The sequence below is a fragment of the Runella zeae DSM 19591 genome (assembly GCF_000423565.1).
Classification (GTDB): Bacteria; Bacteroidota; Bacteroidia; order Cytophagales; family Spirosomataceae; genus Runella; species Runella zeae.
Window position 1 is genome coordinate 230,687 of record NZ_KE384036.1, and the last position, 57,671, is coordinate 288,357.

At 42.1% G+C, this 57,671-nt stretch carries 56 protein-coding genes (2 of these 56 running past the window's edge); 24 read left to right on the top strand and 32 right to left on the bottom strand.

The window, feature by feature from the left end:
• The 4 genes from G563_RS0119460 to G563_RS37140 all read left to right on the top strand — a co-directional run.
• Nucleotides 1-2,150, top strand: the 3' portion of a protein-coding gene (locus G563_RS0119460; protein ID WP_028666774.1) for a phosphocholine-specific phospholipase C. It extends 394 nt beyond the left edge of the window; only the last 2,150 of its 2,544 coding nucleotides appear in the window; the start codon falls outside the window, past its left edge; it ends in the stop codon at nt 2,148-2,150.
• Nucleotides 2,151-2,378: 228 nt separating this feature from the next.
• Entirely contained in the window at nt 2,379-3,800 is a 1,422-nt protein-coding gene (fumC, locus tag G563_RS0119465; RefSeq protein WP_028666775.1) for a class II fumarate hydratase, read from the top strand.
• Between the two features lie 196 nt (nt 3,801-3,996).
• Nucleotides 3,997-5,058, top strand: coding sequence for a hypothetical protein (locus G563_RS0119470; RefSeq protein WP_169579791.1), 1,062 nt, complete (start codon nt 3,997-3,999; stop codon nt 5,056-5,058).
• The gene (locus tag G563_RS37140; RefSeq protein ID WP_028666777.1) at nt 5,042-5,653 is read left to right on the top strand and encodes a hypothetical protein; all 612 of its coding nucleotides are present in this window, start codon (nt 5,042-5,044) and stop codon (nt 5,651-5,653) included. Before G563_RS0119470 ends, G563_RS37140 begins: the two co-directional genes overlap by 17 nt.
• Before the next feature lie 15 nt (nt 5,654-5,668).
• On the opposite strand, the gene G563_RS0119480 is transcribed toward G563_RS37140, so the two are convergent.
• Entirely contained in the window at nt 5,669-6,103 is a 435-nt protein-coding gene (locus G563_RS0119480) for a hypothetical protein (RefSeq protein ID WP_028666778.1), read from the bottom strand.
• Nucleotides 6,104-6,155: 52 nt separating this feature from the next.
• On the opposite strand from G563_RS0119480, the gene G563_RS38180 reads away from it, so the two are divergent.
• Nucleotides 6,156-6,317 (top strand): hypothetical protein, encoded by a 162-nt coding sequence (locus G563_RS38180; protein WP_157585485.1) that lies wholly within the window; start codon nt 6,156-6,158, stop codon nt 6,315-6,317.
• Between the two features lie 249 nt (nt 6,318-6,566).
• Here G563_RS38180 and G563_RS0119485 read toward each other — a convergent pair whose 3' ends face one another.
• The gene (locus G563_RS0119485) at nt 6,567-7,460 is read right to left on the bottom strand and encodes a hydroxypyruvate isomerase family protein (RefSeq protein ID WP_028666779.1); all 894 of its coding nucleotides are present in this window, start codon (nt 7,458-7,460) and stop codon (nt 6,567-6,569) included.
• 104 nt (nt 7,461-7,564) lie between these two features.
• Complete coding sequence (locus tag G563_RS0119490; RefSeq protein ID WP_028666780.1) at nt 7,565-8,542, bottom strand: polyprenyl synthetase family protein; 978 nt, start codon at nt 8,540-8,542, stop codon at nt 7,565-7,567.
• Between the two features lie 173 nt (nt 8,543-8,715).
• Between G563_RS0119490 and G563_RS0119500 the strand changes: the two genes are divergently transcribed.
• The 4 genes from G563_RS0119500 to G563_RS0119515 all read left to right on the top strand — a co-directional run bounded on the left by G563_RS0119500 (nt 8,716) and on the right by G563_RS0119515 (nt 14,895).
• Entirely contained in the window at nt 8,716-10,047 is a 1,332-nt protein-coding gene (locus G563_RS0119500; protein WP_037327549.1) for a D-alanyl-D-alanine carboxypeptidase/D-alanyl-D-alanine-endopeptidase, read from the top strand.
• 44 nt (nt 10,048-10,091) lie between these two features.
• The gene (locus G563_RS0119505; protein ID WP_028666783.1) at nt 10,092-11,285 is read left to right on the top strand and encodes a DUF2252 domain-containing protein; all 1,194 of its coding nucleotides are present in this window, start codon (nt 10,092-10,094) and stop codon (nt 11,283-11,285) included.
• Between the two features lie 283 nt (nt 11,286-11,568).
• The gene (locus G563_RS35330) at nt 11,569-12,159 is read left to right on the top strand and encodes a succinate dehydrogenase/fumarate reductase transmembrane subunit (RefSeq protein ID WP_051211083.1); all 591 of its coding nucleotides are present in this window, start codon (nt 11,569-11,571) and stop codon (nt 12,157-12,159) included.
• 99 nt (nt 12,160-12,258) lie between these two features.
• On the top strand, nt 12,259-14,895 hold the full coding sequence (locus tag G563_RS0119515; RefSeq protein ID WP_028666784.1) for a DUF5686 and carboxypeptidase regulatory-like domain-containing protein: 2,637 nt from the start codon (nt 12,259-12,261) through the stop codon (nt 14,893-14,895).
• Between the two features lie 12 nt (nt 14,896-14,907).
• On the opposite strand, the gene G563_RS0119520 is transcribed toward G563_RS0119515, so the two are convergent.
• The 20 genes from G563_RS0119520 to G563_RS0119620 form a co-directional block, all read right to left on the bottom strand.
• Nucleotides 14,908-16,281 (bottom strand): monooxygenase, encoded by a 1,374-nt coding sequence (locus G563_RS0119520; protein ID WP_037327552.1) that lies wholly within the window; start codon nt 16,279-16,281, stop codon nt 14,908-14,910.
• A 94-nt stretch (nt 16,282-16,375) separates the two neighbouring features.
• Complete coding sequence (locus G563_RS37730) at nt 16,376-16,594, bottom strand: cysteine-rich CWC family protein (protein WP_084650915.1); 219 nt, start codon at nt 16,592-16,594, stop codon at nt 16,376-16,378.
• Nucleotides 16,591-17,706, bottom strand: coding sequence for a PepSY-associated TM helix domain-containing protein (locus G563_RS0119525; protein ID WP_028666786.1), 1,116 nt, complete (start codon nt 17,704-17,706; stop codon nt 16,591-16,593). The genes G563_RS37730 and G563_RS0119525 overlap by 4 nt, the downstream gene beginning before the upstream one ends.
• 154 nt (nt 17,707-17,860) lie before the next feature.
• Nucleotides 17,861-19,249: an alkaline phosphatase gene (locus tag G563_RS0119530; RefSeq protein ID WP_028666787.1), complete on the bottom strand. Its 1,389-nt coding sequence runs from the start codon at nt 19,247-19,249 to the stop codon at nt 17,861-17,863.
• A gap of 415 nt (nt 19,250-19,664) precedes the next feature.
• Nucleotides 19,665-22,769 carry an HsdR family type I site-specific deoxyribonuclease gene (locus G563_RS0119540; RefSeq protein ID WP_028666788.1) on the bottom strand — a complete coding sequence of 1,035 codons (3,105 nt, stop codon included), beginning with the start codon at nt 22,767-22,769 and terminating at the stop codon, nt 19,665-19,667.
• A gap of 9 nt (nt 22,770-22,778) precedes the next feature.
• Nucleotides 22,779-23,141: a GxxExxY protein gene (locus tag G563_RS0119545; RefSeq protein WP_229598536.1), complete on the bottom strand. Its 363-nt coding sequence runs from the start codon at nt 23,139-23,141 to the stop codon at nt 22,779-22,781.
• A gap of 212 nt (nt 23,142-23,353) precedes the next feature.
• A complete protein-coding gene (locus tag G563_RS38705; RefSeq protein ID WP_063828423.1) occupies nt 23,354-23,902 on the bottom strand; it encodes a restriction endonuclease subunit S in 549 nt (182 codons plus the stop codon).
• Complete coding sequence (locus G563_RS38710; protein WP_084650916.1) at nt 23,886-24,512, bottom strand: restriction endonuclease subunit S; 627 nt, start codon at nt 24,510-24,512, stop codon at nt 23,886-23,888. The genes G563_RS38705 and G563_RS38710 overlap by 17 nt, the downstream gene beginning before the upstream one ends.
• Nucleotides 24,513-24,531: 19 nt before the next feature.
• Nucleotides 24,532-25,548, bottom strand: coding sequence for a PDDEXK nuclease domain-containing protein (locus G563_RS0119565; RefSeq protein WP_028666791.1), 1,017 nt, complete (start codon nt 25,546-25,548; stop codon nt 24,532-24,534).
• A 3-nt stretch (nt 25,549-25,551) separates the two neighbouring features.
• Complete coding sequence (locus G563_RS35340; RefSeq protein WP_084650917.1) at nt 25,552-27,027, bottom strand: type I restriction-modification system subunit M; 1,476 nt, start codon at nt 27,025-27,027, stop codon at nt 25,552-25,554.
• Nucleotides 26,994-28,340 (bottom strand): c-type cytochrome, encoded by a 1,347-nt coding sequence (locus G563_RS0119575; protein WP_028666792.1) that lies wholly within the window; start codon nt 28,338-28,340, stop codon nt 26,994-26,996. Before G563_RS0119575 ends, G563_RS35340 begins: the two co-directional genes overlap by 34 nt.
• 29 nt (nt 28,341-28,369) lie before the next feature.
• A complete protein-coding gene (locus G563_RS35345) occupies nt 28,370-29,803 on the bottom strand; it encodes a c-type cytochrome (protein WP_051211084.1) in 1,434 nt (477 codons plus the stop codon).
• Between the two features lie 115 nt (nt 29,804-29,918).
• Entirely contained in the window at nt 29,919-30,407 is a 489-nt protein-coding gene (locus G563_RS0119585) for a hypothetical protein (protein WP_028666793.1), read from the bottom strand.
• A 27-nt stretch (nt 30,408-30,434) separates the two neighbouring features.
• Complete coding sequence (locus G563_RS0119590) at nt 30,435-31,343, bottom strand: hypothetical protein (RefSeq protein WP_028666794.1); 909 nt, start codon at nt 31,341-31,343, stop codon at nt 30,435-30,437.
• A complete protein-coding gene (locus G563_RS35350; protein WP_037327556.1) occupies nt 31,340-32,383 on the bottom strand; it encodes a cytochrome-c peroxidase in 1,044 nt (347 codons plus the stop codon). Before G563_RS35350 ends, G563_RS0119590 begins: the two co-directional genes overlap by 4 nt.
• Nucleotides 32,384-32,387: 4 nt before the next feature.
• A complete protein-coding gene (locus G563_RS0119600; protein WP_028666795.1) occupies nt 32,388-33,188 on the bottom strand; it encodes an MbnP family protein in 801 nt (266 codons plus the stop codon).
• Between the two features lie 173 nt (nt 33,189-33,361).
• The gene (locus G563_RS35355; RefSeq protein WP_051211085.1) at nt 33,362-33,757 is read right to left on the bottom strand and encodes a hypothetical protein; all 396 of its coding nucleotides are present in this window, start codon (nt 33,755-33,757) and stop codon (nt 33,362-33,364) included.
• Between the two features lie 83 nt (nt 33,758-33,840).
• Nucleotides 33,841-34,914, bottom strand: a complete 1,074-nt coding sequence (locus G563_RS0119610; RefSeq protein WP_028666796.1) for a cytochrome-c peroxidase — start codon at nt 34,912-34,914, stop codon at nt 33,841-33,843.
• 6 nt (nt 34,915-34,920) lie between these two features.
• Nucleotides 34,921-35,733, bottom strand: coding sequence for an MbnP family protein (locus tag G563_RS0119615; protein WP_028666797.1), 813 nt, complete (start codon nt 35,731-35,733; stop codon nt 34,921-34,923).
• Between the two features lie 121 nt (nt 35,734-35,854).
• Entirely contained in the window at nt 35,855-36,253 is a 399-nt protein-coding gene (locus G563_RS0119620) for a hypothetical protein (protein ID WP_169579792.1), read from the bottom strand.
• A 157-nt stretch (nt 36,254-36,410) separates the two neighbouring features.
• Here G563_RS0119620 and G563_RS0119625 point away from each other — a divergent pair, with 157 nt between their 5' ends.
• The 4 genes from G563_RS0119625 to G563_RS0119640 all read left to right on the top strand — a co-directional run bounded on the left by G563_RS0119625 (nt 36,411) and on the right by G563_RS0119640 (nt 38,970).
• Nucleotides 36,411-36,761 carry a PadR family transcriptional regulator gene (locus G563_RS0119625; protein ID WP_028666799.1) on the top strand — a complete coding sequence of 117 codons (351 nt, stop codon included), beginning with the start codon at nt 36,411-36,413 and terminating at the stop codon, nt 36,759-36,761.
• 57 nt (nt 36,762-36,818) lie between these two features.
• Nucleotides 36,819-37,343, top strand: coding sequence for a hypothetical protein (locus G563_RS0119630; protein WP_028666800.1), 525 nt, complete (start codon nt 36,819-36,821; stop codon nt 37,341-37,343).
• Between the two features lie 351 nt (nt 37,344-37,694).
• A complete protein-coding gene (locus G563_RS0119635; RefSeq protein ID WP_051211086.1) occupies nt 37,695-38,549 on the top strand; it encodes an energy transducer TonB in 855 nt (284 codons plus the stop codon).
• 19 nt (nt 38,550-38,568) lie between these two features.
• Entirely contained in the window at nt 38,569-38,970 is a 402-nt protein-coding gene (locus G563_RS0119640) for an energy transducer TonB (RefSeq protein WP_028666802.1), read from the top strand.
• Between the two features lie 50 nt (nt 38,971-39,020).
• On the opposite strand, the gene G563_RS0119645 is transcribed toward G563_RS0119640, so the two are convergent.
• Nucleotides 39,021-39,707, bottom strand: coding sequence for a hypothetical protein (locus G563_RS0119645; RefSeq protein WP_028666803.1), 687 nt, complete (start codon nt 39,705-39,707; stop codon nt 39,021-39,023).
• A 139-nt stretch (nt 39,708-39,846) separates the two neighbouring features.
• On the opposite strand from G563_RS0119645, the gene G563_RS0119650 reads away from it, so the two are divergent.
• From G563_RS0119650 to G563_RS0119665, 4 genes are all read left to right on the top strand, one after another.
• A complete protein-coding gene (locus G563_RS0119650) occupies nt 39,847-40,290 on the top strand; it encodes a YHS domain-containing (seleno)protein (protein WP_028666804.1) in 444 nt (147 codons plus the stop codon).
• 94 nt (nt 40,291-40,384) lie between these two features.
• On the top strand, nt 40,385-41,506 hold the full coding sequence (locus G563_RS0119655; RefSeq protein WP_229598537.1) for a sensor histidine kinase: 1,122 nt from the start codon (nt 40,385-40,387) through the stop codon (nt 41,504-41,506).
• Nucleotides 41,503-42,273, top strand: a complete 771-nt coding sequence (locus G563_RS0119660; RefSeq protein WP_028666806.1) for a LytR/AlgR family response regulator transcription factor — start codon at nt 41,503-41,505, stop codon at nt 42,271-42,273. The genes G563_RS0119655 and G563_RS0119660 overlap by 4 nt, the downstream gene beginning before the upstream one ends.
• A gap of 405 nt (nt 42,274-42,678) precedes the next feature.
• A complete protein-coding gene (locus G563_RS0119665; protein ID WP_157585491.1) occupies nt 42,679-43,452 on the top strand; it encodes a hypothetical protein in 774 nt (257 codons plus the stop codon).
• A 71-nt stretch (nt 43,453-43,523) separates the two neighbouring features.
• Here the strand turns inward: G563_RS0119665 and G563_RS0119670 are convergent, their stop codons facing one another.
• The 5 genes from G563_RS0119670 to radC all read right to left on the bottom strand — a co-directional run bounded on the left by G563_RS0119670 (nt 43,524) and on the right by radC (nt 48,813).
• On the bottom strand, nt 43,524-45,239 hold the full coding sequence (locus tag G563_RS0119670) for a GMC oxidoreductase (protein ID WP_028666808.1): 1,716 nt from the start codon (nt 45,237-45,239) through the stop codon (nt 43,524-43,526).
• A gap of 42 nt (nt 45,240-45,281) precedes the next feature.
• Nucleotides 45,282-45,911, bottom strand: coding sequence for a gluconate 2-dehydrogenase subunit 3 family protein (locus G563_RS0119675; protein WP_028666809.1), 630 nt, complete (start codon nt 45,909-45,911; stop codon nt 45,282-45,284).
• 346 nt (nt 45,912-46,257) lie between these two features.
• Nucleotides 46,258-46,707, bottom strand: a complete 450-nt coding sequence (locus G563_RS0119680; RefSeq protein ID WP_028666810.1) for a DinB family protein — start codon at nt 46,705-46,707, stop codon at nt 46,258-46,260.
• A complete protein-coding gene (locus G563_RS0119685) occupies nt 46,704-48,026 on the bottom strand; it encodes an APC family permease (protein WP_028666811.1) in 1,323 nt (440 codons plus the stop codon). Before G563_RS0119685 ends, G563_RS0119680 begins: the two co-directional genes overlap by 4 nt.
• 82 nt (nt 48,027-48,108) lie before the next feature.
• Entirely contained in the window at nt 48,109-48,813 is a 705-nt protein-coding gene (gene radC / locus G563_RS0119690; protein WP_028666812.1) for a RadC family protein, read from the bottom strand.
• A 62-nt stretch (nt 48,814-48,875) separates the two neighbouring features.
• On the opposite strand from radC, the gene G563_RS0119695 reads away from it, so the two are divergent.
• Nucleotides 48,876-49,886: a glycosyltransferase family 2 protein gene (locus G563_RS0119695; protein WP_037327561.1), complete on the top strand. Its 1,011-nt coding sequence runs from the start codon at nt 48,876-48,878 to the stop codon at nt 49,884-49,886.
• Nucleotides 49,887-49,910: 24 nt separating this feature from the next.
• Here the strand turns inward: G563_RS0119695 and G563_RS0119700 are convergent, their stop codons facing one another.
• Entirely contained in the window at nt 49,911-50,357 is a 447-nt protein-coding gene (locus tag G563_RS0119700; protein ID WP_028666814.1) for a GNAT family N-acetyltransferase, read from the bottom strand.
• A 63-nt stretch (nt 50,358-50,420) separates the two neighbouring features.
• Nucleotides 50,421-51,488, bottom strand: coding sequence for a ferredoxin--NADP reductase (locus G563_RS0119705; protein ID WP_028666815.1), 1,068 nt, complete (start codon nt 51,486-51,488; stop codon nt 50,421-50,423).
• Nucleotides 51,489-51,860: 372 nt separating this feature from the next.
• Here G563_RS0119705 and G563_RS0119715 point away from each other — a divergent pair, with 372 nt between their 5' ends.
• The gene (locus tag G563_RS0119715; RefSeq protein WP_028666816.1) at nt 51,861-52,187 is read left to right on the top strand and encodes a HesB/IscA family protein; all 327 of its coding nucleotides are present in this window, start codon (nt 51,861-51,863) and stop codon (nt 52,185-52,187) included.
• A gap of 64 nt (nt 52,188-52,251) precedes the next feature.
• On the opposite strand, the gene G563_RS0119720 is transcribed toward G563_RS0119715, so the two are convergent.
• Nucleotides 52,252-53,604 carry an FAD-binding protein gene (locus G563_RS0119720; protein ID WP_037327687.1) on the bottom strand — a complete coding sequence of 451 codons (1,353 nt, stop codon included), beginning with the start codon at nt 53,602-53,604 and terminating at the stop codon, nt 52,252-52,254.
• A gap of 362 nt (nt 53,605-53,966) precedes the next feature.
• On the opposite strand from G563_RS0119720, the gene G563_RS0119725 reads away from it, so the two are divergent.
• From G563_RS0119725 to lepB, 5 genes are all read left to right on the top strand, one after another.
• Nucleotides 53,967-54,770 (top strand): ParA family protein, encoded by an 804-nt coding sequence (locus G563_RS0119725; RefSeq protein WP_028666818.1) that lies wholly within the window; start codon nt 53,967-53,969, stop codon nt 54,768-54,770.
• Between the two features lie 116 nt (nt 54,771-54,886).
• A complete protein-coding gene (locus G563_RS0119730) occupies nt 54,887-55,807 on the top strand; it encodes a ParB/RepB/Spo0J family partition protein (protein WP_028666819.1) in 921 nt (306 codons plus the stop codon).
• Entirely contained in the window at nt 55,804-56,493 is a 690-nt protein-coding gene (locus tag G563_RS37145; protein WP_051211087.1) for a DUF5683 domain-containing protein, read from the top strand. The genes G563_RS0119730 and G563_RS37145 overlap by 4 nt, the downstream gene beginning before the upstream one ends.
• A 71-nt stretch (nt 56,494-56,564) precedes the next feature.
• Entirely contained in the window at nt 56,565-57,284 is a 720-nt protein-coding gene (dapB, locus tag G563_RS0119740; RefSeq protein WP_028666820.1) for a 4-hydroxy-tetrahydrodipicolinate reductase, read from the top strand.
• A gap of 40 nt (nt 57,285-57,324) precedes the next feature.
• On the top strand, nt 57,325-57,671 hold the 5' portion of the coding sequence (gene lepB / locus G563_RS0119745; RefSeq protein ID WP_028666821.1) for a signal peptidase I. It continues 793 nt past the right edge of the window; the window shows 347 of its 1,140 coding nt (coding positions 1-347); it begins with the start codon at nt 57,325-57,327; its stop codon lies off the right edge, out of view.

Genomic DNA, 57,671 nt, shown 5'->3' on the forward strand with positions numbered 1-57,671 from the left:
GCTGGCTATATAGCAAGCGCTCTGGCCGTAAAGAATATGCTCATATGCCGCTTACGCTCGGATATTTCAACCGAGAAGACCTTCCTTTTTATTATGCCTTAGCAGATGCTTTTACGGTATGTGACCAGCATTTTTGTTCTTCTTTGACTGGTACTACCCCCAACCGGCTCTATCTCTGGACGGGTACGGTGCGCGAAAAACCCACTATTGAATCAAAAGCCAACGTCCGAAACTCCGACGTAGATTATGATGATCTCGCTAGTTGGACCACTTTTCCCGAACGCTTAGAAGACAACAACATTTCGTGGCGAATCTACCAAAACGAACTCAGTCTGCCTGTTGGATTTACGGGTGAACAAGAAGAATGGCTAGCCAATTTTACGGATAATCCTATCGAGTGGTTTTCGCAGTATCATGTCCGCTTCTCGCAGGCATATCAAAAGTTTTTGGCTAAACAAGTTCAAATTTTGCCAAATGAAATTGCTGAATTAGAAGAAAAAATCAAAACTTTACCTGCCACAGGTACCGAAACCGACACGGCAAAAAAAACGCTTGCCAACAAACAGAGAATGCTCGAAATCGCAAAAAAAGACCGAGAGCTCTGGACCCAAGAGAATTTTCAAAAACTCTCTCAGCGCGAAAAAAATCTGCACCAAAAAGCATTTACGACCAATATCAACGACCCCGATTATCATAAAATTACAACTCTAAAATACAAAGACGGAGACACCGAACGCGAAATGTCGGTACCCAAAGGCGATGTCTTGCATCAGTTTAGAGCCGATGTCAATAGTGGCAACTTACCAACCATCTCTTGGGTAGTAGCCCCCGAAAACTTCTCCGACCACCCCGGAGCTCCTTGGTACGGCGCTTGGTATATTTCGGAAGTGATGGATATTCTTACCAAAAATCCTGAAGTATGGAAAAAAACTATTTTTATCGTCACCTATGATGAAAATGACGGATACTTCGACCACGTTCCTCCTTTTGTTGCCCCTGACCCTTACCGACCTGAGACGGGCAATGTCTCTAAAGGAATAGACAGCAGTGTGGAGCATGTGCGCATGGAGCAAGAAGTAGCCGACAAACGCAGCCCCAAAGATTCGCGAGCAGGCTCAATTGGCCTTGGATATAGAGTACCTATGCTGGTAGTGTCTCCTTGGAGTAGAGGAGGCTATGTCAACTCCCAAGTACTCGACCATACGTCGGTGTTGCAGTTTATGGAACATTTCCTGACCAACAAAACCAAGAAGCCTATTAAAGAAACCAACATCAGCGCATGGCGACGAGCCGTGTGCGGCGACTTGACTTCGGCCTTCAGACCTTACAATGGAGAAGATATAAAACTGCCTACTTCCGTCGATAAAAATGCTTTCATCCAAAGCGTACACCAAGCCAAGTTCAAAAATCCTCCAGCCAATTTTAAGCAACTTTCGGCTCAGGAGATTGAGCAAATCAAAAGTGAGCCTCTGAACTCGCCTCTCTTGGCTAAACAAGAAGCAGGTATTAAGCCTGCCTCTCCCCTTCCTTATCAGCTTTATACGGAAGGAAAATTGAGCACCGACAAAAAATCTTTTCAATTGAAGATGACCGCTCACAACGAAGTATTTGGTGAAAAAGCGGCGGGTTCTCCTTTTAATGTATATGCTCCGGGTAAATATCACAACGAAGACCTTAAAGCCTGGTCTTATGCTGTATTGCCAGGCGACTCTCTGACAGATAGCTACCCACTCCAAAACTTTGAAAATGATCAGTATCACCTACGGGTCTATGGCCCCAATGGCTATTTCAGAGAATTCAGTGGCAATGCCAACGACCCACAAGTGGAGATTGTTTGCGAGTATGAACGTACCGCTCCCAAAAGCAAACAATTGACCGGCAACCTGACTATCAAACTCCGTAACCTCGATTCTCAACGTAAACTAAAAGTAGAGGTGGCCGAACACGCCTACAAAGGCAGCAAGCAAACCAAAACCGTGGACAAAAACGGCACGCTATCCATAGCTCTTGACCTCAAATCTAGCTTTGGTTGGTACGACTTTAGCGTAAAAATAGACGGATATTCTAATTTTGAACAGCGTTTTGCGGGTCGCGTCGAAACTGGCAAACCTAGCATGAGTGACCCACTCATGGGAAAAGTTGACGCATAAATAATTGTGAATGCTATCACTCCCCCTTAGAAACTCTCCGACGCTTTTCTAAGGGGGTTTGGTGTTTTTTATGCCCCTTCTTCGTCTACTAAAAAATCTATTTTTTATTAAAAAAAAACAGATAATGATTTCTATCAAAAGCCATTTAAGGTTTTGTGTTTACTTTTGCAGCGTCAATACATTCGTTTAAACACGACGCCTCACTCGCGTCATCAATCAACCAATATAATGGAATACCGCATAGAAAAAGATACCATGGGCAAAGTAGAAGTCCCCGCTCATGTGTACTGGGGAGCGCAAACCCAACGCTCTATTATGAATTTTCCTATCGCTCAGGACATCAACAAAATGCCCAAAGAAATCATTCGGGCGTTTGCGTATCTCAAAAAAGCCGCCGCGATTACCAATTTTGAAGCGGGAGTTCTTCCAGAGGACAAAAAAAACCTCATCGGCCAAGTATGCGACGAAATTTTAGAAGGCAAACTCAGCGACCAATTCCCACTCGTAGTGTGGCAAACAGGCTCGGGTACACAGTCCAATATGAACTGTAATGAGGTGATTGCTTACCGTGCCCACGTACTCAATGGAGGGTCGCTTTTGGACGAAAAGAAATACTTAAACCCCAACGACGACGTCAACAAGTCGCAGTCATCTAATGATACCTTTCCTACTGCAATGCACATTGCGGCGTATCAGATTTTGACCGAAATCACCATTCCGGGCATCGAAAAGCTCCGCAATACCCTCAAAGCCAAATCAGAAGCCTTTAAAGATGTGGTGAAGATTGGACGTACTCACTTCATGGACGCTACGCCCCTTACGCTAGGGCAGGAGTTTTCAGGCTATGTATCTCAGCTTGACCACGGTCTAAAAGCCATCAAAAATACGCTCGCTCACTTGTCAGAACTCGCCTTGGGCGGAACCGCCGTAGGTACAGGTATCAACACACCTAAAGGATACTCTGAAAACGTAGCTGCGCATATCGCTGCTTTGACGGGTTTACCTTTTGTGACGGCTGAAAATAAGTTTGAAGCCCTAGCTGCCCACGATGCCATCGTAGAAGCCCACGGGGCGCTCAAAACCGTAGCTGTAAGTCTCATGAAAATCGGTAACGATATTCGGATGTTGTCGTCAGGGCCACGGGCAGGTATCGGCGAAATCTTTATCCCCGACAACGAACCTGGTAGCTCTATCATGCCCGGCAAAGTAAATCCTACCCAGTGCGAAGCTATGACGATGGTAGCCGCTCAAGTAATGGGCAACGACGTAGCTATCAACATCGGCGGGTCAAATGGTCATTTTGAATTGAATGTATTCAAACCGGTCATGATTTACAACTTCTTGCATTCGGCACGTTTGATAGGGGATGTATGCGTGGCTTTCAATGACAAATGCGCCGTAGGTATTGAGCCACTGACCGAAAATATCCGCAAACACGTCAACAATTCTTTGATGCTAGTAACGGCTCTTAACCCTAAAATTGGGTATTACAATGCAGCGGCGATTGCCCAAGATGCTCATAAGCGCGGTATTACCCTCAAACAAGCTGCCCTTGAAATGGAACTCAAAGGCTTAGATTTCACCCACATGACTTCTGAGCAATTTGACGAATGGGTACGCCCCGAAGACATGGTAGGAGGCTTGAAATAGTACACCCAACCCCGGCAACGTTCAAAACGTTGCCGGGGTTTCTCCGAGGTTTTTCAATTACGCTCCAATTGCCAAACCCAACGCCTCAGCTCTTCTAATATACGCTTGGCTTTATTTGTTTGGAATAAAAATCTGCCTTTATTCAATTTTGTATTCCAAATCAGTTTCGAAAAACTCTTACAGCCAATCCTATAAAATGTCTCTCTTTGGCAATCTCGCCTTACTCATTTCATTCTTGTGTTATTTAAGTCTAGCCTCTATGGCTGGGAAGCCCGTTCCAGGAGGCGACTATGGGGTAGGTCATGCCTTTGCCCTTTTGTTTTCTTATGCAGGCGTGGCCATTGGTCTTTGCATAGCATGGGCGATGGTGTTTTGGAAAGGAGGATTTGATTGGGTATCCGAAGAAAACACCGTGCGTAACATACTGGTTTTCACAGGCATTTTATCCATTCTTATACTCAGTTTTTTTGGAGCAATGGGCAATGGGGGTGGTGCGCCTTGGGTGGTGCGTATGTTGGGAAAACATACCGTAGTGTGGTTGTTGCCTCCCGTATTTTGGACTACTCTTGTCTTACTCAATCCCTCCTTACGGACTTCTCTTTCCAGTACTTTATGGCAATGGCCCATCAAAGCAGTCGTTCTCCTGAGTGTATTGAGCTGCCTTGCCATGATTGGAGAATGGTTGGTCAATATTCCCATTCAAGTAGCCCAGCAAAGCAAAGCACGAGTAGAAGCAGACAACAAGCAAAAGCAGCAATTTTTGAGCGAAATTGCCCAAAACAACGCCCAAACTTCACTTATTACGATTTTGGTTTTTACCACCAAATACCACGACACCGACGTAAAAAATGCAGCGCTCGCAAAAATCAAATCCAATCCTCAATGGCAAGAATACCTTGTGGAGCGATTGGCTACTCCGTGGGCGCCCCAAGTATTTTCGTTTATGGCCGACAATGAAGTGGACAACAAAAATCTTTTTGTAAAACCTATCGAACTAGGAATCTTAGAAATGGCAAAGGTATTTGAAGATGGTATGAGACGTACGCACACTTTTTACGATGGTCAGTTTTACAGCGAAACCGAAGACGTCTTAGAAACCATTGCTAAATTTGAAGGTATGGGGGTGGATTATGCTCCTGCCGTTCGTAAAATGCGAGCGGCCTTAGATACTCCGCTTGATAGCTATCAAGTCAAAGCCAATTTGAGGTGTATTCCGGTATTAGATCAATGGTTGAAAAAACATGAAAAAGCTCGATAATCTTCGATTTGCTGACACGGGTGCCAGCTTATATGACTTAGCCACGTCGTATGTAGTAGCGTGCCCCCAATGCAAAGGTCGTGCCGTTATTACTTCTGATTCCTCCCCTAACACCTTCCGCCTTAGATGTACCTCTTGTTTTCATGTAGAAACCCCTGCCCATTGGTACGGAGGTGCTACGGCTTTCGTGTCGGTCAAGTGTCGGGAGTGCTATCATCCTTTAAGGCGCTCAGCTCCTTGGAAAGGAACTTGGAAAAAATTAGCCATAAAATGCGACAAATGTGGCGACCAATGCGAATATGACGCCCATATCACTTACCATTCTTTCCACCAAGGCCGCATGACCGACCCTGTATTTGGGTTAGATTTATGGCTTCAACGGGAGTTTCGGGGCGAATTGTTTTGGGCTTATAATTACGAACATTTGGCCTTGCTTCGTCAATTTGTGGAAGCCAAACTTCGCGAACGAGGCATCAGCCCACGCAATACTATCCGAAAAAACAGCTCCATGGTAAGCCGTTTGCCGGTCTTTATCAAAAAAGCCGCCCATCGCGCCGATTTGTTAAAGATGATTTCAAAAATGCAGCAAGCGTAGCCGTAAATTGGGGACTTATTTTTTTACACCTGCATAAAAGAAAAACTCACTTTTACTTTGGTTGGAATAGCTTACCATCAGCACTTTAGAAGATACTTCTTTGTCTTTTTTATCATCATACCATTTTCCTACTACATAGGTACCCACTTTGGTATTTTCATAATACAATTCTAGCCCGTCTTTTACTTCTTTGGTAGTAATGCCTGAAAGTTTTTGGGTAGCAGGTTGGGGAATAAAATTGGTACGTGTCAATTCAAAAGTGCCATTGTTTTTCTTGACAATATCAAGACGGGGAAGTTGATTTTCGTCAGTGATGGCAATACATAAGGGGTCCAAAAAAGCATTAGTGCGGTACACTCCTTCTAGCACATTAGGGTCTTGGCTTAGGTCATCACCTTTACAACTTCCCAATACCACCAGCAATAATAAAAAAGCAAAAATGTTTTTCATAAAATAATCAGTTAAGGTTCTGAACGATAGGACGCCTCTGAAGTGCTAATCGTTGGAACCACTGTACGTTATTTTATCATACCTCCGTCTGCTTGCTTTTGCGTCTGAAACGCAGTTCCTTTCTAGCACCAAATTACAGTTTGGGGGGCTAGCTTGCGCTCGCACCGACATCCTGTCGGTGCGAAAACGGCATAAAGTCTCCGACGCTAATTAAGAATATTTCATAACAACTAAGGTTCGGTAAGTTATTTTCTCTTCCGTTTATAGCTTTTGCGTCGGAGACGCAGTCCCTTTTTTGCCCCCAATTACAGTTTGGGGCTAGCTTGCGCTCGCACCGACAGGATGTCGGTGCGAAAATGGTATAAAGTCTCCGACTTTATACTTAGAAAGAACATTTTATAACAACAGAGCCGTTGAAGACTTGACACTTCAACGGCTCTATCTATTTGGTATAGAAACTTTCCTAAACGTCACATATCAAAACACATTTTCTCAATGAGTCTATCATCCCTGCTTTGTCTTTGGCCTTGGGTACATATTCTTGACCTACGTATCCTTTGTAGCCTGATGCCACAATCGCCCGCATAATGGCAGGATAATAAATCTCTTGCGTTTCGTCGATTTCGTTACGACCAGGATGCCCACCCGTATGATAGTGGCTGATGTATTTTCCATACCGTTGGATATTGCGAATGTGGTCGCCACTCATGCTTTGCATGTGATAAATATCATAAAGCATTTTGAATTTCTCGGACCCTACCATTTCGCAAAGCACCGCCCCCCACTCAATATTGTCGCACTGATAATCAGGGTGGCTAGCACGCGAACTCAACAACTCCATTGTAAGCGTAACATCGTATTTTTCGGCCAAAGGGATGAGGCGTTTGACGCCTTTTTGGCAATTGAGAAGTCCCTGATAATCACCTAATCCGTTGCGATTTCCTGAAAAACAAATCACATTTTTGATGCCGTATTCTTTGGCTTGTGGAAGAAGTTCTTCGTAGCATTTGTAGATGGCATCATGGTTTTTGGGATTGTTGAGAAAACTCGTCAAGCCTGTTTTTTCGGGCCAAGGATCAGCCCAGCCCATCGCCGAAGTAAGGCCGTAATTTTTCATGATAGCCCACTCTTTCGGCCCTGTAAGTTCGATAGATTCAATCCCGATTTCTTTGGCAGCTTGGCAAAGCTCCTCAAAAGGAATGGAGCTATAGCACCAGCGACTTACGGAGTGTTTGATATTACCTTTTAGTTTCGTGGGTTCGGCGGCCATAGTGTCGTTTGTTATCACAGTAGAAACAGTTGCCGCTGAAGCTCCTAGTGCTTTGATCGCATCGCGACGTGATAGATTAGATTTCATTGGAAGGTTTTATTTTTATAAAGAAAGACGGTCGGTATTTCTAACGAAAACCTACCGTCTTATTAAGATAACATGGTGACAATAATAGGATACAACTACCCGGTCTAACTCTCGCGCCCTACCAAAAATTCTGCAAAATCAAGCAGCGGTTTTTTGCGGTCAGCGGGGGCATTGAGACGGGCTAAAGCTTCAAAACCTTTGGCAAAATACTCCTCGGCTTTGGCTTCGGCAATTTTATCAATTCCTAGTTTTGAATAAATCTCGGTTACGGCAGCTACTTTGGTAGCGGTATCGTACGTACCTTGGGGAAGGCTCAGCCAGTAGTCCAACTGCTGTTTGGTATCTCCTTCGGCCAAAAGCAGCGCCTCTATCAACATAAAAGTTTTTTTGTTGGCAATGATGTCCCCGCCTACTTGTTTCCCAAATTTTTCGGGATCACCATATACATCAAGCAAATCATCTTTTAATTGAAAACCCAACCCCATATTGACTCCCACATCATATAGAAGGTGGGTTGTGGTCTCATCGGCACCAGCGATGATTCCCCCTAGCTCCATCGCAAATCCCAATAAAACGGAAGTTTTGAGGCGAATCATCTCGATATATTCTTCTTGCGACACATCGCGACGGGTTTCAAAATTCATGTCCCATTGCTGCCCTTCACATACCTCCGCTGCGGTACGATTGAATCGCCGAATCACCAGAGGCAGATGTTGGGCATCTACATGAAGCAACAGTTCATAAGCATTAACAAGCATCACATCGCCCGACAAAATCGCGGTGTTGGCATTCCATTTTTCATGGACAGTAGGCTTGCCCCTGCGGAGCGGGGCTTGGTCCATGATGTCGTCGTGCATAAGGGTAAAATTATGAAATACCTCTACTGCCACGGCAGGTTTGAGGGATTTTTGCCAATCATCTACAAATAAATTTGTGGACAAAACCGTCAAAAGAGGACGTAAACGCTTGCCTCCCAATGACATAATATAACGAATAGGCTCGTACAATTCGGCTGGCTGTTGGCCGTAAGTGGTATTTTCTACTTGTTTGGAAATTGCTTCTAAAAAGGGTTGAAATGTCATGCTTTAAATGGTAAATGTTGAGCCGCTATAGCTTTCGAGTCAAAAATAATGGAACTTACCACTATAAACGGCCACCAATCAAAAAAGTTTTGAGTAATTTGTATGAAAAACTTTCGCAAAGTTTGAAACTTTGCTAAAAACAACCGCCTAACCTTCCCACAATTTTCATTATTATGTTGCGTCATCTACAAACTTATCTTTTTACGTTTTACTGTTGTCTTTTGTTTTCAAGCTGTGCTACTTCCCAACCCAAAAAAGCGCAAGCTTCGCCCCCGCCCGAAACCAATAAATGGCGCGATTTGGTGGCCAATTCGGCCATTTTTCGGCAAAGTCATACTGGATTTGCCCTCTATGACCTTGAGCAGCAATCTATGGTAGCCGAATACCAAGCCGACCGCTACTTTACCCCTGCTTCCAACACCAAACTCTTTACTCTCTATGCTGGGTTGTCGCTCCTTGGCGACTCTATCCCGGCTCTACGCTACATCACCAAAGGAGATTCTTTGATATTTTGGGGTACTGGCGACCCTTCGCTGCTACATCCTGATATGCCTTCCAGCAATGTCCTTGACTTCTTAAAAAATTGGCGTGGCAAATTGTTTTATTACCCTCACCACTACACGGGCAAACGCTTTGGCCCAGGCTGGTCTTGGGGAGATTATGACGAATATTATCAATGCGAAATTTCTCCTTTACCTGTTTATGGCAATATCGTTCGGTTTACCAACAACACCGTAAGCCCTCGCATCTTCAAAGACAGTTTGCGAACAGCAGGATGGACCGAAAAATTCAACCTTTCTCGCGACGAATTCAACAACGGATTTTTTTCAACTGGCTGGCCTACTGGCTCTTTCACCGAAGACGTCCCCTACCGCACTTCTCCGCTTATGGTAGCGCAGTTGTTGGCTGATACCCTCAAAAAAGAAGTCCGATTGTTTCCCAAAATACCATTGAACAGCCCCTCTTCTACCCTTTATAGCCTTCCTATCGACACCCTATATCGCCGAATGCTGCAAGTCAGCGATAATATGTTTGCCGAACAAATCATGCTAATGTGCGCCGCCAAACTTGACTCTACCAACGTGGGCTTTGAAATTCCGCAGGGCATTGAATATGTGAAAAAGCAATTTTTGGTTGACCTCCCCGACGAACCTATCTGGGAAGATGGCTCAGGGCTATCCCGTTACAATCTCTTTACACCGCGTTCGATTATTAAGCTTTTACAAAAAATACAAACCAGAGTCCCCGACCAAGAGCGGTTGTTTGGCTTGATGTCTATTGGCGGCAAAGCGGGCACTATCAAAAATCAGTACAAATCGCGTGAGCCTTTTATCTTTGCCAAAACAGGGTCTTTGTCCAACATTTATTGTCTGAGCGGTTTTTTGAAAACAAAAAAAGGCAAAATATTGATTTTCAGCACAATGAATAACAACTACATCAAAAAAACTGTCGAAATCCGTAAAGAAGTAGAGCGGATTTTAACCGAAATTCATGAGAAGTATTAACACCCTGATATTTTCTCAAAACGAACCGTTAGCCCGAAAACCATATGCCAGTCGTCGCACAAATCAAGCAAAGCAACCAAAGCCGTCATCCACTGCTTTTGGAACAAAAATACTACCGCATGACCGAAGGCGTCTATCGGTTTTTTAGAGGTACGTCTTTTGTTTTTTACCAAGATTTTATCCAACATTTTAGCACTACCGACCTCACCCGTGTATGGGGCTGCGGTGACTTACATCTCCAAAATTTTGGCACTTATAAAGCCGACAACCGTCTGGTTTACTTTGACTTAAACGATTTCGACGATGCGTTTCTTCTTCCTGCTACTTGGGAGCTTAGCCGAATGCTTGTGAGTATTTTGCTTGCTGCCGAAGAACTTGCCCTCGAACCTACCGAAGCTAAGGCACTTCTTCTTGCGTTTTTGAAAAGCTACACAGCCACTCTTTCGGCGGGCAAGCCTACCGACATAGACCGCCGCAGTGCAGAGGGATTGCTGAAGGAATTTTTAGAAAACCTTGAAAAACGCCGCCGCCGCGACCTCATCAAGGAGCGAACTCTCAAATCTGACGAGGGAAGGCGCTTGAATGTGGATCACGAAAAAGTGATGCCTATCTTACCCCAACAGTACGCCAAAGTAAAAACAATGTTAGAAAATTGGCATAGCCAACATCCTACTCCCTTTTATGAACGAATCTGCGACATTGGCATACGCGTGACGGGTACGGCTAGTTTAGGACTTGAGCGCTACGTGGTACTTGTAGAAAGTGCTAAAGAAAAACTATACTTGCTCGATTTGAAAGAAGCTCGCCAATCTACTTTAGCTGCGTTTATTCAGTTGCCACAGCCCTATTGGGTCAGTGAAGCTCACCGAATTGTGGGTATTCAGAGTAGAGTCAACAACGTACTACCGACTTTGCTCAATCCGCTAGTATGTGAATCTCAATCTTTTGTATTAAAAGAATTGCAACCCGAACAAGATAAATTTGATTTTCATTATTGGGATGGCGAACTTGAATCACTCACTTCTTTGGTGGCTACCTTGGGCACTATCACCGCTTCGGGGCACCTTCGGAGTGCGGGTCGGCAAGGCTCTTCTATCGCCGACGAGTTGATTGATTTTGCGCATGATACCCAATGGCAACGTGATTTATTGGCGTATTGTCAAGATTATCCTACCAAAGTCCACCAAGATTATTTTCAGTTTTGTGAGGCTTTTGAAGAAGGCCTTTTTGACGAGTAACCTAACGCAGGCAACCTTTGGAACGTTGCCTGCATTTAACCACAGTGCAAAGAGTTAATCACATTACCAGATTTTTGACGTAACCTAACGCAGGCAACCTTTGGAACGTTGCCTGCATTTAACCACAGTGCAAAGGGTTAATCACATTACCAGATTTTTGACGTAACCTAACGCAGGCAACCTTTGGAACGTTGCCTGCGTTAACCACTATTTCTTAACTTTGGTTAATGAAAAATAAGATGATAGACTACAATTTTGCGTCCAAATCATTCTCTTTCAGTCTATGAAACTTATTTCTTTTCATCGTTTTAGTGGCATCGTGATTGCCATATTTGCAGCTTTTCATTTGTTCAATCATCTTACGGCATGGTTTGGTATCGCATCTCACCGCCACTTCATGGAGCTTTTTAGGCAGGTGTATCGCTTTCCACCCGTTGAAATATTGTTGCTTATATGCGTAGGATTCCAGGTGATTAGTGGTATTTCACAAATAAAATATTTACGAACTAAAAACACCCTCACTTTTCTCGACCGTTGCAAAATCTATTCGGGTGTGGTGTTTGCGTTGTTTATTTTACAGCATCTCAGTGCAGTCATGGTTCAACGACTGATATGGCACGGCGAGACTGACTTTCATTTTGCGGCAGCCGTGGTATTGTCGTCCCCTCAGAAATACTATTTTGTTCCCTACTATTTCTTGGGAGTATTTTCTTTGGGAGTGCATATAGCAAGTATACATCGTCAAAAAATAATCGCTTGGATAAGCCCTAATCAAGCTAACTGGCACGCCTTTTTTATTTTATTTCTAAGTTTTAGTGTGGCTATTGTGATTTTGTATGTATTTATGGGTGGCAGGTTTGCTATCACTCAATAGGCAAGTGAATAAGAACTAAAAATTTTGTAACTTTTTGAAGGCAATTTCGTTGATAAACGTCGGGCTTCAACATTTTTATTTGTAGTTAATTCCTAATTCATGAAATCATTTTTTCTACCCTTTCTTCTCCTCATTCTAAGTTTTTCTTCTTTTGCGGGAGGAATCAAAGGTATTATCAAAACTTCTAAAGGCGAGCCTCTCCCCTATGCAGCGGTAGTAGTCAAAGGCACAAACTTAGGTACTATGGCCAATGCCGAAGGGCGCTACGAACTTGCTTTGGAAAAAGGAAAATATGAAGTCATTTTTCAATACTTGGGTTTCAAAGCCTTGATAAAAACCATAGAAATAGGGGCAGACACCCAAAACCTTGACGTCATACTAGAGGAACAAGCCCTTAATCTCAACGAAGTAAAAATCGGTTCCAACTCCGAAGACCCTGCTTATACCATCATGCGACGAGCCATAGCAACGGCGCGTTTTCATGCCTTACAAGTACAATCATACAACGCACGTGCTTATATTAAATCTACGGGAGTGATTACCAATATCCCCTTTTTGGCCGAAAAAGCCCTCAAAAAAGAAGGTATCGAAGAAGGCCGTCCGATATTGAATGAAAGTGTCAACGAAATTACTTTCCAACAACCCAACAATTACCGTCAGCGCGTGGTCTCGACCCGAAATAGCATCGACAACAGCGCTCCGAGTCCCAATGCCTTCGTCCTTGCTAGTTTTTATGACCCTACCGTGGGGGATGCCGTTTCGCCTCTTTCGCCCAAAGCTTTTGGGTATTATAAATTTGAGTATGAAGGTTCATTTCGAGAGGGAGATTTGGAAGTCAACAAAATCAAGGTAATACCACGTTCGTATGGCGAAGGGGTATTCAAGGGGCAGATTTATATCATCGAAAACACTTGGGCGATTCATAGCCTAAATCTTCAGACCACGGTACAGAGTTTTGACGTAGATATAAAGCAAGTATCTAGTCTGGTGCAAGATGTATGGATGCCTACCAATGTGCAGATTCGCTTTGGGGGATCGATGATGGGCTTTTCGGGCGAGTTCAAATACGTGGTGTCGCTCAATTATAAAAACCTCAAAATCAACCCTTCTTTCAAAGCTCCTCCTACGGTTGTGGACGAAAAATTTGAGAAACCTGCCAACGACCTTTCTAAAAAAGACCTCCGTTCTAAAAAGCTCAGCGACCTTGCCGCTCAACAAAAGGAGGTTTCGACCAAACAAATGCGTAAGCTCATGAAAGAATATGAGAAGCAAGAAAAACGCGAACGCAAGGCCCAAAAAGAAGATATTAATGTAGTTAGGAATGACTCGATTGTAGTAGATTCGATGGCACATCGCCGCACCGATACCTACTGGAACGAACTACGTACTATCCCTCTTACCGAAATTGAAACCAAAAGCTATAAACATTCGGACAGTATTCGTATTGTAAAAGAAATCAAAATCAAGGCCGATAGTACAAAAGCCAAGAGAGATTCTTCTAAGGTCGATTTTCTTTCACTCTTGACGGGGCGTTCTTTTAGATTATCCAAGAAATGGACGCTTGATTATCAAGGGCCTCTTCATCCCCAAAATGCTACTTACAATACTGTAGATGGCTATGTGTTAGAGAGTAATTTTAATTTCAAAAAACAACTCAACCGCGACAACTCTGTCTATATCAAACCTTTGGTACGATATGCGTTTGGCCGAGAAGTAGTGTCGGGTACGGTAACTACAGGCTGGACTGGGCGGCGACGTGGCATTTCGCTGTCGGGAGGGAGGTATGTATCACAGTTCAATGCCAACAATCCAATCAATGCCAATGCCAACACCACCGCGACTTTGTTTTTTGAAAACAATTTTATGAAAATCTACGAAAAAGATTTCGGGAGGCTTTCTTTCTATTATGCACGTCTGGCCGATGTTTTTTCACTTAATGGTTTTGTCGAATATGGGCAGCGATACGAACTTGAGAACCTCGAAAATGCTCGTTCGTGGATACGCTGGAACCAATTTGCGTTTTCGCCCAATGCTCCCTTCAATCAAGAATATGCCAATCGCTCTACGGCTTCCGCTTTGTATTATCGTTTTGAGCCGCACCGCGCCCTCACCTTAGACCTTTCTTTGACATGGCGGCCGGGTCAACAGTACCGTATTTATAATGGTCGCAAACGCTATCTCAACAACAAAAACCCGTCGGTAGTCTTGCATTATGTGAAAGGTATTCCTAATGTCGGCAGTAGTGTTTCAGATTTTGATTTCCTCGAACTTACCCTCCGCCAAGATGTCAAAACGGGTGTAAGAAGTGAGCTGCATTATTCGGTGTCGGCGGGCGCTTTTCTCAACAATCGCAATCCCTACTTTATGGATTACAAACACTTTGCAGGCAATCAGACTTTTGTGCAATTTGGCGATGCTTTTTCTACTTTTCGTGGTTTACCATATTATATGTATAGTACCTCTCAACGGTTTTTTGAAGCTCATATCATCAACGAATCGCGACGCTTGTTGCTGACGCGTATTCCCCTCATCCGATTGGCGGGTTTGAAAGAAAATCTTATGGTTCATTATTTAGCCACTCCTACCATACCTCAATATATGGAAATAGGCTATGGTCTCGATGGTTTGATTCCGAGCTTTCCTTTTTTTAGAGTAGAAGGCGTGGCAGTTTTTGAAAATTATAAATATTACCGAACCATTTTCCGCGTAGGAACAACGTTGAAATTTGGTCGGTAACGGCCAACGATATTATTGTTCGTAATAATATCCAAAAATAATACCCATTTCGTCTTCGCTAGTCAGTCCAAATCTGACAGTTTTGGTAGTATTGTTGTTATAGGTAATTTCGGAAGTCAGCCCCTCCCCTGCTTTAAATTCGAGCGGAATATTGAAGGTCTTGATAAGAGGATGTTCCCAATCGGTACTTTCATATACTATTTCGCCATTGCGCGTACCTCCTGCAATTTTAATCACAAACTTCTCCCCTAACTTGTGCGTGTGCGACGTAAGCATCAATACTTTGGTAGGTTTCGAAAACTTAAACGTTTTGGTAGCGATTGTCACCTGATTAGGAGCTAAACGAAAATCCTCATTACCCATATTGATTGAATTTGCCACAATTTTCACCTGCTCCTTAGGCATTTTGTACAAATTGACATACACCTCTCCGGGAATTTTTCCGGCGGTTTTGTTGACATAATGCGAGTTAAAATCAAAGGAATAATTGGCCGGAATCCGCAATGCTATCCCCTCCGGAAAAGTATAATCATGCTCTTGGGTTTGGGTACCTGCCCAAAACACGTGATTTTGCATGCTTAAAAAAGTCAACAGATTGCTTGTTCCGTCGGAATTTCTCAAATCACGAACTTGCCCCTCGGCAGGAAGATTCTTAAGATTTTTGAAATCATACAAAATAAAATGGTGACTACCAGGACGCATTCGCGATTGGATGCGATTGATATATAGCTCCGATGTATTGCCAACGGGCTTGCGAACAAAAATTTCGCGCTCATAGGTGTTAGAAACCTCAAAAGGCTCCAAATGTAGCTGAATACCCTCATTGGATTTGGGTGCCTCCAAAGCCGTAAAAGTACTTCCAAAATTGGAGCCACACAGCGGCACCGAATTGGTAATGAGCGACGCATCTACCGAACCACCCGCCCGAGGCGCTCCCGCTTCAATCCACTTACGAACAAACTCTATTTCCCCTACCGAAAGCCCATTGGCTCCGAGCGGCATGGGATTGCCGTATTGTTTATTAGCCAACAGCGAAGCGGCACTACAATTGATTTTGGTAAACAAAAAACTCTTAGACACATTTCCGGGCATCACGAGCCGCATCGAATCGGTCTTGGCAGCGGTATTTTTGGGGAATTTATTGATGAGATTGTCATACGAATTTACTCCTGCCAATACAAGTCCATGCTGTCGAAAGGCAGCGTCTTGCTCCGACGCATGACAGCCCGAAGTAGCGCATGATTTATCAAATATTTGCGTTTGAATCAGTTTGAAAGAACCGTCTTCAAGTACTTGCTCCTCCACCTTCTGATGACATGAGCTAACTATCACCGCCGAAACCCCTGCTATTCCCAAAACTCCAATGTAAAACTTGAAAGTATTCATCAGTCAAAAACCGTTATCTGTAAAACGTGTGAATATAACGTAATTTACTCGTTTATAACTATCTCTAGCATAGACAATTTTCGACAATAGAAGTTTAACTATCAGTGGAGGAAATCAATACTCCTCCCAAAGCCACCAAACAATCATTGCACAGGCATTGATTGAGATATTTTTGGGCAAGGAACTCCCTTATATCTTCACTCAGCTGCACCTGAAAACACGGACAACTTACCCCCAACGAAGCCTGACAACCAAATGCCTTCCCACAATGAGGGCAGGTAGTAGATTTAGTAGTTTCAAGCGGAAGTTTCATAGGGCAGGCTTGAGTATTTTGTGTTTATTCATTTTTCTTTTTCGACGCCACCAAAGAAAAAACCCTGTCACTGACAGTAGTCCAGGCGTAAGGCCAATCACAATATACAGAATTTTCAGGAAAATCCCGCCAAAATTTCCTACGTGCAGCGGATGAAAAGTAGCTTCAATTTTTTTCCAAGGCGACAAATCTGAGTAGCGGGTTATGCCTAAAAATTCGCCCGTATAAGCATCAAATTGAATAGAATTTTTGGCCGAAAACAAAGGGTTTTCGTTTTCATAATTTCCTCTTACGTTAAATTTACGATGGGGCTGCGTGGGTAGATACACATAGCTTGGCGTCAACTCAGGAGCTTTGATGAGTGCTTCGTCGTATAAGTTTTGTAACGAAACTTTGGCAAGGGAGTTGGGCGGGGTAGGTACGACTTCGTTGTCCCAGGTTTTCTTTTCAAACGCAAATAAGTTGAGCCAAAAACCAGTGAAGAAAATAATTACGTTGAAAACCAACGCCCATACGCCTACCATACGGTGTAAGTCAGAAGAAATCGTACGCCAGTTTTTGGGGTTAAAACGTTGTCTAAAAGTCAACACTTTCCAAATAAATTTGCGATAAACGACCACCCCCGTCAGGATAGACACCAACATTGTTAGCCCAAAAATAGCAGTTAAAGCAGCGCCAGGCATCCCCAAATGAAACGAAAAATGGAACTGAAAAATCCATTCAATCCAGCCCACCTCGAGGTCGTCGCTGCGTCCGTGTCTGATGATTTGTCCCGTATATTGATTAACGTTGATTGCACCTAAATCATAGGAAATCAAGCGTGTATCATTTAGATAAAGCCGAAATTGATAGGAATGATTGGGGGGAGCCGCAGGATTCACCCACGCAATACCGTCTAGATTCGGGTATTTTTGAGTAATAATTCGATACAGACTGTCAAGCGGCAAAGGCTCGCCCGTTGGTACGACATTGGTAATCTGACCATACATCCACGGTTCAAGTTCCTCTTTAAAAACCAGTATAGACCCGCTTAAACCCAATAGCAATAAAAAAAAGCCCGTAATGAGGCCAAACCATGAGTGAAGTGTAAAAAGCTTGCGCTGTATGTTCATAAGTTGATGAAGATTAACAACTATTTGACGGTTAAAGAGGCTGTCTAACGATTAACGCAGGCACTGTTTTGAACAGTGCCTGCGTTGAATACCTCGCCAACCCTGCCAACGTTCAAAACGTTGGCAGGGTTAAGAACGTTGGCAGGGTTAAGCCTTATACTTTTACTTCGGTCAAATCAAGCATAAAATTGTGCAAGTCAATATTCTTCACAAAAGGATTGAGTAGCTCGCTGCCGGGTCCAAACATCGACAACTCCACAAACTCTGCCGTATGGTCGGTGCCAGCCCATCCTATGGAAGTAAAAGGTGTTTGGATTTGGGCCAATTTTTGGAAAGGTAATTTACGCGCGTTATAAACGCCGTCTTCACCGAGCAAATAATAATTACTCAAAATCGTTAGCGCTTCCTCAGGTTTTATCACAATTCCCTGCGCCGCTTCGATGCGCTCAATAATCTGAGCAGGCGTAAAGTTTTTGTCGATACCATTCAATATCCACTCATTAGTGTGCTTAAAAGTCGCGATTTTATCAAAATTGGCATTGGCTTTAGAACCCGACAAAAGCGCAGGGCTGGCATTGCCGTGATCGGTGGTGAGTACTACAAGCGTATTTTTATCTTTTTCGGCAAAATCTATCGCTACTTTGAGCGCATCATCAAACTGGATTTGCTCCCCAATCAAGCCCCCGATGTCGTTGGCATGAGCCGCCCAATCTACCTTGCCAGATTCTACTTGTAGTACAAAGCCGTTGGGATTTTTTTGCATGATTTCGATTGCCTTTTGGGTCATCTCAGCCAAGGTAGGCACTTTCGCTTTGAGTTCTTCTGAATTGGCACGGTCGAGGGCATACGGCAGTCCGTCGTTGTGAAATACTCCCAAAATAGGCTTATCTGAATTTAATCCTAGCATTTCCTGACGCGTAAGCGCTACTTGATAGCCCGCTGTTCGGAAATCTTGCAGTAAGTCACGTTTATCAGCCCGATTTTCTTTCGAAAATACTTCTGTTCCTCCACCCATCATTACATCAAATTTCAGTGACAAGTACTGCACCGCAATAGGATCCATGCTACGACTTTTGGAGTTTACCGCAAAACCCGCCGGCGTTGCGTGCGTAATAGGCACCGTAGTGACACAGCCCACGGCTTTGCGAGCTTCTTTGAATTTCTGCAAAATAGGCCGGTATTCTTCGCCATTAGGGCCCATGTTGAGCACTCCATTTTTTACTCTCACTCCCCCCCCCCACGACGAACTCGCCGCCGCCGAGTCGGTCACTAGAGAACTCGCCGAGGCAGTATCCATGAGTGCACGTTTGACGCGATTGTCGCGCATGAGTTGTACCCAATGACTCCCACGCCCGTGATGGCGCTGTAGCATCAAATCAGCCATATTGAGTGTGCCGATACTCATGCCATCGCTTACCATAAATATGATATTTTTGACTTTGCCACGCTTTTTGGCGATGGCATCCCCGGCTCCCCAAGGGTTGAATAGCTGAGTCCCTAAAGCAGCCAAGGAACCATTCTTAAAAAAATCTCTTCTACGCATAGATTGGTTTGGTTGTGGTTTTGTAAACTATAAATCACTGAGTATGAAGTATGCTTTCACAAAGCTACATACTCTCTATTTATTACTTGGCACTTCCGAAATAATACCACCCCACTTTTTGTCATTTTTCCCAAAAAAAGGATTCCCTTTTTCGGTGGGGGTTTCGGCTAGCCAATAGCCCCCCAAGCCATCCAGCACTAAAATTAAATTGAAAAACTGCAGTTGAATTTAAGAACTTCCCCTGCCCGACACAAAACCGTAGTTGGCGTTCTTGTACACCATGTTTGAAAGTGGCCCCTACGCTTGAGTTATGTGTTTCATTGTCAGTTTATTTTTGGGTTTGAACCTTAGCTCAAGCAGCTTGGCAATGTGTGGCTGTTGAGATGGATATTCATTCTACATTCTTTGCTTTTATTTAAAGTTGTCCCCCAACTCCTTTAAACTTCTCTACAAACGATACTAGCTTTTGAAAAACACTTCGCTTCTTAGTCAAATACTGAGGATTTAAAGGACTCATTTTTGGTAAAAGTGCGTTTAATTCAGTTCCATTTTCACTCGCATATTCGCGCTTTAAAGAAGTTATTATATAGCGTTTCGCAGCTTCTTCATTCAGATTCTCTTCTACAATTAATTCTGATGCTTCTAATTGTTGCTTGCTTTGGGCAAATTGAAAAAATGAATCTATAACATTTGCTTTGTCTTGAAGCGTATCGAGATCTGTCTCATTAATGAAATCAACAACCAAACTCTCTTTCGCTCTATTCCCAACACTTGCACGAATAACCCTGCGTATTTCAGTAATTAAAGTGTCTTTGTCTTTAGTTTTCTTGTTATGTTCAAAAATCAATTCAAGAATGTAATCAAGGTTTATTTCTTGTGATTTTAATAAGTCAACTTCAAATACTACATCATCCCAATCAATGGTAGATTCTTCTTTTTCCTTTCCGCTTTTTTCACGTCTTAACCAGTCTCGTATATCATTGTAAGTTGAGCGGTAATCCTGCACTGTCCTTTCTTTGAGCAATTCAATTTTTTGCATTGCAGCAATATCTTCATCTGTTACAAAATGAGTTTTTTTAAATTCTTCAATTGCCTCAGGATTGTTTATGTCAATTGCTTGAAGTGCTTTAAGGTGGTTAAATTCATCGTAGTTCTGGAGTATGTTTTCTACTCTCAAATACTCTCCGAATAGTTTTGCAAATGCCTTTTTGTCTTTCTCTTTTACAATTTCGTCAGGATTAGGAAATTTCTCATTCAACTCTTTTACTACTTCTACATAACCTCTGCGTGCTTCACCTGTAACAATGTCTGTAAAACCTTCTAAATATTCTTCATAGCTCTTTTCAAGAACGACATTTTTAGTGTTTTTATCGCCAAAAAGAGTAATAGCGTCAATAGTTGCTTTTTCTAAATCTCGGAATGTTACAATATTTCCAAAAGTCTTTGTTGCATCATAGATACGATTGGTGCGTGAGAAGGCTTGTATTAAACCGTGATAACGTAAATTCTTGTCAACAAACAATGTATTTAATGTCGGTGCATCAAAACCAGTAAGGAACATTCCAACAACAATAATTAAGTCAATCTCTTTGTTCTTTACACGTTTGGCAAGGTCACGATAGTAATTTTGAAATTCTCCCTCTACATTATAATTCATTTTGAACATGGAATTATAATCATTGATTGCTTTGGTTAAAAACTCTTTAGCACTAACATCCATTGCAGAAGGCTCAAAAGTCTCGTCAAGTATTTCACCTATTGCACTCTGCTCTTCGTTTGCTGCAAAGGAGAAGATTGTCGCTATCTTCAGAGGCTTGTCGCTCGCTTTTTGTAGGTTGTTTAATTCCTCATAATACAATTTTGCAGCATCAACACTACTTACTGCAAACATGGCATTAAAACCTTTGTTGCTTCCTTGATTCCTATGGGTTTTTATTCTAAAATTCTGTAAAATGTATTGGGATATTTCTTTGATACGAGCAGGGTGGAGCAAAGCTGTTTTGTTTTCTGCTGCACTTAACTTTTTCTCATCTATTTCAGTTTCTATACTCTTAAACTGTGGTCGAACATCATTATAGTCAACTTTGAATTTCAGTACTTTTTCATCTCTAATCGCATCCGTAATTACGTAAGAGTGCAGTTCACGACCAAAAACACTTGCGGTTGTTTCTGCACCTAAAGCATTTTGTGGAAAGATTGGCGTTCCTGTAAAACCAAATTGATAGAATTTCTTGAATTTCTTTCTCAGATTTTTTTGGGCTTCGCCAAATTGGGAACGGTGTGCTTCATCAAAAATGAAAACGACTTGCTTTTGGTAAATCGCTAAATCACTCTCCGTTTTCATCAGATTGTTTAGCTTTTGTATGGTTGTAACAATGATTTTATTGTCATCTTTTTCGATGTTTCTTTTTAATCCTGATGTGCTATCAGAGCCATTCACACTATCGGGAGAAAAACGCTGATACTCTTTCATCGTTTGAAAGTCCAGGTCTTTACGGTCAACCACAAAGAATACTTTATCAATAAAATCCAATTGAGTGGCTAATCTTGCTGCTTTAAAACTGGTGAGCGTTTTGCCAGAACCTGTAGTGTGCCAAATATAGCCGCCACTTTCGGGTTTCGACCAATTTTTGGCTTGGTAGGAACTTTCAATTTTCCACAACATTCTTTCTGTTGCTGCAATTTGATAAGGTCTCATAATGAGCAATGTATCACTTGTATCAAATACAGAATATGTAAGCAATACATTCAATAAAGTATGTTTCTGAAAAAAGGTAGCGGTAAAATCTTTCAGGTCTTTAATCAGCGTATTGTCAGCCTTTGCCCAATTCATGGTAAAGTCAAAACTGTTTTTGTTTCGTTCTACCGTATTGGCAAAATATCGGCTGTCAGTACCGTTTGAAATGACAAAAATCTGAACGTATTTATAGAGTGAGTTTTTACTATTAAAACTTTCCTTTGAGTATCTATGAACTTGGTTAAATGCTTCACGGATAGCAACTCCACGTTTTTTAAGTTCTACCTGAACCAACGGCAAACCATTGACTAATATAGTTACATCATAGCGATTGGCATGTATCCCTTTTTGTTCAAACTGTCTGATTACTTGCACCTTATTCCTTGCAATATTGTTTTTGTCAACCAAATATATATTTTGAATATGCCCATCATCAAAAACAAAATCGTAAATGTAGTTTTCGTGTATTTTCCTTGTTTTTTCGACAAGATTATCGCTTGGTTTGTCTAAATATTCTTCTACAAAACGAGTCCATTCGCCATTAGAAAACTCCACATTGTTAAGCGATTGCAATTGCAATCTTACATTCGCCAACATCGCTTCTGGTGTATTTAAGTTGAGCGGATTTTCATACCCTTGATTGATTAAGTCTTGGATAAATTCTTTCTCCAATGCCGCCTCTGTTTGATAAACGGCAGGGGGTTCGTTTACCTCGAAGTACTTGGTAAACTTGTCTAGTACAATGAAGCTGTTTGATTCTGCTATGGTTTTGTAGGTACTCATTTGTCAGAACTATGATTTATTTGATTTTTGCAATTGTCCTGATTTGAATTTTTTGTTGGTTAAACGCTTAAAATTCAAGCTCATTTCGCCAAAATTTATTAGTAAGCCAATTTCTAGGTTATAGGCTTCCAAATAATTGATAGCTTGTGCAAAATGCACATCCTCTAATTTTGTGACTGCTTTTAATTCAACTGAAATAATACCTTCTACTAAAAAATCTACTCTACGAACCCCTATTTGTTGCTTTCTATAAAATATGGGCATTTCAAATTCTCTGTTGAACGATATGCCCGCTTCCCGCATTTCAATTTCTAAAGCTCGTTGGTAGATGACTTCCTGAAATCCATTTCCTAATGTTTTATGTACGGTCATAGAACATCCGATAATTTTTGATGTCAATTCGGAATATTTGTATTGTTCATTTACCATTCGTCTAAACTGTGATTTATTTGATTTTTGTGATTGCTTTGATTTAATTTTTTGTCGATTTTTTTCATCGTTCTATGAGTAATCAAACCGCAATAATTGTCTAAACTGTGATTTATTCTCATCATAATAATCATACCAATCACAAAAATCATAGTTTAGACAAATGTTAGCAGTTTATCTCGGTAATACTCATACTGCTTTTTACGTAACTCTATCTCTTTTGGCAAACCTTCGCTAATTGAAGTGGTGAGGGTATCGAATTGGTCGAGAATCGAAACTATGCGGGTTTGTTCGGCGAGTGAGGGGATCGGAATTTGCATTTTTTCAAAAGCAGTTCTTGATAAACGGGGTACACTCGCACGACGAACTTGACCAGTTATTTTTACTTGCTGAATTAACAGGAAGTAATACAAAAACTTACTTTTCAAATTTCTGGGAGTTAAGAAATAATAAACATCATCAGCAGCCCAAAAATCAACGCCACTGTAGCCAATTTCGCCAGCAGACCCGGCACTAATTATAAAAGTAGTGTCTGCTTGTACATTACTTTCATGATAATATCCAAGAGGAATCATGCTATTTTGGAATACTGCATATTTCCCAGTTTCTTCTAATTGGCTTTTGATTAGTCTTTTACCACGTTTAATCTCTGCAACTTCCCCCAAAGTCTTCCACTCTACTTTTTTATCATTTACCCCCCCGATTTAAATCACTGAAATTCAGCAACTTATCTCGATAATACTCATACTGCTTTTTTCTCGCTGTAAGCTCTGCTGTAAGCTCTGTAAATGTGTCGAGAATACGAACAATTTCTTGTTGGACAGAGAGGGGAGGGATGGGGATTAGAATCTTTGCCATATCATTTGCAGAAACATCAATAACCTTTGTCCCTTTTGCATACTTCCTTTTCTGGCTTGCAAACATTTCTGTTTGGGTAAAATATGCGAAATATTTACCAATAATATACTTTGATGGTTTAAAAATAGTAGCATGTCCACCTGTAACGGCTTGCTCTTCTCCAAGATAAACAACAGCTTTACCAACATCTTCTAAATTCTCACTGGTATTTGTTATCACAACATCACCATGATTTACTTTACGTAACTTAGCTGCTGTTTCTTTGGACACAAAAGAAATAGTATTTTTAGTGGAAATTCCATAATAGGTATAAATCTGACCATAATGGATAGCTGGTACACCAATTTCTGTAAAATCTGTTTTTGGTAATCCATTACCTCTGATAAACTCACCCACTTCCCCTAACGGTTTCCACTCCACCTCAACTCCTTCTAATAATTTATCTAACTCGCTCATGCTTTTATTATCTTAATAATTAGTTGTTATAAGCTTTTATTTCATTTACCAACAAGTCTTGCAATTGATCTTTTGGTAATAAAAGCTGATATTCTGCCACGCCAATGGGTTTATTGATGTCTTGGAGGGCAATTTCTACATCCAGATGGTCTTTATCGGCACAAAGAATAATTCCGATAGAATTGTTTTCGGTTTCGCCCTTCTCCAATTTATCGAGCAACGACAGATATACATTCATTTTGCCTATATATTCGGCTTTAAAACTGCCTATTTTCAATTCGATAGCCACCAAGCTTCGCAAGCCACGATGAAAAAAAAGCATATCTACAAAATACTCTTTGTTGTTGTATTCTAAGCGGTATTGGTTGCCAATAAATGTAAAGCCTTTGCCTAATTCTAAGACAAAGTTTTTAATTTTTTCTACCAATCGTTTTTCCAACTCCGTTTCTTTTACTTTTTCGGTAATACCCAAAAAGCCAAGGTTATAACGGTCTTTAAACACTTCGTTGGCATAATCTGCATCAATGCCAGGAAGTGTTTCGTTAAAATTGTGCGATTTGATTTGTATTTGATGATGGCTGAAACTATCCATTTTGATGGCATTGAGCAACCAATCTCTGCTCCAGCCTTTGGCTATGGCTTCGTTGGCATAAAAAAGTACAGCTTCGAGCGACTGAACCTTATTGATTAACAACAAATTATGCCCCCACGGCAAAACTGCTACAGCTTGTAGCAGTTTTTGGTCTGCTTGATAGTAACGCTCATAAAATAGTTTCATATTCCACAAATTGCGGGGTGATAAGCCCATATCGGGAAATTCTTTTTTGAGGTCTACCGAAAGTTGATTGACCACAGCACTGCCGTAACCTTCGGCTAATTGCTTTTCAAAAATCAACTTACCAAGATTCCAATAAACCGATTGTGCGGCACGGTTTAATTGTTTGGCAACTATTATCTTGGTGGTACGAATTTGCTCAACCGCTTGTTTCAAAATACTATCGTACTCTTCTTTATTTAGGCTTATTTCTTGGCTCATCGTTTAACCTTCAATTTCTTCAATGATAGCATCAATACTGCTACGTAGGGCATTTATTTTTTTTACGGTTGTGGCAATCTCAGCGTTTAATTGCACAATATCCACTTTTTCTCTATTGTCTTTGGCTTCTACATAAGAACTCACCGAAAGGTTATAATCGTTTTCGGCAATTTTTACATTATCAACAGAAACAGCGACATGAGGCACATCTTCTTTTTTATCGAAAATGTCCATGATTTTTTCAATGTGTGTATCAGTAAGCACATTGTTATTGGTGGCTTTCTTAAAAAAATCTTCGCCACTTACATCAATAAACTGCGTTTTGGTATCCGTCTTATGTTTTGAAAGTACCAGAATAGTAACCGCAATAGAAGTACCATAGAAAAGGTTGGGAGCCAAAGAGATAACCGTTTCCACAAAGTTGTTGTCAACCAAATATTTTCTAATCTTCTGTTCAGCCCCACCACGGTAAAAAATACCCGGAAAACAAACCAAAGCCGCCCTGCCTTTGCTGGATAGATAACTAAGGGCATGAAGCACAAAAGCAAAATCGGCCTTAGATTTAGGAGCAAGCACGCCAGCAGGGGCAAAACGGTCGTCGTTAATGAGCGTAGGGTCACCGTCACCAATCCACGGTATAGAGTAGGGCGGATTAGAAACGATGGCATCGAATGGTTTTTCATCGCCATAGTGTGGGTCTGTGAGCGTATTACCCAACGCAATATTAAACTTGTCATAATTGACATTGTGCAAAAACATATTCATACGGGCCAAGTTATAGGTCGTATGGTTTATTTCTTGCCCAAAGAATCCTTCTTCAATAATATGGTTATCGAAATGTTTTTTTGCTTGCAACAATAAAGAACCCGAACCAGCCGCAGGGTCATAGATTTTATTTACGGTGGTCTGTTTGTGCATAGCCAATTGTGCAATCAGCTTCGATACACATTGAGGTGTAAAAAACTCACCGCCCGATTTGCCGGCATTGGCGGCATAATTGGAAATCAAAAACTCATAGGCATCACCAAAAAGGTCAATCTGATTGTCTTCAAAATTCCCAAAATTCAATGCTTCTACGCCTTTCAAAACAGCAGCTAAACGAGCGTTTTTGTTTTCAACCGTATTACCCAATCGTGTACTTGTGGTGTCGAAATCAGCAAATAATCCTTTAATGTCTGGTTCGGATGGATAACCGTTTGCAGAACTTTCAATAGCGTCAAAAATGGCTTTTAAGTCGGTATTCAGATTAGGATTTGTATTAGCTGTTTTAGCAACATTCACAAATAGTTGACTTGGATAAATAAAATAGCCTTTTGTTTTAATGGCGTCATCTTTTATTTCAGGGGTTATTACATCATCTGATAATTTTGCATATTGAATGGTTTCATCACCACCTTCAATGTAATTGGTAAAGTTTTCACTGATGAAGCGATAGAACAACGTGCCTAACACAAACTGTTTAAAGTCCCATCCATCCACTGAGCCACTTGTTTGATTTTATCATCCCCTATGTGCGCTTGAGCTGGCATGGCAGGGCCTTCACGTTTTTTACCAGGCTGTTTGATCCAGCCTATCAGCCCCGCGATATTGCCTTTGTAAATGCCCGCTGCTTCTACCATACTTGGCCCTACGAGTTTTTCGTTCACTTGATGACAAGCTACGCAGTTCATCTGGAAAATAGCTTCACCAGGATGAGCGGCTGCGGTGGCGGTTTCGGTGTTTTTGGGTTTCAAAGCTTCGGCTTGCGCTTCTTTGACAAGTTTCTCATACTCAGCGGTTTTCTTAGCGACCAATTTACGGTGTGGGTCAATCACATTGGAGCGGTATAGCTGCCGTCCTGAACCCATAAAAAGCACTACCACGCCCATAGTAAGGGCGATTTTGGTAAAATGCCTCCCAAACTGAGCTACCGGTCCCGTGATTTCTTTCCATAGCCATACCATAGCGACAATGGCAATCGAAGCACCCGTCAAAATCACGGTAAGAACATTCCAACCCAAACCTTGGGTAGGAAGCGTAATGAGTACAATGGGCCCTACCAAAAACTGAACGACCGAGCCGTAAAATGTAACGGTATAAAGATTCTTACGAATTTCGTAACGACTCAAAGAAGGAAACTTTACCTCAAAATCGAAGTCTTTACGACCAAAATACCACACCAACAGTAGCCCAGATGCCGCCAAACACGCATTCAGAAAATGGAGATAACGGGGGAAAACATTGGGCAGCACTAGCGCCGACAAAAACCCTTCTACCACCGACCACTTATCAGGAAACATCATCAGGTTGACATTGGTCAAAAAAATCAACGGCACAAACAAGAAAATCGCTACCGAAGTGGCCAAAATACTGATGTGCAGGAGCTTGTTGTTTTCGAGGCGATGCCACATAAACTTGTGCGCATATAGCAGCAAAAACGCAATCGTCACCAGCGGAATAATCAAAATCCACATCAAACCCGTGAGGGCATTGGCCGTGTAGAAATAGGTAGTATAGAGCGTATTAATAGCCAACAACGGCGCAATCCCCATTACCACTGCCAATGATTTGTTGACGGTGATAGTCTGGGCTACTTCATAAGCTAGTTTGTCGTAATCGGGCTTGCGAAGACCCAGCAACTGGTAAACTAGCGTCAGAATAGAACCACCCACCATGAAATTGATAAACAGAATGTGCACTAAAAACATCAATACCAATATCAAAACCAAAAACCACTCAGGCACCGGTAAGGGCAGTGGAATGTCTTTTTGAACAATGGTGGTTTGAGCTTGCAAAAGAATACTATAAAACATGATAAAAATCTTTAGAATGAATAACTTAATCAACGAGCTGCGACAGATTGAGCTGGTTTTGGTTTGTTAAACCCAAGCCCATCTTGGGCACCAGTCACTGGCTGCGGATTGGTTTGGAGTTCTTTGATAAAAGCACAAAGTGCGTCTAGCTCGCGGTCGTTGCCTGGGAAGGGTGGCATGAAATACCGAGCAGAGTGCATATTTTTGATGTAGCCCTTCAGCTGAGGTGTCTGCCAAGGCTCTTTTCCAAACATTACCGTAAACTTCCCCACAATAGGGTTCACAGCACCATTGGCAGTGTGGCAACGACTACAAGTCAGAATAAATACATCCCGCCCTGCTTCTATCATATTATCGTCGGTTACTTCTTTAGTGGCCACAAAATTGGCATGTTTCAAGATTCCGTCTCTTTTGAGCAATGGATAGTCTTCTACCCGCAAGCCATTGGAATACATGTATTCGCCAATCACGTACGGTTTGCGGATAAATTCGCGCAAGCGCTCAAAATGCCCCATCAAACCAGCAATCAACAAAATACTCACAGCTGCCAACCAAGCCGGGGCGGTATTGGGGCGGAAGTAAGCCCAATTGGCCATTCCGATTACCAATCCAATCGCCACAATCACAATGACAATAATCTGACTGTACCAGCTCTGAAACTCAATCGTGCCCATGGCTACAGGTAAGTTGCCGACAAGGTTGGTGGGAATCACATAATAGTATAGCATGGCTCCCGCCGCCGCTAATGGTCCCCATACCAACACCCATTTCCTAATCGAACGGAGGGCACTTTTTCGAAAATCGGGGTCTTTGCGGGTATAAATCAACGTCAAAAACAAAGCAATCATCCCGCCCATAGTCATGGCAAGTGGAGTACGAAACAATAATTGCGGTAGATACAGCGGATTGACAAAACCATATATAAAAGTACGGTCATTGTTCCAGTTGCCGGTATCCATCATAAACGCCAAAATGGAAACAATAATGGCCATTGTTATCCAAGAGAAAAAGCACAAGAAAAGCCCGTACTTAACATGTTTAAATTTCTTTACCATGTTGGCTTTGAGCTTTTTCCAAGTCAAGAAATAAAGGAGAATCAACACCACTTCTGTCACAAATACCATCCATTCGACAAACCAAGCCCCAAAAAAGACGCGAATCAAACTAGCAATCGAGGCGGGATTGACCAGCGAAGCCGAAAACCAAATACCTACGCCCGTCATCGCACCAATGGTGGTCGTAATCAGAAAAGCAACGAACAAAATTCGGTAAGCCAACGAATCCCATTTTTCGGCTAGTTCGGGATTGGTTTGCATCAGCCTGAAACCTTTGATTTCGAGCATGGCCACTACGGGCATTAGGCCTACCGCCAAAGCGTGATTGATGATAGCATGAATCACGGCTATAATGGCAATCAAAGCTCGATTGCCTAAAAAATCGAGGTGAAATATTGGAAAATCCACGAGAATAAAGTGTTTAATGAAACCATATAGATATGGGTTTTCTGCCCTACCCTACCAGAGGAGAGAGAAAACAAAAAAGCTAACCAACTGATTGTGAGCAACTTACCAGACTACATTAAACAAAGCGCGGAGGGTGCGGGATTTTTTGATGAAGCAATAAGCCTTTGCCATCTAAATAAGCAAACAAGGCTTTCTTTCGGGTATCAATCGGAACGCAAACAGGGACTTCAATCTGTACATCTTCCACAAAAAGATTAAAAACATAAAGATTCAACGACGCTTGTTTTTTCTTGGTAGGCTCTTGTCCAAAATCCAAAAGCGATAGCAACTGTTCCCGAAGGCGTTGCTGAGATTTACTTACCTTATGTTCCGATTTTATGCAAGACTCTTGGAAAGAAAGGGGATTGTCGAGCGAAAACACAATCAATGCGGTCAAGATACTTTGGATGCACATCACCCCCACAATGGCCACAAGAAGCCATCCACGCAGACGGCGAATCTGAGGCTGAGTTAGTTTGGCAATATCTATCCGCAAACGAAATAGCATTTTGGCGCGAAAATCAATACAAAGATAATAGGTTTTGGTTTGAAATGAGTGTAACAAACCTCACAATTATGTCGATTTTCTTTCTTAAAACATAAAAGTAATGTGAGTCGTAGTGGTATTTTTCAGTTTTAAATCTCCGTCCGAAAGATGCTGATAAAGAGGCGTTTGATATGTAACACCTGCCGAAATCTTTTTAAAATACAACTCAAATCCTAGATTGGCAGTAGAAAGAACTCCTCCCGTAAAAGTATTTTTAGTGCCGTTTTTGGTATCATATCCAAAACGCTCCGCATACACCCCCGCATTGGGCATCAAAGTAAGTGACGACAACGACACCGTCCGAAATACCGAAATCGACCCACTTGTACGATTGGCAAAACGATATTGATTGGGATTGGTCGTATTGATTTTATAAGATACATCTACGTTGGCACCCCAGTTTTGGTAACGTAGGTTGTAAATAGCATTCAACACAAAATCGACACTGCCCGTACCCAATTGAAAATTGGCATTGGCCACCTCACTACCGTCTTCTATATATCGAAACTTACCCGTAGGGGCTTTTACTCCTCCCCCAATGAGCAGGGTTTGATCCACTTTATGCGATGTAGAATCCCAAAATGTATTGACAATATTGTAATGAAACAAGGCCGACACATCCCCTAGTCCATTGATTCTCTGTGGTGTCTCGGTACGATAAAGTGTTTGGGTATTCAAACTATAAGGTACAAACACCATCAGTTGCGTCCGTTTGAAAGGATAAAAACGCGCCCACAATTCGGCCGTTTGGAAGTTTTCACGAGCGCGAAAAAAAGTACTACCAAGGTGGGATTCATAGTTTTTGATGCGATAACGCACCCCCGCAAATCGCATGTGTGATTGGGGTAAAATACCAAAAAAAGAACCACCATTGCCACAGCCGCATACATCGCAGGCATGAGTGGGCAGTACTCCCAATAGGCTCAATAAGAAGGCATAAACTAAATTTCTCATGGTGCAGCAAAGCGTGGATTGGTTAAAAACTCTTGGTCGGTCAGTGTTTTAAGAAACGCAATAATTTTTTGTTGTTCTTCTTTGGTCATTGCGATTCCGAAGCGCCCGTTTTGTTTTAAAAGTGGGTCTAGATTGCCCGTTTCTTTTACACCACCCGCATAATGCTCCAATACCCCTTCCAAATTCAAAAACCGACCGTCGTGCATGTAGGGATAAGTGACCTCGATGTTGCGTAGCGTAGGCACTTTAAATTTGTTTTTATCTTGCGGATTTTCGGTGATTCGATAGCGCCCTAAATCGTCGGTGTATTCGGGTAAGAGCCCGTTACTCCGAAAACTATGATCGGTAAAAAGAACCCCGCTGTGGCAACTGGCGCATCCCTTGTCTTTAAAAAGCTGTAAACCAGCTGTTTCATCGGCGGTCAATTGCGCCTTGCCTGCCAAGTATTGGTCATATTTAGCGTTGGCCGAAACGAGCGTCACCAAAAACTGAGACAATGCCTTCAGAAAACGCTCCGTGGTGATTTCTTCGGTCCCATAGGCTTTTTTGAAAAGACGTGGATAGTCTTTGTGAGTCCGCAGTTTTTGAAGCACATTCCCGATTTTTTCGTCCATCTCAAGGGGATTTTCAATCGGTGCAATCGAAAACAAATCCAAGTCAAAGACTCCGCCATCCCAAAAAAACGAATCTTGCCATGCCAAATTGACCAGCGGTTGGGCATTACGTGTTCCTTCTTGGTCGTCTATTCCGTGACTAAAACCATGCCCGTGGTGCGTAAATGCGTGACTTTGATTATGACATTCGCCGCACGAAATGCTACCATCACGCGAGAGAATTCCGTCATAAAAAAGCTTTTTTCCAAGCGCCACCCCGTCGTTGGTGAGGGGATTTTTGCTAAGGTCATAAGTAGGTTCGGGAAAACCCTGAGGTACCGAGAAAAGGGGTTCGGGGCTTGCCTCTCCCCCCAAAATAGAGCAAGAAGCAAGCCATCCGATAAAACTCAGCGACACCGCCACAAGGCGCCAACGAGAGTTGTTCATGAGATTACATTTTGTCGTTGTGGATATGATCTACTTTAAACATCTTGGTATAACCGTCCACGATAGGTTTTGAGGCCGCCGGGTTCATCACCACGCTTGTTTTGGCAATACTCACCCCTTGGCTAAATGTCTGAAGTACGTCTGTAATGAGATGCACAGTAGGCGCTACATCTTTACGAACTTGAGCCGAAGTAGTCCCAAAGGATACAGTGACGGTGCGGAGATTGTTGGCAGTGGCTGAATTCATCCCGCCAAAACCACCGACATGGAATTGGAATTTTTTGGTAGGCGTAGTCGCCACCGACGAATTTCCTTCTAATTTGAAGAAAATATATCCCGAATTCCACGACCAGTACATGTTGTCTGTACCATACGAAGCAGGGTCAAGCACACCTGTGCGCTGCGACACATCCGAAGTACTTTTGAGGCTATCGACCCCGATAACGTAGCTGAGAGACGTATAGTCGCCGGCTGGTACGTCTTTCAAAGTGACATTCAATGACTTCGTATCGGCCTGACGCACCAAGAAATATTGGTTAGGAAATTTCACCTCAGTACCGTCTGCTTTTTTGAGGACAATATTGCTTACAAAATAGTTAAGCGTTGTTACTGTGAAATCTTCATTGGCCGCGTTTTTGTAAGTTTTGGTATCCAATACAAGCTTTTCGTTGCCTACGTAGTTGTCAAATTCGAGGATGACAGCATTTTTATCATTAGGGCTAATTTCTTCGTCTTTGCTACACGATACCAACACAACAGAGACTGCCAACGCCATAAGCGCTGAAAATAAGAATGACTTTTTCATTTAAAATGGAATATTTGCTTTGAATGAATATGCGTACAATTAGAAGAGATATTATAACTCCAGCCTTTAGACTGGGGCTATTTTCTCATTACCCCAGCCCAAAGGCGTGGGGTTAAAACATCAATTATATCCAGCTTACTTACTTCAATCAAATAAGTAACTAAACAAACGCATTACAAAACAAATGCAGGTGGGCGAAGCAGCGAAGAGGTAAAATCGGTCGTAGGATTAGGCTGATAATGAGCATTATTAATTCGCTCAAAATAACTTATAGATACTGATGAAATCGTCAAAGCCACTTCATCGAACACATCTTGTATGATTTTTTTGAAGGCATCATCTTGTTTTTGAGCTTCTTCACGAGCATGGCCTTCGGCTACTTTGTGGAGTTGTTTGGCGAGATAACATTTACCATCGCAATGTAACTGAGGCTTGAAGCGATTTTCGCAGAGGTTTTTGATAATGAACTCTTTACGTAGCTCAAAGTCAAGATACACAAACGGCACTATCAGCATTTTGAAGCTGATAAGTGTTAATAAAAAGTAAGCTATGACTTTCTTGCCGTTCATGTGTTGGACTAACTAATCAGCCGCAAAGATAACTCTCCTCTTATACCGTTGTATGACAAAAGTCACATATTTTTCTCTCCTTTCTAAAACGCCTTCCCAAAACCTGGGTCAGCAAAGCGGTAGTCTTTTACAAATTGCTCATCCGAAAGTGTTCGGAGAAAGGCAATTATTTTTTGCTTTTCTTCGGAAGTAAGTGAGATACCAAGTTGATTATTTTGCTGAAGCAGTGGGTCTAAATTAGGCGTTTGCTTTACATTTTGAGCGTAATGGTCAAGCACTTGTTCGAGGGTAGCAAAGCGCCCGTCGTGCATATAAGGTGAGGTATAGCCTACATTGCGTAGGCTTGGCACTTTAAATTTGTATCTGTCTTCTGGGTTTTGCGTAATTCTAAAACGCCCTTCATCGGTAGAACGGGCGATACTTAGCCCATTGTTTCTAAAAGATTGGTCTGTAAATAACTCACCCTCATGACAAGTGCCACATTTTTGCCTAAAAATCGCTAAACCTTCTTTTTCAGTAGCGGTGAGGGCATTGGTCGTACCACGCAAATACAAGTCATAACGAGAATTATTAGAAACCAAAAATACCATAAATTGTGACAAAGCTTTGGTAAAACGCTCGGTCGTAATTTCGGTAGTGCCAAAAGCTTTCTTAAACAGCTGAGGATAATCTGGATTTTTACTGTCGCGCAATTTTTGTAAGACATTCGGAAGCTTTTCGTCCATTTCTACCGGATTTTCGATAGGAGCGATTGGAAACAAATCCAAATCATGCACACCACCATCCCAGAAAAATGTTTTTTCCCATGCCATATTCTGAATGGGAGGCGCATTTCGCATGCCGATTTTGTCGTCAATACCGTGACTCAAATCATGTCCGTGGTGCGTAAAAGCCACCGCTTGCTGATGGCACGTGCCGCAAGCAATAGTACCATTGCGCGACAAGATCCCGTCATAAAAAAGCGACCTACCCAACTGAAACCCATCATAAGTGATGGGATTAGAAGATAGATTGTAGACCATTTTGGGAAAATAAGTCGGAATAGGCATTTCCAATTGCTCTGGCTGAGGTTCGGGGGTAGGTACATCGGTACTACGGCTACACGATGCCCACCCAAAAAGCCCCAACGAAAACAAAATCAGCCACGTATTTTTCATACGTCTTTAGTCTTTTACATTCAATACCCGAAACATGGATGCATAGTTGTTGGCCACAGTAGTAGAGTAGTCTGATACCATAATGGTGGGATACTGGGCTAAACTAATTTTTTCCTTTCCTTCAAAAACTTTGGCAATGTCTGCCTCTATTTCGATAGTAGGCTGTTGAGTAGGTCCTACTTTGGCGGCTGTACTGCCCAAAGATAAAACCACAGGACGAATATTATTGAAAGTTTTGGCATTGTACCCCCCGAAACCTCCGATATGGTATCTAAATTTCTGATTACCAGCAGCATCGGGAGCTACGCTTGGCGAAGTCCCTTCCAGCTTCATAAAAATATAACCCGAATTCCAAGACCAGTACATTCCGTCGCCATCGTGGGTAGCATCTCCTGGGTCAAGGACTCCTTTTCGACGGCTAATATCCATGGTGCTGCGTAAACTATCTACTCCTATCACAAATCTTAATTCTGTATAATCGCCCGTTGGAATTCCACGTAATGTCACTTTTTGGGACGCAAGATTGGTCGCTTTGATGAGAAAATAACTCGAATCTTGAGGAATCGTGAATGTAGTGCCGTCGGCTTTTTTGAGAGAAATATTACTGACAAAATAATTAAATGAGGTCACCGTAAACTCCTCTCCTACGGCGTTTTTGTACTTCCCTGTTCCCACTTCTAGAGTCTGACTACCTACCCGTGGTACAAAAGATAGAGTCAGGGTGCTTTGTTCGGTGGGGTCAGGAGTAGTTTTACAGGACTGACTCAAAAGCCCTGCAAGCAATGCCACCACACCTGCCCAAAGTATTTTATTTTTCATGAGATTAGTACGCTAATTTTAGAAATAATTACAAGCAAAATATTTTAAAAAAACTCTGTCTATCAAAAACTTACGCTTCATTTCAAGCTGTCAAATTATTTAATTAACAAGGCCTTGCCAATTATAACCCCTCATCACTAGGGGGGTGTAACAATGCCCCTAAAAACATGGTTATGGGTCTCAAACTATACATATCATGGGGAGGTATTTTTTCCACCCATTTTTTAAGGCTAGTTTGGCTTATGAAAATACCTTCAAAAAAATCAGAAAATGACAATTTAAGCGTAAATGCTTGTTTTTCGGCTGCAGATTTGGCATGTTCCAAAGCCACTTTTTGAAGCTGTTTGGCCAAATAGCCCTTTCCTTTATGATGCAGATGCGGCAAAAAACGATGTTCCCCCCAATGAGCGATGATTGAAGGTTTGGTCAACTCAAAATCCAAATATATCACAGGCACAATCAGCATCTTAATGCTCATTGTGAAAAGCAAACATACAGCAATGTAATACTGATTTCTCATGCCGCTTTGGTCTCTTTTCTATTCATAACGCTTAATATACCCAAATTGATGCAAAAATTTTAGGGGTTTTATAAATTTAAAAAAAATTGTGACCTTCTCTTTTGATATATAAAAATCTTATATATATTTGTTCGCATAAATTAGAATCTCAATTAATATGGAAGCAAGTAATAACGAATTTTTGCGCGGTACTCTCAAAACAATTGTCCTTAAGCTTTTGGCAGAAAGAGGGCGGATGTACGGATACGAAATCACCCAATCAGTCAAAGACCGTACAAATGGTGAAATAATGCTGACTTTCGGGGCGTTATATCCTGTACTTCATAAACTTGAGCAAGAAGGATTTCTACTTACAGAGTCGGTAGAAGTAGATGGGCGGCTACGAAAGTATTATTCTCTTACTCCCAGTGGGAGTGCTTCGGCCGCCCAAAAAGTTTCTGAGTTTGAACGCTTTGTAGAAGCTATGCAATCTCTTCTACAGCCCCAACAAGGTCTATCAATGGGCTAAAAGCCCATTTTCATGTGGCATGATTCCTTTTTGTTTTATTCCTAAAAGACTTTTGAAATGAAAAAACTAACTTCTCACCAATTAGGCCTGTTGCAAGACCATCTGATTCGGAACAATACCAACGATGCTCTTTTGACCGAGCTCCTCGATCATCTGGCCTGTGAAGCCGAGGAGTACCTCTGGAAAGGATATAATTTTGACTTAGCTCTGGAAAAAATCACGCAAGAAGCAAATTCTAAAGCGGTCAAATACCTCCGCGAAACCTACCGCCACGATGTAGCAATGAGTGAAGAGCAGCTCCAAACCGCTACGCTAGACGACATCGTTTTTGAGTTTCGTAACAAAGCTTATGGTGCCTATGACTTACGCCAATCTTATCCGATGGCCTTACGCAATGCCCTCATTTTGGGCATAAGTCTTTTTATGATGCTGATGGCATTTTTGTCGGGAATGAATCAAGGCGAATGGTCATTTATCAGCTCATGGGGAATCATGTGGATGGTAGGGGTTTGTGGAATGGCTTACTCCATTGGGACTTGGGTTTTTAACCGTCCTCCTCATCGACTCACAGTACCTATTTAGTTAGTTTACTGGTTCTTATCATATTTACTTTAGTCTTTTAGACTAAGGGTTTGAGATTATTGTGGTTTTCAACTCCTATTAACAGCCCTTTTTACTAAGAATTCCACCTTCAAAAACTTTCTTAGGCTCCCTCTTCTAGCAAGGTCTTTTTAGCTCGCCTAAATTGACACATCAGCAATTTTACACTTAGCGACGATCATTTTGTATTAGAGTATCTTCTAATTTTATATTTAATCTATAGTAGTTATCAAAATAATTACTCTACTCACCCATTTAAACAATTGAAAATCAAGGCAATCATCGACCCTCCAAAAGTCATCATTCTTACTTAAACCCAACATACTTGCAGCAATGGAAACGCCCTTATCCCCCCTCTCGACCACTATCGAGCTGAGCGAAGCTATGTCTTTTGATGACATTATTTTTATGAATCGGCACCGTGCTTATGGTGCTTATGACCTACGCAAAGCGTATCCCGTCACTTTACGAAATGCGGTATTGATTGGAGTCGGCATTTTTTTGATGATGTTTATTTTACCGACTGTTTATAATCAGCTCAAACCCGAAGAAGTTGACATGTTTAAACGTACTATTGAGCTTGAAAACGTACACCTAGACCCGCCTCCAAAAGAAAAACCTATTCCTCTCCCCGAAAAGCCCATTGAAGCCCCCAAGCAAACGACCGTCAAAAGTTTGATGCCCGAAGTAAAGCAGGATCAGAAAGTCCAAGAAGAAGAACTCCCCCCTCCAGTGTCTGAATTTGAACATGCGGCACCAGGACAAGAAACCGTCGAAGGTACGGGTGATGAAATTACCGAAATTGTAGCACCTCCTGAAAATATCCCTGACACCAAAACCCAACCTGCCGAAGTCAAAGCAGAAGAGCCTATATGGACTGGCCCCATAGAAGTACAACCGGAGTTTGTAGGAGGATTGGAAGGCTTGCGAAATTTTCTCATCAAAAACCTAAAGTATCCACCTATGGCTCAGCGTAGCAATATACAAGGAAAAGTGTTTATGAGTTTTACGGTCGAACCTGACGGTTCGCTATCAAATATCACTGTAGAGAGGGGAATTGGCTTTGGGTGCGACGAAGAAGCATCAAGGGTACTGAAACTTATGCCCAAATGGAAACCCGGCAAACAATCAGGGCGTGCGGTGAGAGTAAAATTCAACATGCCTATCGTATTTGCTCTTCAAGACTAATTCTTTAAACCTTGTTAATATGAACTCTTCTTTTTCAAAACTTTTCTTTCTAGGGCTATTTGTGGCTTATTTTGGAACAATCATGCGTTGTTTATCTCAAACCGAAATGGTCTTCCTTCGAGTAGAAACACCTCCTCAATTCGTGGGCGGACAAGATTCACTGACTGTATATCTCAAAAATAATTTACGGTATCCTACCCAAGCTTATCAGGCTAAGATAACAGGAAAAGTAATGGTACGTTTTGTGGTAGGAAGCAATGGAGAAATTTCCAAGTCTGAAATAATATCCGGTATTGGGTATGGTTGCGACGAAGAAGCCTTGAGAGTAGTAACCCTTTTTCCAAAGTGGGTTCCTGGACGCCAAAGTGGCAAAAATGTAGCTGTACAACAAATACTGCCGATTGAGTTTGCTTTAGATTAATCATTATCAAACCTTGGCAACGCTTGGAGCGTTGCCAAGGTGACTGACTATCAATATCCTCCTCCAAAGCGATAATTGACACCAATAGAAGCAAAATAAGGGCTTCCGACCGACAGCTCGCCATTAATACCAATGTTTTCGGTAACATACCCACGCAGCCCAAACAAAATCACTTGCACTTGAGGCATTACAAAACTTCCTCCTAAACGACTTCCTAGAAGCGCCCGCCAAATACCTCCTCCGCCAGCTTCTTTAAAAACTTCGTCTATCTTATCGTCCAAAGCGCTCGAATTGGCCTTTACTGACCAAATCCCGATTCCTAATCTGAAACCCGAATACATATCTACCCGTCCGGCATTGCCGTAATGAAACAATGCTCTAGCGCCGAGAGTCACGCGGGAAACACCTAATTTGACGTTTCCGTAGTCTTGCTCACGCGACTTGAGGTCTTTCAAATCAAGGGTAGTCTTGTTGTAACTAAGGGCTCCACCAATCGAAAACCAATGGTTGACGCCATAATCGTAAGCAACATTGAGTTGGGGGAAATTGCTTGCACTACCCGAAGAAAACGAAAATGTAGTATCGGACGATTCTTGCGAAGAAGTAATAGTACCTCTAAACGGCGAAAAAAGGCTCACCCCCGACTGCACACTTACCACATGAGGATAGTCTTCGTTTTGAGCCACAGCTACTAAGCCATAAAAAGTTAAAAATAAAAAGGCAAACGTTTTTTTCATAACTACTCAATTTGTGAATAAAAACATAAAGGGCACAAAACTAATAGAAAATATTGGCTCTTGGTCAGGAAGCCGACATTCGGTATCGTCACAGATGCGGACTTTTGTTAAGATTTTAAAATTTAACAAAACAGACCTTATGAAACGACTTGTTTTTATTTTCTGCCTCTCAGTATGGACTTTGACAAGCCTAAAAGCTCAAAAATCCGAAATTTTTGTGAAAGATAGTATTGCCATCAACGGCTATGATGCAGTGGCTTATTTTAAGCAATCAGCTCCCGTAAAAGGACAAACACAATTTACTTATCTGTGGAAAGGAGGCAAGTGGCTTTTTTCGAGTGCAGAAAACATGAATGATTTCAAAGCCAACCCCGAAAAATATGCGCCTCAATACGGGGGCTACTGTGCCTATGGCACCGCCGATGGCCACAAAGCCCCTACTGACCCTGAAGCATGGACAGTATTAGACGGCAAGCTGTATCTCAATTATAACAAGAAGGTGTTTGGATTATGGCAAAAAGACCGTGCAAACTATATCATAAAAGCCGATAAAAACTGGCCGACTGTTAAAACCCAAGAATAAGCGTGGCGTGGGAGTTGAAGGCATTCAACCTTCTAAAAAGGTCACTCAATCACAATGATTTGACAATCAGCCTGCCTTACTCTATATTGGGGTTGTGATAAAATCAAACCATACTGACCATCTTTCGTTACGCCAAAAGGCTCAATTAGCGTTGAACATATCGGTGATTTATTTCCCACTGCGCCTATATGTCAATATCCATGATTTAGAACAAGTCTCATGGATACTCCGGTTGCCTTTATGGACGATGGAGTTCATTGTGATTTTTCTATTTTTTTATCTCTGGATTATCGTAATCGAATGGGTTCAGCAACAACTATTTGGGTGGTTTGGGCGAAATTTTCTTCTTGATTTAAAGACCCCCGCCCAAATAGCTACCTTTTTGACGGCCTGTGGCTTGGCCGTATTGTTCAATGTTGTTTTTAGGATAATATGGAATACCTCCGAAATCGCCCTTGAAAAGCAATTTGGTATTGTCCAAAAACAATCTATCGGAAATACCCTATCTCATTTTTATACCCGCGACCATAAAAGAAAGTCCAACAATGGACTAACCTTTATGGCTTTGCTATCGGCGTTTTACTTTACCTCAAATCGCCGTACCTATCGCCAGCTTCAAAATATCCAAATCGAAGCCGAACGCCTCGAAAAAGAAAATATTCGCGCCCAATTTGCGGCCCTAAAAAATCAGATAAGCCCCCATTTTTTATTTAATAACTTCAGTATTTTATCCTCATTAATTGAAACCAATTCAGATTTGTCGGTAACTTTTGTCAACCGCCTTTCAAAAGCTTATCGTTATATTTTGGAACAAAACGAACATGAATACATTAGCTTAAAATCAGAACTTGATTTCATTGAAACTTATGTTTTTTTGCTTCTTACACGTTTCGATAAAAAACTCAAAGTCAATGTCTCTATCTCAACCGAAGAAGCAGCTCAATGCTATATTGCGCCTTTAACGCTACAGCTACTAATTGAAAATACCGTAAAGCACAATCGAATGTCGGAAAGGGTGCCCCTCGTAGTAGACATTTTTTTGGAAAACGGCTACATCGTAGTCAAAAACCCGCTACAGCCCAGACTACAGCCCGAAACCTCCACGGGGGTGGGATTGCACAATATTGTCAACCGATATAAACTATTGACTCAGCTTCCAGTTATGATTGAGGAAACAGAAAAGTTTTTTGTAGTACGCATCCCATTAATCGCATGAATGTATTGATTGTAGAAGACGAAAAACTCACGGCCTCTCGCTTAGAAAATCTACTACTCAAATACGATTCCTCTATCCGAGTTTTGGCGGTACTTCCGTCCGTTATGGAAACGGTGAGTTGGTTTAGGAATACCACAAACCCAAAACCAGACCTGATTTTTTTGGATATTCATCTCGAAGATGACCTTGGTTTTCGAATCATCGAAATTTTGAACCTGACTACTCCTATTATATTCACTACCGCCTTCAACGAATACATGCTGAAGGCATTTAAAGTAAACAGCATAGACTATTTGCTTAAGCCCATTGATGCCGACGAACTCGCCGCCGCTTTACAGAAGTTTGAACGAATCTGGGGAAGTGCTACCACTCCTACTTTTCGTTTTAACCAAATGCTGGATTTTTTAGAAAAAAGTGCTTCCCCTAGCTACAGAGACCGTTTTATGGTCACAGTAGGTACAAAATTGTTCATTATCAAAACGACAGAAATAGCCTATTTTCAATTTGAAGACAAAGGTACTTTTCTCATCACTCATTCAGGTCAAAGGCTCGCCCTCGATTATAGCCTCGACAAGCTCATGCAGCTCCTCGACCCTCATGCGTTTTTTAGAATCAATCGTTCGTTTTTGATAGCTTTATCTAGTATAAAACTTGTGCATATGTATACAGGAAGTAAACTAAAAATAGAACTAATGCCTGCTTGTAAGCATGAAGTTTTTGTGAGTGGCGACCGAATCAGCAGTTTTAAAGAGTGGCTAGGCAAATGACCAAACACAGGCCCATTCAACCCTCAAATATCCCGATTTAGCTACTAAAAGAGGTCATTTGTATTTTTTTGTTTCGCTATCTCACTCTGATTATCTACTTTTAAGGCGCTCAACCACCCATTTTAGTTTTTCTATGCTTCTGTAAGTCTAGCCAAAATTATTTGGTGGTTGTTTCATCATCTTTACTAAAAGACATTTTTTCGACTGATATATATTCAGGATTTAGTCCTGTATTCAAAGATTTTTTTAGATAAATTAAGTGAGTAAAGCCACGCGGGAAGCAATGCCTCCCGCGTGCTTCATTTTCAGGAACAGCCAATCAGCCTAACCCCAAAATAAATCGACATTGGATATATCACAAAGTCGATGTATGTTTGACGTCATACTTATCCGATTCACATATCCATGAAATATCTTCTATTTGTAATGTTTGTTTTGTTTCTGGGAGGTTGTACTTTCAACGAAAAACAAGATACAACTATCTCTAGTACGGATTTCAAAAAACTTGACACTACGCTCTCGTTTGCGGGATATTGGTTGAGCGAAAGTTATCTCAAAGACATTCAGCAACACAAATCTCCTCAAAAATCTCAGGAAGGGAGTGAAGATTGCATGGTCATCATTCCTGAGCGCACTCTTCAGCCTACTTCTGTGATTTGGAATTTCCATGAAGGCAGTCCCGAAATGAGGGTAGTCAAAAATGGCAATCAATACCAGCTTTATGAGTCGATTGATGATTCGCTTACGCAGTTGTACAATAACATTACAATTCTATCCCCTACCAAAATCAGCATTGGCGAAAAAGGCTTTGTCAAAATCACCCCTCATGTAAACCCTCACGAAGCAGGCAATCCACTTATTTTAGAAGAAATACTCTTTAAAGGTACTTATTCGCTACCCGATGGACAGAAAGTAATATTTAAAAACAACGGACAAGTGAGTGGTCTGGAGGACGTTCAGTTTTATGAAGCAGCTATCGACTACATAGGCCCAGAGATGCAAGTAGATCAACTGAGTCTAAGTGCTACTAAAGACAAAAAAAACTGGATGGGTTTTCAATTTCAAGGCGATACTTTATTGGTTTTCAATCTTAAATGTGTTGAATACGACAAAGCCAACGAAACCTGCGGGTGGGTGGATTTTGGAGAATTGAAATATACCCTGGTCAAACAAAAGTAAAACTACGCCCATCAAAAAAGCGGCTTTTCAGCCGCTTTTTTGATGAAAATAAATACTTATGCGTCCAAAAATCAGAGGCTCTTTTTCTTCAACTGATCTACTGCAAAAGCTGCCGCACGAGCCGTGAGCGCCATATAAGTCAATGAAGGATTGACACAAGAGGCCGAAGTCATCGCAGCACCATCGGTCATAAAGACGTTTTTGCAAGTATGGACTTGGTTATGCGCATTGAGTACCGATGTTTTGGGATCTCTTCCCATACGTGCTGTTCCCATTTCGTGAATACCAATTCCTAGATTGGCCTTCGTATTGTCGTAAGTACTGATATTTTTGAGACCAGCAGCTTCGAGCATTTCGGCGGCGTCGTTTTTCATATCTACGCGCATTTTGAGCTCATTCTGACCATAAGCTGCATCAAACACCACAATAGGCATTCCCCATTTGTCTTTTTTGGTAGGGTGCAATGTAAAGCGGTTGTTTTCGTTGGGCAATACTTCCCCAAAACCTCCGATACCCATTGTCCAGCCGCCCACTTGGCTCATTTCTTCTTTGAAAGAGGCACCGAAGCCTTCCATACCAGTGCCACGTCCCCAGCCTGAGCGGCCTGCACCACCTTGATACCCAAATCCACGCACATAGTCGCGCTTGTCTTTGCCCCAGTTGCGATAACGTGGGATATACACACCATTGGGACGACGGCCAAAGTAATACTGGTCATTAAATCCTTCAAATGTCCCCGAAGCTCCCACGCCTAGGTGGTGATCCATGATGTTGCGGCCTAGTTGGTCACTATCATTGCCAAGACCATTGGGGAAACGGCTCGATTTGGAGTTCATTAAAATAGAAGCCGAAGGAATCGCCGACGCATTTAGGAAGATGATTTTGGCATAATATTCTTTGACTTCGAGGGTATTTTGATCGATAGTACGCACACCTGTGGCTCTACCTTTTTTCTCATCATAAATTACCTCTGATACTATTTTATCATTGACCAAAGTCAGGCGCTTGGTTTTCATCGCCGCTGGCAGGGTAGCTGCCTGCGTACTAAAATACGCTCCAAATGGGCAACCCCGCATACACATATTGCGGTATTGGCACGAAGCACGCCCTAGCGCTGTATGAACACCTTGGGGTTTGGTGAGGTGCGCTACTCGACCTACCGTAATCACCCGCCCCATTTTTTTCATTACTTCCGATTTTACGTGTTTTTCGACGCAATTAAGCTCCATCGGAGGAAGGAATTGGCCGTCAGGCAATACCGAAAGTCCATCTTTAGAACCGCTAATGCCGGCAAAGCGCTCTACATAATCGTACCACGGCGCTAGGTCCTTGTAGCGAATTGGCCAATCGATAGAAATACCTTCCTTGGCATTGGCCATGAAGTCTTCTTCATTCCAACGATAACTCTGACGTCCCCACAAAAGAGAACGACCTCCCGTATGATAAGCCCGAATCCAGTCAAAAGGACGGGTTTCGAGATAAGGGTTTTTGCTATCGTTTTCAAACAAATAACGGTGTTCTTCATTGACAGTATAGCCCGTCCGAATCCCTGCCCAATACTCCTCTGCGGCCTGAATCGTAGGACGGCCACGGTGCGCAAACTCCCACGGAGCTTTCATGGCTGTTTCGTAGCCTTCTACGTGCTTGATGTCTCGTCCGCGCTCCAAACACAACACTTTCAAGCCTCTTTCTGTCAATTCTTTGGCTGCCCATCCGCCACTTATCCCTGAACCTACCACGATGGCATCGTAGGTCAATTCTTTTTGGGCATCAATATTTAGATACATCTTAGGTTAATTGTTTAATGTTTTTGTCAAAATCTACCTATTTTACAAAGCATATGCTTTTTGACCCGGTTTGAGCGGAATACACCCTTCGTATTTTCCCGGAATAGGTACATAATCAAGCGCTTGCGTAGCACCTTTTTCAGAAGTAAAATACCCAAACAAGGTCAATTCCTTTATCAAACGCCAGAAAGGCGTGCCTTTGATTTTTTTAGAATCTACTACTTCTTTGTCTACATTATCACCTACTTTGACTTGCTGCACGTTGGCATTTTTCATCATTTCGATGGTCTCTTTTTCTACTTGCTTCAAGATAGCCACTTGCTCAGCCGAAGTAGTATCTAAGAATTTTTTGCCGTGGGCTTTGGTAGCCTTTTCGTCCAAATCGGCCAAGCCTTCCAAAAAATTTTGTTGCTCTTGCTCGCGATAACAATCTTTTAGCATTAGCTCGATAAAAGGACCAACTTCAGCGTCTTTGGCTCCGGGAGTAGAAGTACGGGGAATAATGTGCTCTGCTACTTCAGCCACTAAAGCGCGTTGAGTAGACGTAAGGCTGAAATCAGCGCCTATTTTGGGGGAAAGATTCGGCTCTGCACCAAAAGCCATTAAAGACGGCGCCGAAAGAGTCCCACCCATCAAAAGGGCTACTCTCGACAATGCTTCTCTGCGGTTCATGTTCATAGGATAGTCTTTGTAATTTTATTGGGGAGATGTAAAAATACGTTAGAATTATACAATTTTTACTTTTGGCTAACGGTTTTTTAGCGCAAATCGTATAAAAACCATAATACATAAGCTATGATACAAAATAACCTTCTGACAATCAAAGCGTTCTTAAGCATTATTTATGTACTCTCGTTCTCTCCAAAAAAGCTCTGAGTAAAATCGCCCTCTTCATAAACGGAAAAGTACTCTTACCACTATCTTCTCAAGTACCTTTTCAGAAAACCAATCTCAATTTAAAGCATAATAGAGCTTCCAAGTTTCTGAAACTTGGAAGCTCTATTATGCTTTTACGCTTTTACGCTTCATCCAACAATCGGCGATGATAATTTACTTGCCCTAGGTGATACGCCAAATGAGCTACCAAATGAGTAAGGAAATATTCGGTTGAAGTTTTTTTATCAAAGACCAAAATCGGATACTCTTTTTCAAAATCCTCTGCCGATAATCTTGGAAGAACTTCTTTAATCACCTGAATAGTATCATCAAGCTCTTTGAGTAATTTGGTTCTTGGCACATTCTTGTCACTAAACTCCAAAGGCCGGTTGCGTACATAGCCAGTTTTGCCTATTTCGGCGCCGATATAAGTATTCAAATTACCAATCAGATGCAGTACCAAGTTGCCTGCCGAATTGGCGATATTGCCTTCTACTTTCCAGATATTTTCTTCGGATTGATAAGCCCAAAGCTCCTCTTTGAGCTTGTTTAGGTCTCTTTCAAAAAGGGTAATTAAAGTTTGGGTCATCATGATGAGTGAGTATCTCTTTTTCTTTTAAAGTACCAAAAAGCCAAGCCTCCTAATCCCAAAAAGAATAATCCCGCCAAGGCTTGTTCGGGTTTTTCGATGAGGGTATTGACTACCACAAAGGCCGATAAGCCCATGAAAATCAACGGTGTAACAGGATAAGCCAAGGAGCTATAATTGCGCGCTAACTTTTGTTTCCTAAATTTAAAAATGGTAGCCGCCGTCAGGAAGAAAAAAGCGGTATCCACAAATACAACATAGGTGATAAGATTGGAGAATGTTTTCCAAAAAATGAGCAGCAGGATTGTCCAAAAAGACTGGAAAATAATCGCCCAAAAAGGAGTCTGATAACGCGGATGAATCTCGGCAAATTGTTTAAAAAACAAGCCATCTTGCGCCATAGCAAAGTAAATACGAGGTGCCGTCAGAATATAAATACCAATCGTACCCAAGACCGACAATACAATCAAAAAAGAAATAAATTTTGCCCCCCATCCCCACACACTTCCTACGGCTTCGGAAGCTACGCCTTTTGAAGCAGCGATTTGGTCAATAGGAATGAGTTTCAAATACGCAAAATTGACGCTCAAATACGCCAAACAAACAATTCCGATTCCCAACAGCATGGCACGTGGCACCAATCGATTGGCGTCTTTTACCTCGGCTGCAATAAAAGTAGCGTGTTGATACCCCCCATACGAAAACGTAACCCCAATCAAAGCCAAACCAAACGACGATACCAGGGGTAAATTTTCGGCATTGGTACTCCACGAAAAATCAGCAATATCCACCGCATTCATACCTGCTACGAGGCCTATCACTACCACTACAGCAATTCCGATAAGCTTGGCCGAGGTAAAAACTGAGGCAAATACCCCTCCCCACTTCACTCCCAGTACATTCATGAGGGTCAGCAAAGCAATAGTGCCAACGGCCACCACAAGCTGTACCGACTCAGACATAGGAATCAGTTCATTGAGGTAAGAAGTAAAAACCAAAGTAAGTGCCGCCAGAGAGCCTGTGTTAATAACCAGCAGCATCGACCAACTGTATAAAAAAGCAGGAAGCTCGCCAAAAGCTTCCTTCAAAAACACATAAAACCCACCCGCTTTTGGAAAAATAGAAGCAATCTCTGCGAAGGTCAAGGCACCACACAAAGCCACCAAACCGCCCGCCACCCACACCGCAAGCATCCATCCTGTAGTGGGCAAATAGCCCGCAATCTCCGAAGGCGTCCGAAATATCCCTGAGCCAATGCTCGACCCCACGGCAATCATCGTAAGGCTAAAAAGAGTAATTTGTTTTTTAAGTTGATCCGACATGAAGAAAGGTAGATTAAAGAGGCAAGGTAGTTAGGTTTGTTAGTTTTTAAGTCGGTAAAATGTATTATTCAAAACAAGAGTTTTACATCAGGCCTTCATCCATAAAACTAAAATAACCAGTATCCGCAAATATCAAATGGTCTAATACTGGAATATCAAGCAGCTTGCCCGCAGCACATATCCGTCGGGTGAGGTCTTTGTCGGCCTCACTAGGGCGTAGATTGCCAGAGGGGTGATTGTGAGCCAATATCATCCCACTTGCCAAATGTTCTATTGCTGCTTTAAAAATAATTTTAGAATCGGCCACTGTCCCCGACACGCCTCCTTGACTTATTTGCACGGGACGGATGATTTCGTTGGCGCGATTGAGCAGCAATACCCAAAACTCTTCGTGCGCCAAATCCAGCAAATAAGGCCGAAGCTGCTCATAGCAATCTTTCGAACTTGTAATACGAGGTTTGCGTACCACTTCACTTTCCTTGCGCCGGCGGCCCAATTCCAGCGCCGCCATTATCGTAATCCCTTTGGCTTCGCCAATACCTCGTATTTTGGTTAAATCTTTGAGAGAAAGTTTGGCCAATTCGTTTAGGTTATTTCCTGCTTTTTGCAAAATCACTTTGGCCAAATCTACCGCCGACAACTCCACCGTACCCGACCCAATCAAGATTGCAATCAACTCCGCGTCAGAAAGCGCCGCTTTGCCTTTCAACATCAATTTTTCGCGTGGGCGGTCTTCTTCGGCCCAGCTCAGGATTTTTCTAGAAGATAAGTAATCGTCGTTTGTCATGGTATTTCATAGGTGTCGTTCGGGGTAAAAATACTAACTTGCTGCCGAAATCAAAGCAAATCATGCGCAAATACAGCATCATTATTCCTGTTTATAACCGTCCCGATGAGCTAGCTGAGCTACTGACTTGCCTAGCAAAGCAGACTTTCAAAAATTTTGAGGTTATCATTGTAGAAGATGGCTCACGCATCAAATGCGACCAAGTAGTGACTTCTTTTGCGAAAACACTTGAAATTTATTATTTCTACAAGGAAAATGGCGGGCAAGGTTTTGCCAGAAACTATGGGTTTGAACGTGCCAAAGGAGATTATTTCATTTTGCTAGATTCAGATGCTTTATTAGAACCCAACTATCTCCAAATCGTCGACACCCGACTCAACACCCAGTATGTAGACTTATACGGCGGCCCCGACACCGACCACCCAAGTTTTACGCCTATCCAAAAAGCCATCAGTTATTCGATGACATCTCTTTTTACAACAGGGGGAATCAGGGGTAAAAAAAACAATCTTGGTGGCACTTTTCACCCCAGAAGTTTCAACATGGGTCTGTCGCGGGAGGTTTGGAAACGTACAGGTGGATTTCAAATCAGCCGCATGGGCGAAGATATCATTTTTAGCATATCGGCTCTTACGCTTGGTTTCAAGTCGGCGTTGATTCCAGAAGCTTTTATTTATCACAAACGCCGTACAGGATTTGGGGCTTTTTTTCGCCAATTAAAATTCTTCGGACGCGCCCGTATCAACATTGGTCGGTTTTATCCCAAAGAATTAAAACTAGTACACGCTTTTCCGTTGCTTTTCACCCTTGGCTGCGTGAGTATTCCTTTCTTAGGGTTGATTCACCCTTGGCTTTTGTATGCAGGAATTGGCTTCTTGGCCTTGTATGTCAGCCTGCTTTTTGTAGATGCTACCCGCCAATCTGGCAGCGTGCAAGTAGGAGTCTTAAGTATCTGTGCGGCCTTTGTACAATTGTTTGGCTACGGTATTGGTTTTTTGCAAGAAGGTATCCGACGACTCTTTGAACCTAAAACCTATCGCGAAACAGGCGCAGCCGTAGAATACCCCTCATAGGGATGCTCTACGACTTAATATTCTCTATAAATCTAATACTGCCGAACACAAATCTATACCCGGTGCCCAGTAATCCGACTGCTGCCCGACTAGTTTGAAGCCAAATTTTTCGTAAAAACCAAACGAATGTTGTGAGGTCTCAACCATGATTGTCTTGGCTTGTCCCGAAGCCTTGATTTTGTCGATACGATAAACCGCCAAGGCTTTCCCTACACCAGTCCCCTGAGAATCGGGATGTAAAAAAGCCCATGACAAGCCTCCTTGCTGATCAGACTCACGAATCCAGTAGCCACCGCCGCCCACAATCTGCCCTCCTACTACGGCCACGACATAGTCGTCGCCAAATAAGTCTAAATATTCTAAAAAATCGCCGAGTTCTTCGGGTGCAAAATATTTTGGGGTATTCAACATAAAAATCTCTTCCAAAATAGTGCGGTCGCTCAACTCATAAGGGCGTATTACAATTTCCATGGTATATGCTTGAATCGTTCAATCAAAAAAAAGGCAAAAAAAGTGCCAACCTAGGGCTTTCACTTATTCTATTTCTATCACTACGTCTTTTGAAAGAGGGTGCGCCACACAAGTTAGAATGTACCCAGCCGCCAATTCCGATTTAGTAAGTCCGTCGTCTTCGTCCAGATGGACCTTACCAGAGATACACTTACCCATACAAGCCGTACACATTCCTGCTTGGCACGAATAGGGCAAATCTATGTCCAATTCCAAAGCAGCCTCCAAGACGGTTTGATGAGGCTCTACCGTAAATTTATATTCTGAGCCTTCATACAACACGGTCACTTCTTGGGCCTTCAGACTGCCATCATCCTCTTGCTCTGTCACCTCTCCGTGGGTAGTATGAGAGGTGATAAAACTTTCTTTATGAATCAAATCAGGATTTACTTTCAAAATCGCTAAAGCACTCTTGGCTTCCTCCATCAGACCTTCAGGGCCACATAGATAATATTCGGCTTGATTTGGTTGTAAATCAGAGATTCCCTCCAAAAATTTCAGAATTTGGGATTGGTTCAAACGGCCCGCCGCGCCTTGCCATTCTCCCAGCGGTTGACTCAATATATGTTTTATTTCAAAACGCCCCGCAAATTGTGCTCCTAATTCTTCCAATTTGTCTCTAAATATGATACTGTTTTCGTGGCGATTACCATACAATAAAATCACTCGGCTTTCGGCTTCAACTTTCAGAATAGACTTAGCCATCGAAATCAACGGTGTAATACCACTACCCGCTCCTATCAATACCACCGTACGCGCATTGCGAGCATCAGGCTGCACCATAAAATGCCCCATAGGCTCCATTACTTCGATAAAATCACCTTCTTTGATGTTGTCAATCAGCCAATTAGAGACCAGCCCTCCGGGCACGCGCTTTACCGTTACGGCGGGAGCAGTATCCATGTGAGGTGAACTACACATCGAATACGACCGTCTTATTTTTTGTCCTTCTGGACTCACAATCAACGTCAGAAACTGCCCTGGATGGTACTTAATCATTTCACTTAAAGGATGCCAAAACGAAATAGTAACGGCTTCTGGCGTTTCCTTGATTACTTCTTTTACCTTGAGATGATAATATTTGACAGACATGCTTTTGTAGATATATACTCTTATGTTTTCTAACCGACAAAGGTACGATTTGTTTTCTAACTCAGTCTTTCTTCCGAAAAAACCAAGCCAACCGACTCTTATAATGAAACTTTTGAAAGAAGGGTTTGGTTTTATAGATAGCTATTTATTGAAACAAAACATCCGTTTATTCACTCATAGTTTTGAAACAATTACTTAGGCAATAAGCAGTAGGCATTCTTTACGAGATTTTTAGAGAATCATACCAGAGACTTGTTAAGGATGCAAAAGCTTTTTTAATAAAAACTTTATTGCTTACGGCGTAAAGCCTATTGCTAAGTAGTTATATTCTGAAAACTATCAGCTATAAACATTAAAATATAACTCATCGCAATGGTAACGGTAACTGACAAAGCCAAAGACAAAATTTTGGAACTTCGCCAAGTAGAAGGCAAAACGGACGAAAACCATATTCGGGTAGGGGTGGTAGGTGGTGGCTGCTCAGGGTTGATGTACAACCTTGAGTTTGATAGCTCAAAACTACCCACTGATATGGAGTTTGAAGACAAAGGCATTAAAATCGTCGTTGACAAAAAAAGTATTCTTTATTTGGCAGGGACTGTATTGGACTTCTCAGACGGGCTCAATGGCAAAGGGTTTCAGTTTGTGAACCCCAACGCTACTCGTACATGTGGCTGTGGCGAAAGTTTCGCGGTATAGGTACAACATAATTGAAAACAAAAAATAAAGCGTCTTGCCCATATGGGTGCAAGACGCTTTATTTTTAAGCCTGACTTTCTCCAAAAAGATTCAGGTCTATAAATTCATTCCTAAATTTTTCTTCGGGGTCGTGTTTGGCCATCAGGTTTTTAAAATCAGCTAGTTTTTGGATGCGAGATTGAAGCACTGATGGTTTGAGGCGAAAGAGTTTTCCCCAGTGAGGACGAGGCTCATAAGGTGCCAATGCTTCTTCAATAAGAGGGAGCAATTGGGTTACTTCTTCTACTTCTTGCTTCCATGTAAAGTGAAAAGCTACACATGTTTTTTTGTAAAAAGGACTCATCCACAAATCATCTTCGGCAATAGCCCTGATTTCGGTGATTAGCAAATGAGGCGAGACTTTTTCGTGTAATTTTTCGATAGCAAGCAATCCCGCATAAGCATGTTCAAAAGCCACAAAATATTCAGATTGCAACTCTTTGCCACTGCTTGGCGTAAATCCCATTTTAAAATGAGGCATCCGTTCGTACCATGGCCCTTCTACCCCCATTTGTTCGGTGCAGTTTACGGCATCTAGCGCTTCGATAGGGTGAAGATGCTTGGTAGCCAATGTAGCACCAAAAAATTCGGGAGCTACTTCTTTCATCTCTTCGGCTTTGCTTTTAATCCATACTTCGCTGATGTTTTGGCGGGTCCAATCCGTAAACAAACTCACGCTGTATCCACTCGACATGATCCGCTCAAAATCTTTCTCAAGCGCACTCATAGGCATATTTTGGTATACGACTTGCTTCATTTTAAAAGTAGGTTGCAAGGCAAGGGTCATTTTGGTGACAATTCCCAATGCTCCTAAGCCTACGACTGCGCCCAAAAACTCATCTCCGTCTTTTTCACGCGAGAGATTCACGATTTCGCCTTTGCCGTTGACCATTTCTAGGGCAACCACTCCCGTAGCCAAGCTGCCATTTCGCAGTCCCGAGCCATGGGTAGATGTAGCGCACGCACCGGCCACCGAAATATGAGGCAAAGAAGCCAAGTTGTGCAGGGCATAGCCATTATCATCTAGATATTTACAAAGCTCCCCATACTTGATACCCGCCTCTACCGTGACAGTATTGTTGTCTTTATCAAGCGATAAGATTTTGTTGAAAGCCGCCGTAGAAATCTGGTTTTCGGGACTATCAGCGATGGTGTTGAAGCAGTGCTTAGTACCGAGTCCACGCACTTTTTTATATTTTTTGATAAGCTCTTGAAGCTCACTCACGCTTTGCGGAGTGTATAAATTGTCGGTGCTGTAGGTGAGATTACCAGCCCAATTGGTGCGAGGGGTGGCCTTTTCTTTACAGGCCATGAGATTGGATAGCATACTTCCAGTAATCAGAACGGATGAGGTTTTAAGAAAAGTTCGCTTATTCATAAGTAGTTTCATTTTTCAACCAACAGATACTCATTTAATCCTTAAATCTTTCAGCATCACAATGTTGTTTTAAGAAGATGAGTGAAAGCATATGCCTATTAATCAAAAATTTAATCATTTCTTAAAAAGAGGAATAAAGGAGTATAATTAAGAGTTTAGTACAATAAAAGTAAGGAATACTACCGTAAAATCTCCTCTTTTGTTTGGATAAATAGCCAGATATAGGTCTTGTGGCTTTTATCTAACTTCGTGGGGATTTGGTATTTATTAAAGTTTCGTGAAACATTTAACAAATTTTACGTGGAACATTTTGGGTTATTCCGAATAAAGACGGATATTTGAAGGCGATAAACCTAACAACAATGGGCAAAATCATAGCTATAGCCAATCAAAAAGGCGGCGTTGGAAAAACAACCACTGCAATCAACTTAGCGGCAAGTTTGGCAGTATTGGACTATAAAACTTTAATTGTAGACGCTGACCCTCAGGCAAATTCAACCTCAGGATTGGGTTTCAACCCCAAAGAAATTGAGTACAGTATCTATGAGTGTATGGTAGAGGGGGTGATTCCTCAAGATGCCATCGTAGAAACTACTTTTGAGAATTTGTATTTGCTTCCTTCCCACATCGACTTGGTAGGTGCGGAGATTGAGATGATCAATCTCAAAAATCGCGAAGAGAAAATGAAGGAAGCATTACGCCCTATCAAAGATGATTATGACTTTGTGGTGATTGACTGCTCACCTTCTTTGGGCTTGATTACTATCAACAGCCTCACCGCCGCCGACTCGGTGATTGTACCTGTACAGTGCGAATATTTTGCCTTGGAAGGTCTCGGAAAGCTCCTTAATACCATCAAGATTATTCAGACACGTCTCAATACCAACTTGGCAATTGAGGGTATTTTACTTACCATGTACGATATGCGGGTTCGTCTATCCAATCAAGTGGTAAACGAAGTAACGGCTCATTTTAAACACATGGTATTCAATACCATCATCCCGCGCAATGTACGCCTGAGCGAATCTCCTAGCTATGGCGTACCTACCATCGCCCAAGATTCAGACAGCAAGGGGGCGATTAGTTATCTAAATTTGGCTCGGGAGATTTTGAGCAAAAACGGGCTGCTCGAACAAGACGAACAAATCGTCCGAAAGAGTCACTAGTTTCAAGTAGGCTTTTTGGTTAATAGCCGATTTTTTAAAAATGATTTTCAGTAGTTGAGATAGACGAATTTTAGAGCTATCTAAAATTCGCATAATCTATAAACATTCAATATGACATGGAAAATATCGGAAAAGTTGCTCCAAAAAAAATGACTGGTTTGGGACGAGGCTTAGGGGCATTGCTCCATGATAGCGACAACGTAAATCGCTCTACTCGCCCTTCTCCTTACGAAAACGTGAGCATGATGACCGAGATTCACGTCGAGCAGATAGATACCAACCCCTATCAGCCCCGTACTCGTTTTGATGAAGATGCCCTCAACGAACTAGCCGAATCGATTCGTGTTCAAGGGATTATTCAGCCGATTACGGTACGTCAGATTGGGCGCGACCGCTATCAGTTGATTTCGGGGGAGCGACGTTTACAAGCGTCGAAGCTTGCCGGCCTTACCCATATTCCTACTTATATCCGTACCGCCAACGATCAGCAAATGCTGGAAATGGCCCTTATCGAAAACATCCAACGCGAAAACCTTAATGCCATAGAAATTGCGCTAAGTTATCAACGTTTGATTTCGGATTGTGGCCTTAAGCAAGAAGAACTAGGCGAGCGCGTAGGCAAAAATCGAACTACAGTCAACAATTACATTCGCCTCTTAAAACTCCCTCCAATGATACAGGCATCTTTGCGTGATGACCAAATCACAATGGGACACGCACGGGCGATTATCAATATCGAAAACCCTGAAGTACAACTCAAAATCTTCCGTAAAACTATCGAAGAGGCGTGGTCGGTTCGTAAGGTAGAAGAAGCAGTACAAGCCCTCAAACTCAACAACGAAGACACCAATAGCAAAGATCGCCGCCCTACTGCATTGAAGCAGGAGATACGTTCGTTACAGTTCAAACTTTCGTCTTATTTTGGGGCCAAAGTCTCAATCAAAACGGATGACAAACAAAAAGGAGAAATCAAAATCCCCTTTACCTCGCAAGATGAGCTAGACCGTATCTTAAAAGTGCTAAAATTTGAGTCTTGAAAAAGCTAAGTATTCTCATAGGTTTGCTGTGGCTAGGGATAGGAGCATGGGGAGTGAAGGCACAGCAAATCACTACTGATTCTTTGGCAAAGCGACTCTCCAAAATAGCGGCGGTAGCAGATACGATGCGCTCAGATACGCTCCAAACAAAAGCCCTCAAAAGTGCTATAGCCAAAGCTGAAACGCCAAAATCTACCACTAAACATAGCCCTCGCAAGGCTGCGTTGTATTCATTGGTAGCTCCCGGGCTTGGCCAAGCTTATAACAAGCAGTACTGGAAAATGCCCTTTGTCTATGCGGGTTTTGGAACGGTTATATTCTTTATCAGATATTATGACATACGTTATAAGGATTTTTTAGGTCCTTATAAGGCCAGTTACAATCCCGAAACAGGAGCTCAGCTACGTACAGAAGCGGAAGTTTATCTTCGAGGTCAGAAAATAACCCGTACTTTAACGCTTGATCGAATTACTCAAGGAAAAGAGTTTTATCGCCGCTACAGAGATCTTAATTATATTCTTCTGGCAGCCGTATGGGCACTCAATGCAGTAGAAGCCAATGTAGCAGCTCACCTCAAAACCTTCGATATGTCAGAAGATATATCGCTACGTTTTCAGCCCGATGCTAGTTACAATCAGTTTACGGGTGGGGTTGTTGGCGCAAAATTAGTGATTGGAATTAAGTAAATTACCACTTGTATTTGGTTTAGATAGGAAGCTATCACATATTTTATCATCATCTTTTCAGTACATTTATAATGAATATTCTTCTGCTTGGCTATGGCAAAATGGGAAAAGTAATCGAGCAAATCGCCCTGAGCCGTGGTCACCAAATCGTGGGTAGAATTGATGTCTCCAATCGCCACGAATTAGATACATTTAATCGCGAAAATGTCGATGCTGTCATTGAATTTAGTGCTCCAGAAGCCGCTTACCAAAACCTCAAATGGTGTATGAGCAAAGGGCTTCCTACCGTATGTGGTACTACGGGATGGCTGCATCATCGCCCTGAAATTGAAGAGCTTTGCCTCCAACACAAGGCCGCTTTTTTTTATGCTTCTAATTACAGCATTGGCGTCAATCTTTTTTTTCGTTTGAACAAATACCTCGCCCGCCTCATCGGCAATTACCCTCAGTACAATGTTCACACGACCGAGATTCACCATATTCACAAACTTGACGCCCCTAGCGGCACGGCAATTACGCTAGCTGAAGGGCTTATTGAAAACCTGCCTACCAAAACCGAGTGGATTAACCAATCCGAAGTTGCCGAAAATCAAATCCCAATTGTATCTTTGCGCGAAGGTGAAGTTCCTGGAACCCACATCATTCGGTACGATTCTGAAGTAGATAGTATCGAAATTCAGCACGTAGCCCATAGCCGTCAAGGATTTGCCCTGGGCGCCGTAGTAGCTGCTGAATGGCTATCTACCCGTCAAGGTGTTTTTGGTATGGACGATATGCTAGGAGAAGGATAATTCGCTATTTGTTAGTCGTTAATAAAAAAGAATTTTATTTATGTCAAAACCCAAACCTAAAAAGTCGGCCTTTAGAGAGTGGCTCGATTCGATTGTATTTGCCGTAGTAGCAGCTACACTTATTCGTTGGCTATTTCTCGAAGCCTATACTATTCCTTCTTCTTCGATGGAAAAAAGCCTCTTAATCGGCGATTTTCTGTTTGTAAGTAAACTCCACTATGGGGCACGTACCCCCGGCACTCCCCTGCAAGTCCCGCTTACCCACCAAACCATTTGGGGAACCAATATTCCTTCTTTCTCTACGCTCATCCAGCTTCCGATGTATCGCCTACCGGGCTTCTCTGATGTGAAGCGCAACGACGTAGTGGTGTTCAATTATCCGGGTGA

Coding starts and splice junctions, on each gene's coding strand:
- G563_RS37730 (WP_084650915.1), bottom strand. CDS start 16,594: ATGAAACTTCCGCTTGAAACTACTAAATCTACTACCTGCCCTCATTGT.
- G563_RS0119590 (WP_028666794.1), bottom strand. CDS start 31,343: ATGAGAAATTTAGTTTATGCCTTCTTATTGAGCCTATTGGGAGTACTG.
- G563_RS0119625 (WP_028666799.1), top strand. CDS start 36,411: ATGGAAGCAAGTAATAACGAATTTTTGCGCGGTACTCTCAAAACAATT.
- G563_RS35330 (WP_051211083.1), top strand. CDS start 11,569: ATGAAACTTATTTCTTTTCATCGTTTTAGTGGCATCGTGATTGCCATA.
- G563_RS0119645 (WP_028666803.1), bottom strand. CDS start 39,707: ATGAAAAAAACGTTTGCCTTTTTATTTTTAACTTTTTATGGCTTAGTA.
- G563_RS0119670 (WP_028666808.1), bottom strand. CDS start 45,239: ATGTATCTAAATATTGATGCCCAAAAAGAATTGACCTACGATGCCATC.
- G563_RS0119635 (WP_051211086.1), top strand. CDS start 37,695: ATGGAAACGCCCTTATCCCCCCTCTCGACCACTATCGAGCTGAGCGAA.
- G563_RS38710 (WP_084650916.1), bottom strand. CDS start 24,512: ATGAGCGAGTTAGATAAATTATTAGAAGGAGTTGAGGTGGAGTGGAAA.
- G563_RS0119665 (WP_157585491.1), top strand. CDS start 42,679: ATGAAATATCTTCTATTTGTAATGTTTGTTTTGTTTCTGGGAGGTTGT.
- G563_RS0119515 (WP_028666784.1), top strand. CDS start 12,259: ATGAAATCATTTTTTCTACCCTTTCTTCTCCTCATTCTAAGTTTTTCT.
- G563_RS0119620 (WP_169579792.1), bottom strand. CDS start 36,253: ATGAGAAATCAGTATTACATTGCTGTATGTTTGCTTTTCACAATGAGC.
- G563_RS0119650 (WP_028666804.1), top strand. CDS start 39,847: ATGAAACGACTTGTTTTTATTTTCTGCCTCTCAGTATGGACTTTGACA.
- G563_RS0119470 (WP_169579791.1), top strand. CDS start 3,997: ATGTCTCTCTTTGGCAATCTCGCCTTACTCATTTCATTCTTGTGTTAT.
- G563_RS0119485 (WP_028666779.1), bottom strand. CDS start 7,460: ATGAAATCTAATCTATCACGTCGCGATGCGATCAAAGCACTAGGAGCT.
- G563_RS0119730 (WP_028666819.1), top strand. CDS start 54,887: ATGGAAAATATCGGAAAAGTTGCTCCAAAAAAAATGACTGGTTTGGGA.
- G563_RS0119490 (WP_028666780.1), bottom strand. CDS start 8,542: ATGACATTTCAACCCTTTTTAGAAGCAATTTCCAAACAAGTAGAAAAT.
- G563_RS0119640 (WP_028666802.1), top strand. CDS start 38,569: ATGAACTCTTCTTTTTCAAAACTTTTCTTTCTAGGGCTATTTGTGGCT.
- G563_RS0119705 (WP_028666815.1), bottom strand. CDS start 51,488: ATGTCTGTCAAATATTATCATCTCAAGGTAAAAGAAGTAATCAAGGAA.
- G563_RS0119505 (WP_028666783.1), top strand. CDS start 10,092: ATGCCAGTCGTCGCACAAATCAAGCAAAGCAACCAAAGCCGTCATCCA.
- radC (WP_028666812.1), bottom strand. CDS start 48,813: ATGACAAACGACGATTACTTATCTTCTAGAAAAATCCTGAGCTGGGCC.
- G563_RS0119600 (WP_028666795.1), bottom strand. CDS start 33,188: ATGAAAAAGTCATTCTTATTTTCAGCGCTTATGGCGTTGGCAGTCTCT.
- G563_RS0119565 (WP_028666791.1), bottom strand. CDS start 25,548: ATGAGCCAAGAAATAAGCCTAAATAAAGAAGAGTACGATAGTATTTTG.
- G563_RS0119480 (WP_028666778.1), bottom strand. CDS start 6,103: ATGAAAAACATTTTTGCTTTTTTATTATTGCTGGTGGTATTGGGAAGT.
- G563_RS0119540 (WP_028666788.1), bottom strand. CDS start 22,769: ATGAGTACCTACAAAACCATAGCAGAATCAAACAGCTTCATTGTACTA.
- G563_RS0119610 (WP_028666796.1), bottom strand. CDS start 34,914: ATGAAAAATACGTGGCTGATTTTGTTTTCGTTGGGGCTTTTTGGGTGG.
- G563_RS0119660 (WP_028666806.1), top strand. CDS start 41,503: ATGAATGTATTGATTGTAGAAGACGAAAAACTCACGGCCTCTCGCTTA.
- G563_RS35355 (WP_051211085.1), bottom strand. CDS start 33,757: ATGAACGGCAAGAAAGTCATAGCTTACTTTTTATTAACACTTATCAGC.
- G563_RS0119575 (WP_028666792.1), bottom strand. CDS start 28,340: ATGTTTTATAGTATTCTTTTGCAAGCTCAAACCACCATTGTTCAAAAA.
- G563_RS0119530 (WP_028666787.1), bottom strand. CDS start 19,249: ATGCGTAGAAGAGATTTTTTTAAGAATGGTTCCTTGGCTGCTTTAGGG.
- G563_RS0119700 (WP_028666814.1), bottom strand. CDS start 50,357: ATGGAAATTGTAATACGCCCTTATGAGTTGAGCGACCGCACTATTTTG.
- G563_RS0119675 (WP_028666809.1), bottom strand. CDS start 45,911: ATGAACCGCAGAGAAGCATTGTCGAGAGTAGCCCTTTTGATGGGTGGG.
- fumC (WP_028666775.1), top strand. CDS start 2,379: ATGGAATACCGCATAGAAAAAGATACCATGGGCAAAGTAGAAGTCCCC.
- G563_RS0119695 (WP_037327561.1), top strand. CDS start 48,876: ATGCGCAAATACAGCATCATTATTCCTGTTTATAACCGTCCCGATGAG.
- G563_RS0119685 (WP_028666811.1), bottom strand. CDS start 48,026: ATGTCGGATCAACTTAAAAAACAAATTACTCTTTTTAGCCTTACGATG.
- G563_RS0119500 (WP_037327549.1), top strand. CDS start 8,716: ATGTTGCGTCATCTACAAACTTATCTTTTTACGTTTTACTGTTGTCTT.
- G563_RS37140 (WP_028666777.1), top strand. CDS start 5,042: ATGAAAAAGCTCGATAATCTTCGATTTGCTGACACGGGTGCCAGCTTA.
- G563_RS0119715 (WP_028666816.1), top strand. CDS start 51,861: ATGGTAACGGTAACTGACAAAGCCAAAGACAAAATTTTGGAACTTCGC.
- G563_RS0119545 (WP_229598536.1), bottom strand. CDS start 23,141: ATGACCGTACATAAAACATTAGGAAATGGATTTCAGGAAGTCATCTAC.
- G563_RS0119525 (WP_028666786.1), bottom strand. CDS start 17,706: ATGAACATACAGCGCAAGCTTTTTACACTTCACTCATGGTTTGGCCTC.
- G563_RS0119520 (WP_037327552.1), bottom strand. CDS start 16,281: ATGAATACTTTCAAGTTTTACATTGGAGTTTTGGGAATAGCAGGGGTT.
- G563_RS0119720 (WP_037327687.1), bottom strand. CDS start 53,604: ATGAATAAGCGAACTTTTCTTAAAACCTCATCCGTTCTGATTACTGGA.
- G563_RS0119680 (WP_028666810.1), bottom strand. CDS start 46,707: ATGATGACCCAAACTTTAATTACCCTTTTTGAAAGAGACCTAAACAAG.
- G563_RS0119725 (WP_028666818.1), top strand. CDS start 53,967: ATGGGCAAAATCATAGCTATAGCCAATCAAAAAGGCGGCGTTGGAAAA.
- dapB (WP_028666820.1), top strand. CDS start 56,565: ATGAATATTCTTCTGCTTGGCTATGGCAAAATGGGAAAAGTAATCGAG.
- G563_RS35350 (WP_037327556.1), bottom strand. CDS start 32,383: ATGAACAACTCTCGTTGGCGCCTTGTGGCGGTGTCGCTGAGTTTTATC.
- G563_RS0119630 (WP_028666800.1), top strand. CDS start 36,819: ATGAAAAAACTAACTTCTCACCAATTAGGCCTGTTGCAAGACCATCTG.
- G563_RS0119615 (WP_028666797.1), bottom strand. CDS start 35,733: ATGAAAAATAAAATACTTTGGGCAGGTGTGGTGGCATTGCTTGCAGGG.